Source organism: Rhodococcus koreensis (genome assembly GCF_017068375.1).
Lineage (GTDB): Bacteria > Actinomycetota > Actinomycetes > Mycobacteriales > Mycobacteriaceae > Rhodococcus_F > Rhodococcus_F koreensis.
This window is the reverse complement of the sequence record NZ_CP070609.1, coordinates 3,581,190-3,638,860: the sequence shown is the minus strand read 5'-3', so window position 1 is coordinate 3,638,860 and position 57,671 is coordinate 3,581,190. Positions and strand designations below refer to the sequence as shown.

Annotated in this window: 52 protein-coding genes and 2 pseudogenes (2 of these 54 cut by a window edge); 37 read left to right on the top strand and 17 right to left on the bottom strand. The window is 66.1% G+C overall.

Going from position 1 to position 57,671, the window contains the following annotated elements; all coding sequences use genetic code 11:
- Window positions 1-299: the 5' end (the start) of a serine hydroxymethyltransferase gene (gene glyA, locus JWS14_RS16780; protein WP_420855137.1), read on the bottom strand. The gene continues 1,018 nt to the left of window position 1, outside the view; only the first 299 of its 1,317 coding nucleotides appear in the window; the start codon lies at window positions 297-299; its stop codon lies beyond the left edge, outside the window.
- Window positions 300-425: 126 nt separating this feature from the next.
- Between glyA and JWS14_RS16775 the strand changes: the two genes are divergently transcribed.
- Together JWS14_RS16775 and JWS14_RS16770 are read left to right on the top strand one after the other, a co-directional pair.
- Window positions 426-1,097 carry a GntR family transcriptional regulator gene (locus JWS14_RS16775; protein WP_206013842.1) on the top strand — a complete coding sequence of 224 codons (672 nt, stop codon included), beginning with the start codon at window positions 426-428 and terminating at the stop codon, window positions 1,095-1,097.
- Window positions 1,098-1,205: 108 nt separating this feature from the next.
- Window positions 1,206-1,814, top strand: coding sequence for a 5-formyltetrahydrofolate cyclo-ligase (locus tag JWS14_RS16770; protein ID WP_206013841.1), 609 nt, complete (start codon window positions 1,206-1,208; stop codon window positions 1,812-1,814).
- A 109-nt stretch (window positions 1,815-1,923) separates the two neighbouring features.
- Here JWS14_RS16770 and JWS14_RS16765 read toward each other — a convergent pair whose 3' ends face one another.
- Together JWS14_RS16765 and purU are read right to left on the bottom strand one after the other, a co-directional pair.
- Window positions 1,924-2,097 carry a hypothetical protein gene (locus JWS14_RS16765; protein WP_206013840.1) on the bottom strand — a complete coding sequence of 58 codons (174 nt, stop codon included), beginning with the start codon at window positions 2,095-2,097 and terminating at the stop codon, window positions 1,924-1,926.
- Window positions 2,098-2,119: 22 nt separating this feature from the next.
- Complete coding sequence (gene purU, locus JWS14_RS16760) at window positions 2,120-2,968, bottom strand: formyltetrahydrofolate deformylase (protein WP_072951706.1); 849 nt, start codon at window positions 2,966-2,968, stop codon at window positions 2,120-2,122.
- Between the two features lie 213 nt (window positions 2,969-3,181).
- Here purU and JWS14_RS16755 point away from each other — a divergent pair, with 213 nt between their 5' ends.
- The gene (locus tag JWS14_RS16755; RefSeq protein WP_072951708.1) at window positions 3,182-3,856 is read left to right on the top strand and encodes a GntR family transcriptional regulator; all 675 of its coding nucleotides are present in this window, start codon (window positions 3,182-3,184) and stop codon (window positions 3,854-3,856) included.
- An 84-nt stretch (window positions 3,857-3,940) separates the two neighbouring features.
- On the opposite strand, the gene JWS14_RS16750 is transcribed toward JWS14_RS16755, so the two are convergent.
- The 3 genes from JWS14_RS16750 to JWS14_RS16740 form a co-directional block, all read right to left on the bottom strand.
- Window positions 3,941-4,831 (bottom strand): bifunctional 5,10-methylenetetrahydrofolate dehydrogenase/5,10-methenyltetrahydrofolate cyclohydrolase, encoded by an 891-nt coding sequence (locus tag JWS14_RS16750; RefSeq protein WP_072951709.1) that lies wholly within the window; start codon window positions 4,829-4,831, stop codon window positions 3,941-3,943.
- Window positions 4,828-5,448: a cyclodeaminase/cyclohydrolase family protein gene (locus tag JWS14_RS16745; RefSeq protein ID WP_072951710.1), complete on the bottom strand. Its 621-nt coding sequence runs from the start codon at window positions 5,446-5,448 to the stop codon at window positions 4,828-4,830. Before JWS14_RS16745 ends, JWS14_RS16750 begins: the two co-directional genes overlap by 4 nt.
- 89 nt (window positions 5,449-5,537) lie before the next feature.
- Complete coding sequence (locus tag JWS14_RS16740) at window positions 5,538-8,000, bottom strand: GcvT family protein (RefSeq protein ID WP_206013839.1); 2,463 nt, start codon at window positions 7,998-8,000, stop codon at window positions 5,538-5,540.
- 207 nt (window positions 8,001-8,207) lie between these two features.
- Between JWS14_RS16740 and JWS14_RS16735 the strand changes: the two are divergent.
- Window positions 8,208-8,321: pseudogene (locus JWS14_RS16735) on the top strand (RidA family protein); the annotation flags it as partial.
- Window positions 8,322-8,344: 23 nt separating this feature from the next.
- Here the strand turns inward: JWS14_RS16735 and JWS14_RS16730 are convergent.
- Window positions 8,345-8,674 carry a WhiB family transcriptional regulator gene (locus tag JWS14_RS16730; protein ID WP_072951661.1) on the bottom strand — a complete coding sequence of 110 codons (330 nt, stop codon included), beginning with the start codon at window positions 8,672-8,674 and terminating at the stop codon, window positions 8,345-8,347.
- A gap of 359 nt (window positions 8,675-9,033) precedes the next feature.
- Here JWS14_RS16730 and JWS14_RS16725 point away from each other — a divergent pair, with 359 nt between their 5' ends.
- Entirely contained in the window at window positions 9,034-10,260 is a 1,227-nt protein-coding gene (locus tag JWS14_RS16725; protein ID WP_206013838.1) for a fatty acid desaturase family protein, read from the top strand.
- A 94-nt stretch (window positions 10,261-10,354) separates the two neighbouring features.
- Here the strand turns inward: JWS14_RS16725 and JWS14_RS16720 are convergent, their stop codons facing one another.
- The gene (locus tag JWS14_RS16720) at window positions 10,355-11,863 is read right to left on the bottom strand and encodes a BCCT family transporter (RefSeq protein WP_072951665.1); all 1,509 of its coding nucleotides are present in this window, start codon (window positions 11,861-11,863) and stop codon (window positions 10,355-10,357) included.
- A gap of 675 nt (window positions 11,864-12,538) precedes the next feature.
- Between JWS14_RS16720 and JWS14_RS16715 the strand changes: the two genes are divergently transcribed.
- From JWS14_RS16715 to JWS14_RS16695, 5 genes are all read left to right on the top strand, one after another.
- Window positions 12,539-13,624: an S-(hydroxymethyl)mycothiol dehydrogenase gene (locus JWS14_RS16715; protein WP_206013837.1), complete on the top strand. Its 1,086-nt coding sequence runs from the start codon at window positions 12,539-12,541 to the stop codon at window positions 13,622-13,624.
- The gene (locus JWS14_RS16710; RefSeq protein ID WP_206013836.1) at window positions 13,621-14,253 is read left to right on the top strand and encodes an MBL fold metallo-hydrolase; all 633 of its coding nucleotides are present in this window, start codon (window positions 13,621-13,623) and stop codon (window positions 14,251-14,253) included. Before JWS14_RS16715 ends, JWS14_RS16710 begins: the two co-directional genes overlap by 4 nt.
- A 116-nt stretch (window positions 14,254-14,369) precedes the next feature.
- Window positions 14,370-16,694 (top strand): FdhF/YdeP family oxidoreductase, encoded by a 2,325-nt coding sequence (locus tag JWS14_RS16705; RefSeq protein WP_206013835.1) that lies wholly within the window; start codon window positions 14,370-14,372, stop codon window positions 16,692-16,694.
- Window positions 16,695-16,697: 3 nt separating this feature from the next.
- Entirely contained in the window at window positions 16,698-17,519 is an 822-nt protein-coding gene (gene fdhD, locus JWS14_RS16700) for a formate dehydrogenase accessory sulfurtransferase FdhD (RefSeq protein WP_206013834.1), read from the top strand.
- Between the two features lie 183 nt (window positions 17,520-17,702).
- Entirely contained in the window at window positions 17,703-18,467 is a 765-nt protein-coding gene (locus JWS14_RS16695; protein WP_241031370.1) for an IclR family transcriptional regulator, read from the top strand.
- 15 nt (window positions 18,468-18,482) lie between these two features.
- Here JWS14_RS16695 and JWS14_RS16690 read toward each other — a convergent pair whose 3' ends face one another.
- Window positions 18,483-19,340, bottom strand: a complete 858-nt coding sequence (locus tag JWS14_RS16690) for a bifunctional methylenetetrahydrofolate dehydrogenase/methenyltetrahydrofolate cyclohydrolase (protein WP_072944314.1) — start codon at window positions 19,338-19,340, stop codon at window positions 18,483-18,485.
- 499 nt (window positions 19,341-19,839) lie between these two features.
- Here JWS14_RS16690 and JWS14_RS16685 point away from each other — a divergent pair, with 499 nt between their 5' ends.
- The 7 genes from JWS14_RS16685 to JWS14_RS16655 all read left to right on the top strand — a co-directional run bounded on the left by JWS14_RS16685 (window position 19,840) and on the right by JWS14_RS16655 (window position 29,005).
- Window positions 19,840-20,202 carry a bifunctional 3-phenylpropionate/cinnamic acid dioxygenase ferredoxin subunit gene (locus JWS14_RS16685; protein WP_072944315.1) on the top strand — a complete coding sequence of 121 codons (363 nt, stop codon included), beginning with the start codon at window positions 19,840-19,842 and terminating at the stop codon, window positions 20,200-20,202.
- Window positions 20,199-21,362, top strand: coding sequence for an NAD(P)/FAD-dependent oxidoreductase (locus JWS14_RS16680; protein WP_206013833.1), 1,164 nt, complete (start codon window positions 20,199-20,201; stop codon window positions 21,360-21,362). Before JWS14_RS16685 ends, JWS14_RS16680 begins: the two co-directional genes overlap by 4 nt.
- A gap of 53 nt (window positions 21,363-21,415) precedes the next feature.
- Window positions 21,416-22,537: an aromatic ring-hydroxylating oxygenase subunit alpha gene (locus JWS14_RS16675; protein WP_095861723.1), complete on the top strand. Its 1,122-nt coding sequence runs from the start codon at window positions 21,416-21,418 to the stop codon at window positions 22,535-22,537.
- A gap of 59 nt (window positions 22,538-22,596) precedes the next feature.
- Entirely contained in the window at window positions 22,597-23,652 is a 1,056-nt protein-coding gene (moaA, locus tag JWS14_RS16670; RefSeq protein ID WP_206013832.1) for a GTP 3',8-cyclase MoaA, read from the top strand.
- Between the two features lie 211 nt (window positions 23,653-23,863).
- Window positions 23,864-24,289, top strand: coding sequence for a Fur family transcriptional regulator (locus tag JWS14_RS16665; protein ID WP_072944321.1), 426 nt, complete (start codon window positions 23,864-23,866; stop codon window positions 24,287-24,289).
- A 66-nt stretch (window positions 24,290-24,355) separates the two neighbouring features.
- Window positions 24,356-26,614 carry a catalase/peroxidase HPI gene (gene katG, locus JWS14_RS16660; protein WP_072944323.1) on the top strand — a complete coding sequence of 753 codons (2,259 nt, stop codon included), beginning with the start codon at window positions 24,356-24,358 and terminating at the stop codon, window positions 26,612-26,614.
- Window positions 26,615-27,175: 561 nt separating this feature from the next.
- The gene (locus JWS14_RS16655; protein ID WP_072944325.1) at window positions 27,176-29,005 is read left to right on the top strand and encodes an amino acid permease; all 1,830 of its coding nucleotides are present in this window, start codon (window positions 27,176-27,178) and stop codon (window positions 29,003-29,005) included.
- Window positions 29,006-29,140: 135 nt separating this feature from the next.
- Here JWS14_RS16655 and JWS14_RS16650 read toward each other — a convergent pair whose 3' ends face one another.
- From JWS14_RS16650 to glsA, 4 genes are all read right to left on the bottom strand, one after another.
- Window positions 29,141-29,548 (bottom strand): hypothetical protein, encoded by a 408-nt coding sequence (locus tag JWS14_RS16650; protein ID WP_095861727.1) that lies wholly within the window; start codon window positions 29,546-29,548, stop codon window positions 29,141-29,143.
- A gap of 50 nt (window positions 29,549-29,598) precedes the next feature.
- Window positions 29,599-31,029, bottom strand: coding sequence for an aldehyde dehydrogenase family protein (locus JWS14_RS16645; protein WP_072944329.1), 1,431 nt, complete (start codon window positions 31,027-31,029; stop codon window positions 29,599-29,601).
- 148 nt (window positions 31,030-31,177) lie between these two features.
- A complete protein-coding gene (locus tag JWS14_RS16640) occupies window positions 31,178-32,821 on the bottom strand; it encodes an MFS transporter (RefSeq protein WP_206013831.1) in 1,644 nt (547 codons plus the stop codon).
- The gene (gene glsA / locus JWS14_RS16635; RefSeq protein WP_072944331.1) at window positions 32,818-33,831 is read right to left on the bottom strand and encodes a glutaminase A; all 1,014 of its coding nucleotides are present in this window, start codon (window positions 33,829-33,831) and stop codon (window positions 32,818-32,820) included. Before glsA ends, JWS14_RS16640 begins: the two co-directional genes overlap by 4 nt.
- A 233-nt stretch (window positions 33,832-34,064) precedes the next feature.
- On the opposite strand from glsA, the gene kdgD reads away from it, so the two are divergent.
- From kdgD to JWS14_RS16610, 5 genes are all read left to right on the top strand, one after another.
- Window positions 34,065-34,979: a 5-dehydro-4-deoxyglucarate dehydratase gene (kdgD, locus tag JWS14_RS16630; protein ID WP_072944333.1), complete on the top strand. Its 915-nt coding sequence runs from the start codon at window positions 34,065-34,067 to the stop codon at window positions 34,977-34,979.
- 85 nt (window positions 34,980-35,064) lie between these two features.
- Window positions 35,065-37,287 carry a thiamine pyrophosphate-dependent enzyme gene (locus tag JWS14_RS16625; protein ID WP_206013830.1) on the top strand — a complete coding sequence of 741 codons (2,223 nt, stop codon included), beginning with the start codon at window positions 35,065-35,067 and terminating at the stop codon, window positions 37,285-37,287.
- Window positions 37,288-37,414: 127 nt separating this feature from the next.
- Complete coding sequence (locus JWS14_RS16620; RefSeq protein WP_206013829.1) at window positions 37,415-37,948, top strand: gluconokinase; 534 nt, start codon at window positions 37,415-37,417, stop codon at window positions 37,946-37,948.
- Entirely contained in the window at window positions 37,945-38,718 is a 774-nt protein-coding gene (locus JWS14_RS16615; RefSeq protein ID WP_206013828.1) for an SDR family oxidoreductase, read from the top strand. Before JWS14_RS16620 ends, JWS14_RS16615 begins: the two co-directional genes overlap by 4 nt.
- Before the next feature lie 29 nt (window positions 38,719-38,747).
- Window positions 38,748-39,674 carry a D-isomer specific 2-hydroxyacid dehydrogenase family protein gene (locus JWS14_RS16610; protein WP_206013827.1) on the top strand — a complete coding sequence of 309 codons (927 nt, stop codon included), beginning with the start codon at window positions 38,748-38,750 and terminating at the stop codon, window positions 39,672-39,674.
- Here JWS14_RS16610 and nac read toward each other — a convergent pair.
- Window positions 39,668-40,585 (bottom strand): nitrogen assimilation transcriptional regulator NAC, encoded by a 918-nt coding sequence (gene nac / locus JWS14_RS16605; RefSeq protein ID WP_206013826.1) that lies wholly within the window; start codon window positions 40,583-40,585, stop codon window positions 39,668-39,670. The two genes, JWS14_RS16610 and nac, sit on opposite strands and share 7 nt — an antisense overlap.
- Before the next feature lie 282 nt (window positions 40,586-40,867).
- Between nac and JWS14_RS16600 the strand changes: the two genes are divergently transcribed.
- From JWS14_RS16600 to JWS14_RS16565, 8 genes are all read left to right on the top strand, one after another.
- Window positions 40,868-41,674: a LamB/YcsF family protein gene (locus tag JWS14_RS16600; RefSeq protein ID WP_206013825.1), complete on the top strand. Its 807-nt coding sequence runs from the start codon at window positions 40,868-40,870 to the stop codon at window positions 41,672-41,674.
- Window positions 41,662-42,384, top strand: a complete 723-nt coding sequence (locus JWS14_RS16595; RefSeq protein ID WP_206013824.1) for a 5-oxoprolinase subunit B family protein — start codon at window positions 41,662-41,664, stop codon at window positions 42,382-42,384. The genes JWS14_RS16600 and JWS14_RS16595 overlap by 13 nt, the downstream gene beginning before the upstream one ends.
- Window positions 42,377-43,420, top strand: coding sequence for a 5-oxoprolinase subunit C family protein (locus JWS14_RS16590; protein WP_072944348.1), 1,044 nt, complete (start codon window positions 42,377-42,379; stop codon window positions 43,418-43,420). The genes JWS14_RS16595 and JWS14_RS16590 overlap by 8 nt, the downstream gene beginning before the upstream one ends.
- Window positions 43,417-44,766, top strand: coding sequence for an MFS transporter (locus tag JWS14_RS16585; protein WP_095861734.1), 1,350 nt, complete (start codon window positions 43,417-43,419; stop codon window positions 44,764-44,766). The genes JWS14_RS16590 and JWS14_RS16585 overlap by 4 nt, the downstream gene beginning before the upstream one ends.
- Before the next feature lie 89 nt (window positions 44,767-44,855).
- Window positions 44,856-45,611 (top strand): SDR family oxidoreductase, encoded by a 756-nt coding sequence (locus JWS14_RS16580; protein ID WP_206013823.1) that lies wholly within the window; start codon window positions 44,856-44,858, stop codon window positions 45,609-45,611.
- A gap of 8 nt (window positions 45,612-45,619) precedes the next feature.
- Window positions 45,620-46,684, top strand: coding sequence for an L-idonate 5-dehydrogenase (locus tag JWS14_RS16575; RefSeq protein ID WP_095861736.1), 1,065 nt, complete (start codon window positions 45,620-45,622; stop codon window positions 46,682-46,684).
- A 141-nt stretch (window positions 46,685-46,825) separates the two neighbouring features.
- Window positions 46,826-48,034 carry an aspartate transaminase gene (locus JWS14_RS16570; protein WP_206013822.1) on the top strand — a complete coding sequence of 403 codons (1,209 nt, stop codon included), beginning with the start codon at window positions 46,826-46,828 and terminating at the stop codon, window positions 48,032-48,034.
- Window positions 48,035-48,066: 32 nt separating this feature from the next.
- The gene (locus JWS14_RS16565) at window positions 48,067-48,738 is read left to right on the top strand and encodes a 4-carboxy-4-hydroxy-2-oxoadipate aldolase/oxaloacetate decarboxylase (protein ID WP_206013821.1); all 672 of its coding nucleotides are present in this window, start codon (window positions 48,067-48,069) and stop codon (window positions 48,736-48,738) included.
- A gap of 30 nt (window positions 48,739-48,768) precedes the next feature.
- Here JWS14_RS16565 and JWS14_RS16560 read toward each other — a convergent pair whose 3' ends face one another.
- From JWS14_RS16560 to JWS14_RS16550, 3 genes and pseudogenes are all read right to left on the bottom strand, one after another.
- The gene (locus tag JWS14_RS16560) at window positions 48,769-48,936 is read right to left on the bottom strand and encodes a hypothetical protein (protein WP_167372195.1); all 168 of its coding nucleotides are present in this window, start codon (window positions 48,934-48,936) and stop codon (window positions 48,769-48,771) included.
- A 137-nt stretch (window positions 48,937-49,073) separates the two neighbouring features.
- Complete coding sequence (locus JWS14_RS16555; RefSeq protein ID WP_095861739.1) at window positions 49,074-49,370, bottom strand: putative quinol monooxygenase; 297 nt, start codon at window positions 49,368-49,370, stop codon at window positions 49,074-49,076.
- Window positions 49,371-49,728: 358 nt separating this feature from the next.
- Window positions 49,729-51,275: pseudogene (locus JWS14_RS16550) on the bottom strand (amidase).
- 281 nt (window positions 51,276-51,556) lie between these two features.
- Here JWS14_RS16550 and JWS14_RS16545 point away from each other — a divergent pair.
- The 7 genes from JWS14_RS16545 to bar form a co-directional block, all read left to right on the top strand.
- On the top strand, window positions 51,557-52,519 hold the full coding sequence (locus tag JWS14_RS16545) for a helix-turn-helix domain-containing protein (protein WP_072944362.1): 963 nt from the start codon (window positions 51,557-51,559) through the stop codon (window positions 52,517-52,519).
- A gap of 113 nt (window positions 52,520-52,632) precedes the next feature.
- Complete coding sequence (locus tag JWS14_RS16540; protein ID WP_371851562.1) at window positions 52,633-53,538, top strand: helix-turn-helix domain-containing protein; 906 nt, start codon at window positions 52,633-52,635, stop codon at window positions 53,536-53,538.
- Window positions 53,539-53,691: 153 nt separating this feature from the next.
- Window positions 53,692-54,747, top strand: coding sequence for an aliphatic aldoxime dehydratase (gene oxdA, locus JWS14_RS16535; protein WP_206013820.1), 1,056 nt, complete (start codon window positions 53,692-53,694; stop codon window positions 54,745-54,747).
- Between the two features lie 40 nt (window positions 54,748-54,787).
- A complete protein-coding gene (gene nthA, locus JWS14_RS16530; RefSeq protein WP_072944368.1) occupies window positions 54,788-55,411 on the top strand; it encodes a nitrile hydratase subunit alpha in 624 nt (207 codons plus the stop codon).
- A 25-nt stretch (window positions 55,412-55,436) separates the two neighbouring features.
- A complete protein-coding gene (gene nthB, locus JWS14_RS16525; protein ID WP_072944370.1) occupies window positions 55,437-56,078 on the top strand; it encodes a nitrile hydratase subunit beta in 642 nt (213 codons plus the stop codon).
- A gap of 113 nt (window positions 56,079-56,191) precedes the next feature.
- On the top strand, window positions 56,192-57,418 hold the full coding sequence (locus JWS14_RS16520) for a GTP-binding protein (protein ID WP_206013819.1): 1,227 nt from the start codon (window positions 56,192-56,194) through the stop codon (window positions 57,416-57,418).
- A gap of 166 nt (window positions 57,419-57,584) precedes the next feature.
- On the top strand, window positions 57,585-57,671 hold the 5' portion of the coding sequence (gene bar / locus JWS14_RS16515; protein ID WP_095861746.1) for a barbiturase. 1,023 nt of this gene lie beyond the right edge of the window; the window shows 87 of its 1,110 coding nt (coding positions 1-87); it begins with the start codon at window positions 57,585-57,587; its stop codon lies beyond the right edge, outside the window.

The window sequence follows — 57,671 nt, the reverse complement described above, 5'->3', positions numbered from 1 at the left end:
CCCGCACCGAACAGGGCGGTGAGCCGGTCGATCGCCAACTGCTCGATGACGTCGACGTGCTCGCACCCCCCGTAATAGCGGCGGCCGGGGTAGCCCTCGGCGTACTTGTTGGTCAGCACCGACCCCTGCGCCTGCATCACCGCGAGCGGCGCGAAGTTCTCACTGGCGATCATCTCCAGGGTGCCCTGCTGCCGCGCCAACTCGGCCCCGATCGCCGCGTGCACGGCCGGATCGAGATCCACCAACCGCCGAGTCAACGTCGGATTGGAGACGGGTGCGGCTGCGGTGCGGCCGTCAATGTCGAGAGTCAAGAGGTTCGCCCTTCTGAGAGACCAGTGCCGAATTACTGATATATCAAACTGAAGGTAGAGTATGATCAGTAGTGGATCACAGTCAAGGCTCGACCGACATTCCCGGAGACGAATATGAGCATGGCGCAATCGGCGGTAATCGAGATCGCATCTGCGGGCGGCACCAACGCTGAACGCGCGTACGAGATCATCCGCGAACGCCTGGTCATGCTCGATATCCGGCCGGGTGAGCCGATCAACGACGACCGCCTCGCCGAGGAACTCGGTTTCGGCCGCACCCCGGTGCGCGAGGCCCTCAAGCGCCTCGAACGCGAACGCCTCGTCGTCGCCTACCCGCGCCGCGGCACCTTCGCCACCGCCGTCGACATGACCGACCTCGCCGACATCTCCGAGATCCGCAAACGACTCGAACCGACCGCCGCGGCCCGCGCCGCGCGCTCCGCGACCCAGGACGCCCGGGCCCGGCTGGCCGCGCTCGCCGCCGACATCGCCGAGATCGCCGACACCGAGGACCCCCGCGAGGTGCTGCGCAAGGACGTGCACGTGCACCGCGAGATCTACCGGGCCTCGGGCAACCCGCACCTCGAGGACATCCTCGTCAGCCTCGACGCCCACGCCACCCGCATCTGGTGCCTGTTCCTCGACCGACTCCCCGACGTCGCCAGCCACGTCCGCGAGCACATCACTCTTCTGCGGGCGATCGTCGACGGCGACGAGGACACCGCCACGTCGTTGACGCTCGGGCACGTCAGCGGTTTCGAAGCGGCTATCCGAAACCTGCTGTAGGCGCTCCGCGCCCGTGCGCCTTTCTGGTTGTTCCCGCTACCAGAAAGGCGCACGGGCGGCGAAGCCGTAGCCGAGGCCGATCATTTACTACGACTGGTGGAATTCGACATGACTTTTCACGACATCGATTGCAAGGACGCATGGAGGCGACGAGTTCTCCACGTGCGTAAGCAACAGACCATCGACGACAGGGACCGCGCGAGCTGGCGCATCGCCGACCATATCGGGAAGGTGGCGCGGCCGGGACAGGCTGTGGCCGCCTATGTTCCGATGGACAGCGAACCAGGGTCCGTTGCGATGCTGGATGCGCTGGTGGACGCGGGGGTTCAGGTGCTGCTTCCCTTCACCGTCGTGAACAGCCCGCTGTCGTGGGCCCTGTACACCGGACCGGCCGACCTGAGCCCTGCTGCGTTCGGGCTGCGTGAACCAACCGGTCCGGATCTCGGGCCCGGAGGGTTGGCCCGCGCGGATGCGATCATCGTGCCGGCGCTTGCGGTCGACTGTCGGGGAGTCCGATTGGGGCGAGGGGCCGGCTACTACGACCGCAGCCTGGCGATGGTCGACGGCGACGTCCCGTTGATCGCAGTGGTCAATGACGCCGAGCTGGTCGATGCGCTTCCGGACGAGCCGCACGACATCCGGATGACCCATGCCCTCACTCCGTCGGGTGGGTTGCAGGCGCTCGTACCCGCGGAATTCGTCGGGTCCCGCACGTAGGCAGCACACGAGGCGACTTCCGACGCTGCAGGCCGCCGCACATCAGCGGCGGCCTGCAGTCATTTCTGGTTCCGTCGTGAACCGCCGAGTCGAAGTCCGGCAGGCGTTTTCAACGGACTTCCGGCAGACAGGCCAGAATGGTCCAGCTGGCCGGTGGATACGACGCGGCAATCTGCTTGTCCGGGGCGAGGATCCGAAGTATGCCGCCGTCGAGTACGTGAGCGGTGAAACCGGTCGAGTACTCGTCGGTTCTCGGGCCGTGCTGTACTGACAATCGTCTCATCGTGGAATCTTTCGGTAGCTCGTCAGCTGAAGATGACGGTCCTGTGCCCGTGCAGAAGGACGCGGTTCTCGCAGTGCCAGCGCACGGCGCGGGACAATGCCAGTGCTTCGGCATCCTGGCCGACGGTGGCCAGACGTGCGGGGTCGTGGCTGTGATCGATGCGGATGACTTCCTGCTCGATGATGGGACCTTCGTCCAGGTCCGGTGTGACGTAGTGGGCGGTGGCGCCGACCTGCTTGACGCCCCGGTCGAAGGCCTGGTGGTAGGGCTTGGCGCCCTTGAAACCGGGCAGGAAGGAATGATGAATGTTGATCGCGCGGCCGTGGAGCTTGCGGCATGCGTCGTTCGACAGCACCTGCATGTACCGCGCGAGGACGACCAGGTCTGCGTCGTACTCGTCCACGAGGTCGAGGAGCTGCGCCTCGGCCTGCGGCTTCGTCGCGGCCGTCACGGGAATGTGGATGAAAGGCAGGCCGGCCGCTTCGGCCATGGGACGAAGGACCTCGTGGTTGGAGACGACAGCGACCAGCTCTGCTCCGAGATTGCCGGCGCGCCACCGGAAGATGAGGTCGTTGAGGCAATGCCCCATCTTCGAGACCATCACGACAACACGCGGCACGCTGCACCCGTTGAAGCTGAACGTCATGCCGAACTTGTCGGCGACACTGCGAAACTCGCTCGTCAGTCGATCGATGTCGAGATTGCCGGAGGAGACGAACGACGTGCGGAGGAAGAAGGCGTCGTTCTGCGTGTCGTCGAACTGCTGGTGCTCGGCGATGTCGCAGTTCTGCTCGAACAGAAAGGAACTGACGGCGTGGACGATTCCGGGGCGCTGAGCGCTGCTGAGCGTCAAGGTGAAGGTTTCGGTCATGTGCGTCTCCTCGGGGCTGGACGCTGCCGGGCAGCATCGGTGTTCGGGGGATATCGGTTCGGTGCTGTCGCCGCCCCACCTTCCGTTGCCGGCGACGTCAGCATCACATGCGCTCTTCTGGAGTCCCAGTCCTACTAGACTGATATATCAGATTGGTACTAGTATTTCAGGTGTAGAAGAACGGGTCAAGAGTTGGAGAAGGGAAACGCTAGGATGACGCTCATGAGGCTGGAGGCGGTATCAGCGGAGCACGGCGTGACTTCTCTCGCGGACCGCGCCTACACGGCGATCCAGGACAAGCTGATCATGCTCGACATCCGCCCCAACGACGCGATCGTCGAAGGTGACCTCGCCGAACAGCTCGGTGTCGGGCGGACCCCGGTCCGAGAAGCTCTCAAGCGACTCGAAGCGGAACGCCTCGTGGTGTCATTTCCTCGTCGTGGAACCTTCGCGACCGGCGTCGACGTCGCCGACCTCGGCCACATCTCCGAGATCCGAGCCCACCTCGAGCCCGTGGCGGCACGCCGAGCGGCGGAAGGGGCCTCGCCGACTCTTCGCCAGTTGCTCCTCGACATGGCCGACAAGACAGACGAGCTCGACGTTCTCGGAATCGAGCGGCACGAACTGATGCGGTGGGATCTCACCGTGCACCGGACCATATATCGGGCCTCACGCAACCCACACCTCGAAGATGTCCTCGTCCGGTACGACAATCTCGCGACTCGGATCTTCTGCCTCTTTCTCGAACGGCTGCCGTCGGTTCCCCAGCACGTCGGAGAGCACGGAGAACTGTTGCGCGCGATTGCCGGCGGGCAGGCGGACCTCGCTGCGGATATCGCACGCCGGCATGTCACCGGGTTCGAGCAGGCAGTACGCACCATCATCTAGTACCCGGGCCGCGGCGCGGCACCGACAGGATGGTGGGTAATCGGGCGAACCCTCCCCGGAAAGACCGATTACCCACCAAGACTTTCAGCGGCTGCTCTGCAGCCCGACGAGGCTCGCGGCTCGCCTCACGGCGCTCTGGGTCGACGCCGCATCGACGGTGTGATTGAGCAACAGCGCCGTCGTCACCGGTCCCACCCCACCAGGAACCGGGGTCAGCGCACCGGCGCGCCCGTCCACCGAGTCTGCGTCGACGTCGCCGAGGAGTAGCCCGTCGTCGGTGGCAGTCGTACCGACGTCGATCACCACCGCACCATCGCTGATGTGCTCCGCCGTGATCAGTCTCGGAATCCCCACCGCAACGACGACGATATCGGCAGAACGGGTGCCCGCCACCAGATCGGCGGTGTGCCGGTGGCACACGGTCACCGTCGCGTCACGCTGCACGAGCAGATGCGCAACGGGGGTCCCGACGACCGTCGACCGTCCCACCACGGTGGCGGTCTTGCCGCGCAGATCGATTCCGTGGTGGTCGAGCAACGCGAGCACTGCCTGTGCAGTGGCGGGCGCGAAGGCCGGCAGGTGCGCGATCAGCCGACCGAGGCTGACCGGGTTCGTGCCGTCGATGTCCTTGCCGGGATTGATCGCTTCCCGCAGAAGGTCGAGATCGGTGCCGTCCGGTAGCGGGGTCTGCAGGATGATGCCGTGCACATCCGGGTCGTGGCCGAGTTCGACGAGGACGGCGTGAATCTCTTCGGTCGTCGCCTCCGGCCCGAAATCGACGATGTCGCACTCGATTCCGGTGCGTCGGGCGGCGCCGGCGATGGATCGGACGTACCAGGCGGTGGACTCGTCGGCGGTGGCCAGCACGACCGCCAGCTTGGGCCGGATCCCGATCTCGGTGAGCGCGGCCGCCGCGACCGACGCATCGTTGCGGATTGCGGCTGCCAGATCGGAGCCACCCAGAATTCTGGTCATGAGTTCAGTTGCTTTCTCACTTGGGCAGTCACTGCGTCGGCACGGTCGGCGAGTGCGTCGACGCCGGCGGCGCTGTCGATGAGCGATTGTCGGATGGCCGGGTCGGTGATGCCCGGCAGGTTGATCTCGACGTTGACCCGTGCGGTCGTGGCCGCGGCCCGGGCCGCCTCCGTCGCGGCCGCGACGTCACTGACGACATTGCGGTTTGCGACGGGACCGAGTTCTTCGGCGAGCGTGACCACCGCCGCTGCTGCATCGATCACCTCGACGGGAACCCGAGCCGCGTTCACCAGGGCACCTTCGATCGCTGCGGAACGCGCGGCGTTCTCTTCGTCTGTGCCCTTGGGAAGTTTGTAAGCATCGATCACGGACGTGAAGGCGGCCATGTCGTCCTCGGCGAACTGCAACGCCTTGCCCCGCAGCGCATCCGCGCTGGTGCACACCCGCTCGACCAGAGCGGAGTGCTCCGCGTACCGGTCTCCGGTCGTATATCGGGCGACCATTGCCACCAGGGCCGCGGCCTGCCCGACGTGCAGCGCGGCAGTTGCGCCGCCACCCGGCGCGGGAACCCGTGCGGCGAGTGAGTCCAGAAATGAACTGATGGTTTCCTGTTGCATCAGCGTGGTCTTCCTCTTCTGTGGGCGGGCGCTGCAATGACCGAACAGGGTGCCGGCCCACTCGCGGAGCGGGCCGGCACCGGTGTGGTTTATGCTCGGATTTTTTTCATTTCGGGGTCGACGAGGGGTTCGGCGACGATGGTGGCGGGGATGCGGGTGCCGAAGTAGTCGATCTCGACGGTGGTGCCGGTGCCGGCGGTGGCGGGTAGCCAGGCGTAGGCGATGGGGGCGCCGACGGTGTGGCCGTAGGCGGCGCTGGTGACGTAGCCGGCGGGTTGGCCGTCGAGGTAGACGGGTTCGTGGCCCAGCACCACGGAGGTGCGGTCGTCGATCATCAGGCAGGCGAGGCGCCGCGTGACGGTGTCGTCGGACACACCGTCGAGTGCGTCGCGGCCGACGAAGTCGCCCTTCTGGGGGCGGACGGCGAACCCGAGTCCGGCCTCGTAGGGGTTGTGTTCGGTGGTCATGTCGGTGCCCCAGGAGCGGTAGCCCTTTTCCATCCGGAGGCTGTTGAACGCGGCCCGGCCGGCGGCGATGATCTCGTACTGCTGTCCCTCCGCCCAGAGCACGTCCCAGAGGCGTTGGCCGTTGTCGGCGGTGGTGTAGAGCTCCCAGCCGAGTTCGCCGACGTAGGACAGGCGCATCGCGGTGACGGGGATGCCGCCGATCCGGACCTGCTTGGAGCGGAAGTATTTGAAGTTGTCGTTGGAGAAGTCGTCGCGGCTGATGGCCTGGACCAGGTCGCGGGCGCGGGGCCCCCACAGGCCGATGCAGCAGGTGCCGCCGGTGATGTCGCGGATCTGGACGGTGCCGTCGGTGGGGGCGTGGCGGCGCAGGTAGTCGAGGTCGAGGTTGCTGTTGGCGCCGATCTGGAAGACGGTGTCGGCCAGGCGGGCGACGGTGAGGTCGCTGCGGATGCCGCCGGCGGTGTCGAGGGCGAGGGTGTAGGTGACCGCGCCGACGGTTTTGTCCATCTTGCCGGTGGTCAGCGGTTCGAGCAGGGCCAGGGCGCCGGGCCCGGAGACCTCGAGCCGTTTGAGGGGGGTCATGTCGTACATCGCGACCGAGGTGCGGGTTTTCCAGGCCTCGGCGGCGGCGATGGGGGAGTGGAACATCGCGGCCCACGGTTCGCGGGCCGGCGGCTGCCACTGGGCAGGAAGCTGCTGGACCAGGTGCGCGTTGGCCTCGTACCAGTGCGGGCGTTCCCAGCCGGCGCCCTCGAGGAAGACGGCGCCGAGTTCGCTCTGGCGGGCGTGGAACGGGCTGACCCGGATGTCACGGGGGGATTGTTTCGGTTGCAGGGGGTGCATGACGTCGTAGATTTCGACGAAGTTCTGTTGGGAGGTTTCGCTGACGTAGTCGGGGTCGAGTTGGATGTCCTCGAACCGGTGCACGTCGCAGCCGTGCAGTTCGACCTCGGAGCGGCCGTCGACGAGCAGTTGCGCGACGGCGCGGGCGACGCCGGCGGAGTGGGTGACCCACACGGCCTCGGCGATCCAGAATCCGGTGATGTCGGGGGATTCGCCGATCAGCGGGCCGCCGTCGGGGGTGAAGGAGAACACCCCGTTGAAGCCGTGCTCGATCTTCGCGGTCTCGAGGCAGGGCAGCAGCAGCTTGGACTGCTCCCACGACGGTGCGAAGTCCTCTTCGGTGAACGCCAGCATCGAGGGCATGGCGGAGTCGGAGATGTCGGCGCTGTCGGTCAACTCGCGGGTGTTCACCGGCATCGGGCGGTGCGCGTAGGTGCCGATGCCGAGGCGGTCGACGTGCTCGCGGAAGTAGAGGTCCTGGTCCTGGTGCCGCAGGATCGGGAAGCCGGCCTCGGCGAGGGTGGTGTTGCGGCCGACGAGTTCGGGGATCTGGTCGGTGGTGGCGTACTGGTGCGCCAAGGGGAGGAGGGGGACGTCCATGCCGACGAGTTCGCCGAGTTCGGGGCCCCAGAATCCGGCGCAGGAGACGACGATGTCGGCGGGGATGGTGCCGTGGTTGGTGGTGACGCCGGTGACCTTGCCGCCGTGGTGCTCGATGCCGATCACCTTCGTCGAACCCTGGAACACGGCACCGCGGGCCTCGGCGCGGCGGGCCAGGGCGACGACGACGCGGGCGGCCTTGGCGAGGCCGTCGGTTTCCACGTACAGGCCGCCGAGGACCCGCCTCTGGTCGAGGAGGGGGTGCAGTTTCGCGCACTCGGCCGGGTCGAGGACGCTGCCGTCGATGCCCCAGGAGGTGGCCCAGCCCTGCTTGCGGTGCAGGTCCGCCAACCGTTCCTCGGTGGTGGCGATCTCGAGGCCGCCGAGTTGGTTGAAGCACCACTGGCCGTCGACGTCGAGGCTCAGGAACTTCTCGACGGTGTAGCGGGCGAGTTCGGTCATCGTCTTCGAGGCGTTCGTCTGGAACACCAGCCCCGGCGCGTGGGAGGTGGAGCCGCCGGTCAGTGGCAGCGGCCCCTGGTCGAGGACGGTGATCTTGTCCCAGCCACGAGCGGTGAGCTCGTCGGCCAGGTTCGCACCGACGATGCCGGCTCCGATGATCACGACGCGCGGTGAACCCATGATGGTCCTTCCTGAAGTGGATGTGCGATCGCCTGCACTCCGCGGATCGTCCGTATTGCACACTGCGCCTTGGTCGTACACGCGACAAGTGCGAGCGGGAACGGATGATCGGCAAGCGGGAAGAGCGGTGTCGACAACTGATATATCAAGCACTGTAGTGTGTGTCACGTAGCGGGTCAACCCTCGCTCGATGACCTGCTATACACGTTGCTCACGGAGATCTTCGGCGCCGCCGGGGTGCATGCCCGTTCGGCGGTCGGGGTTGCCGTGCTCCCGATCGATGCGCCGGTCGAGGTGGAGATCGTCGTCGAGGTCGACTGAGGGGCGAAGCCGGTCGGAGCCCGTCAATCCTGCTGGTAGCGCTGCAGTAGTTGCAGACTCCGACGTCGTATTTCTCGCCCGATGGAGGCGCTCTTGCGGCGGTCGGACTCCGACATCCCGCCCCATACCCCGTGTGATTCCTTCGATGCCAGTGCGTGATCTCTGCACAGGTCGATCACCGGGCAGGTGGCGCAAATGTCCTTGGCTGCGCGTTCGCGTTCGATGCGGCGGGGTTTGCTTTCGCCGTCCGGAGGGAAGAAGACGTCCATGCCCTCGGATCGGCATCGTGCTCGTAGGCGCCAGTCCACTCCATCCGGCTGTGCCACGACTGCCGTGAAGTTCTGCAGCGACATTTCGACTCCATAGTTGTACGCGTAGTGGATGGTGTCGGCCGACTGGGCTCAGGCTGATCTGTACCCGCGACGGGAGGGCGCGGGTTGGCCTCGTGTGCGGCGGGCGGCGGCGCCAGGCCTGCATCGTCCGGAGTGGACCACACGAATCGGCATCAAAGCTGTTCCTTTGCAGTGTATCTCACACTCCGATGCTCTTCGGGTGCTGTGGCCGGGTCGCGGGATTCGCGTCGTCGCCCCCTCGCGATCCCGGCTTCGGGTGTGTAAGGTAACACTTACCTACGGTACCGTAGGTTACGAATCGCGAAGAGCCGACGACGCGACATGCGTCGTTCGAGCATGCCAAGCCGGGAAGGGTTGCCATGGCGATTGCAGATGTCAAGGAATACGCACATCTCACCGAAGCCGATGTCGAGGCGCTCGGGCGCGAGTTGGATGCGATCCGCCGCGATATCGAAGAATCTCGCGGGGAGCGCGACGCGCGCTACGTGCGGAACACCATCAGGTTGCAGCGTTCGCTCGAGATCGGCGGCCGCGCAGTGCTGTTCGGGAGTCGCAGACGGCCGGCATGGCTGCTCGGGGCGGGCATGCTCGGTGTCTCGAAGATCATCGAGAACATGGAACTCGGCCACAACGTGATGCACGGGCAGTGGGACTGGATGAACGATCCGGAAATCCACTCCACGTCGTGGGAATGGGATATCCACGATCCATCCGCGCACTGGAAGCAGACGCACAACTATCTGCACCACAAGTACACCAACGTTCTCGGCATGGACGACGACGTGGGATACGGCCTGCTCCGGGTCACTCGCGACCAGCGGTGGCGGCCGTTCAATACCGGCAATCTCGTCTACAACACCCTGCTGACGCTGTTCTTCCAGTGGGGCGTCGCTGTGCAGCACCTCGAGCTCGGCAAGGTGGTCAAGCGGGGTGACCTCAGCCCGGAGACGAAACAGAAGGCCCGCGAGGTCGGCACGAAGATCGGCAAGCAGCTGGTCAAGGATTACGTGATCTACCCGGCCCTCACCGGCCCGGCATGGAAGAGCACGATCACGGCGAACTTCGCGGCGAACACCATCCGCAACGTGTGGGCGAACGCGATCATCTTCTGCGGGCACTTTCCGGACGGCGCCGAGAAGTTCACGAAGGCCGACATCGACAAGGAGACGCAGCCCGAGTGGTACCTGCGCCAGATGCTCGGTAGCGCCAACATCGAGGGCAGCAGGCTGATGGACTTCATGTCCGGCAACCTGAGCTACCAGATCGAGCACCACCTGTTCCCCGACCTGCCGAGCAATCGGTATGCGGAGATCGCGGTGCGGGTGCGGGCGCTGTGCGAGAAATACGACCTGCCGTACACGACCGGCCCGTTCCTGGTGCAGTACGCGAAGTCGTGGCGGACCATCGCCAAGCTGTCGTTGCCGAACAAGTACCTCGAGGCGACCGCGGATGACGCGCCGGAGACGGCGTCGGAGCGCAAGTTCGGTGGAAACACCACGGCAACAATCGATCCGGCCACCGGGCGTCGTCAGGGGCTGCAGACGGCGATCCTTCGGAAGCGGCGGCGCGGTTTCCTGAATCGATAGGACAAAGCCGCGTCGGCGCAGACGGGCCGCGGAAAACGGCGAGGTCCTGCTTCATATCCACCGGATAGGAAACAGGACCTCGCCGTCGCTCGGGCTACCGGCGGAAAGTGGGAATCCGCGGCGTCTTCTGCTTGTCCGCGACCAGGGGATCTCGGGTGATGTCGCGATACAGCGAGATACACATGCCGATCATCACGATCACGAATGGTGCTGCCACGATGATGGTCATGGTTTGGAGGCCGTTCAGTGCGTCCGTTCCTCCGGTCCACAGCATGAGCACCGCAACGCCTCCGGTGACCACACCCCAGAACGCGACAGTCCGGCGGGAAGGTTCCAACGTGCCGCGCTGGGACAGCGTCCCCATGACGATCGAAGCAGCGTCGGCGCCGGAGACGAAGAAGATCGCGACGAGAGCCATCACCAGAATCGACGATGCGCCCGCAAGCGGCAGGTGATCCAGCATGCCGAACAGCTGCGATTCCGGGGTTCCTCGGGAGAACAGGTCGGTGCCCTGACTCTGTTCGCCGATCGCTGCCCCGCCGAAGACGGCGAACCACACCAGGCTCACCGAGCTCGGAATGAGGATGACGCCGACGACGAACTGACGAATCGTCCGGCCCCTGCTGATCCGGGCCAGGAACATCCCGACGAAGGGGGTCCACGAAATCCACCACGCCCAGTAGAAGATGGTCCACGAGGAGAGCCATGTTTCGGTCGAGGCATCGCCGGATGCAGCCGAGCGTGCCGACATACTGGCAATTTCGGCGGCGTAGTCACCCAACGTGGTGGGCAGCAGATTCAAGATGAACACGGTGGGACCGGCGACGAAGACGAAGACGGCCAGAACAAGCGCGAGCACCATGTTGATGTTCGACAGCCATTGAATTCCGCGCGAGATACCGGAAACGGCGGAGGCCACGAACGCCAGGGTGAGTATGGCGACGATCGCGACGAGCAGAAGCGTCCCGGCCTGGCTCATCCAGCCGAGAACCTTGATTCCCGAACCGATTTGGAGTGCTCCCAGACCCAGTGACGCCGCGGTGCCGAACATGGTCGCGAAGATCGCGAGGATGTCGATTACCTTGCCGATCGGTCCCTCGGCGCGGCGGCCGATGAGGGGAATGAACGAGGAGCTGATGAGCTGCTTGCGCCCCATTCGATACGTGCCGTATGCGATCGACAGGCCGACCACTGCATACATCGACCATGGGTGCAGTCCCCAATGAAAAAGTGCGGTCGCCATCGCGGTGCCCACCGTGGAATCGCCGATTCCCGGTGGTGGCTGAACGAAATGGGTCAGAGGTTCGGTCACGCCCCAGAAGATCAGACCGATCCCCATGCCGGCGCTGAACATCATCGCAACCCAGCTGACCGTTCTGAACTCTGGTTTCTCCCCGTCCCCGCCGAGTGGAATTCGCCCGTACCGGCTCAGCGCCAGCCACACAGCGAACAGCACGAACCCGGTGGCGGAGACTATGAACAGCCAGCCCAGGTTGGTCACCACCCAGTCCAGGATCGACGACGTCGCGGTGGTCAGGCTCGCCGGCCACAGCAGTCCCCATGCCAGGATCGCCACCACGATGGCGGCCGTGACGCCGAACACCACCCGATCGGTACCGTGCGGGGTCGTGCCCTTCGATTCGTTGACGGCGAGGGGGTCGGTAACGTCGGGATCGGGTGGTTGATGAGGCCGCGTTTCGGTTTCCGCTTCGATTGGGTTTCCTTGTGTTGTCACATCAGTCTCCCTGCAGCGTGTCGCTGAGTAGGTGTGTGGACGGAGTGCGGAGTGCCAGTGCGGGAGATCATCCCGGTTGGCCTCTGTTGCTTAATACGCAACGAGGTGTTCCACGGGGAACAAGAGTGAGCGCAACTGTGATCTATGTCAAGTGCTGACGGTAGAATGCTCCAGCTCATATCCACAGTTTCGCCACCCGTGATCGACGTAGTCATGCAGGTGCCGGGCGGGTCGACCGGCTGGGTGTGAGTCGGCTATGTTGCGGCGGATATGGCTTTTGTGCAACAAGATTCGACGACGCCGAGTGCGGTTACCGCGTCGCCGCCGGGCGGGGCCGCCGCGTCGTGGTCGGCGGACGCGCGTCGTGCACGGAGGTGTGCCTCCGCACCGGTTGGCCAGCGGTTATGCGTCCGCGCGGGTAAATGCGCCAATGTCTTCCGTTCGCAGTCGAGTATTGATATATTAGTTATCGACAAATTGGTACGACAGCCTCGGAGCGCACCGCGTGTCGCCGACAGGCCCAGAAATGTAGGAGTGCCTTCCATGCCGCAGCAGGTACGAGGCGTCATCGCCCGATCCAAGGGTGCCCCCGTGGAGATCGCGACCGTGAATATTCCGGATCCGGGTCCGGGTGAGGTGGTGGTGGAAATCGCGGCGTGCGGTGTGTGCCACACGGATCTCACCTACCGCGACGGCGGGATCAACGACGAGTTCCCGTTCCTGCTCGGGCACGAGGCGTCCGGGATCGTGGAGAGTGTCGGCGCGGGTGTGACGTCGGTGGCGGTCGGCGATTTCGTGGTGCTGAACTGGCGGGCCGTGTGTGGGCAGTGCCGGGCGTGTAAGCGCGGTCGCCCGCAGTACTGTTTCGACACTCACAACGCGGCGCAGAGGATGACGCTCGAGGACGGCACCGAACTGACCCCGGCGCTGGGGATCGGCGCGTTCGCCGACAAGACCCTCGTTCATGCGGGGCAGTGCACCAAGGTCGACGCCTCCGCGGACCCGGCGGTCGTCGGGCTGCTCGGGTGCGGGGTGATGGCCGGCCTCGGTGCGGCGGTGAACACCGGCAACGTGGGCCGCGGTGACACCGTCGCCGTGATCGGCTGCGGCGGTGTCGGTGATGCGGCGATCATGGGTGCCCGGCTGGCCGGGGCGAACAAGATCATCGCGATCGACCGGGACGAGAAGAAGCTCGAGTGGGCGAGGGATCTGGGTGCGACGCACACGGTCAACGGCGGCGAGGTGGATGCGGTCGAGGCGGTGCGGGAGCTGACCGGCGGTTTCGGTGCGGATGTGGTGATCGACGCGGTCGGGCGTCCGGAGACGTGGAAGCAGGCGTTCTACGCCCGCGACCTGGCCGGCACCGTGGTTTTGGTGGGGGTCCCGACCCCGGACATGCGGTTGGAGATGCCGTTGATCGATTTCTTCTCCCGCGGTGGGTCGTTGAAGTCGTCGTGGTACGGCGACTGCCTGCCCGAACGCGACTTCCCGATGCTGGTGGATCTGTTCCAGCAGGGCCGGCTGCCGTTGGAGAAGTTCGTCACCGAGCGCATCAAAATCGACGAGGTCGAAGAGTCGTTCCACAAGATGCACGCCGGTGAGGTGCTGCGTTCGGTGGTCGTGCTGTGAGCGGGCGGTTGCGGATCGAGCGGGTCGTCACCGAGGGCACGTTCGCCCTCGACGGTGGGGAGTGGAGTGTCGACAACAACATCTGGCTGATCGGTGACGACACCGACGTGGTGATCGTGGACGCCGCCCACAGTGCGCAGCCGATCATCGACGCGGTCGGCGGCCGGCACGTGAACGCGGTGATCTGCACGCACGGGCACAACGATCACGTCACCGTCGCCCCGGAACTCGCCGAGCGGTTGCACGCCCCGGTGCTGCTGCATCCGGGTGATGACGTGCTGTGGAAGATGAGCCACCCGGACGGCAAGTACTGGCATCTCGAGGACGGGCAGCGGATCGCGATCGCGGGCACCGAAATCCGGGTGATCCACGCGCCGGGGCATTCGCCGGGGTCGGTGTGCCTGTCTCTGCCGGAGGTCGGGGCGTTGTTCTCCGGGGACACCCTGTTCTCGGGTGGTCCGGGTGCCACGGGTCGGTCGTTCTCGGATTTCCCGACGATCATCGGGTCGATCCGGGACCGGTTGTTCGCGTTGCCCGAGGACACGCTCGTCCATACCGGGCACGGGGACGGGACCACGATCGGTACCGAGGCCCCGCATCTCGCCGAGTGGATTGCCCGAGGACACTGAGAAACACTGAGAAACACCGAGAAACACCGAGAACGACACTGAGAAACACCGAGAACGACACTGAGAAACACCGAGAACGCTGAGAAACACCGGCACACCCTGAGGACGCTGATTCGATGACCGACACCACCGACCGCCCCGAGGCCACCGACAGGTACACCTTCGACGAGGATGATGTCGTCGTCACGCACGAGAAGTCCTATGCGGCGGGTGTTCCTGCGGTGTTGGTGTCGCTCAAGCGTGGTTTGGAGCAGATGGGTCCGGTGCGCACGGCGCGGACCTTCTTCCGGCTGAATCAGCGGCACGGGTTCGACTGTCCGGGGTGTGCGTGGCCGGAGACTCCGGGGCACCGTAAGCATGCGGAGTTCTGTGAGAACGGGGCGAAGGCGGTCGCGGAGGAGGCCACGACCCGGACGGTGACCCCGGAGTTCTTCGCCCAGCATTCGGTGGCGGAGTTGCTGGGCCGGACCGAGTTCTGGTTGGGGCAGCAGGGCCGGCTGACGCATCCGATGGTGTTGCTGCCGGGGGCCACGCATTACGAGCCGATCGGGTGGGATGCGGCGTTCGCGTTGATCGCGGGGGAGCTGCGGGGTCTGGGATCGCCGGACGAGGCGGTGTTCTACACCTCCGGGCGCACCAGTAATGAGGCGGCGTTCGTGTATCAGTTGATGATCCGGGCGTTCGGGACGAACAACCTGCCGGATTGTTCAAACATGTGCCACGAATCCTCGGGTAGTGCGTTGGTGGAGACGATCGGGATCGGGAAGGGGTCGGTGTCGGTCCCCGACATCGAGAACGCCGATCTGATCCTGATCGCCGGCCAGAACCCGGGGACGAATCACCCCCGGATGCTGTCCACCCTGGAGAAGGCGAAGGCGAATGGGGCGAGGGTGATCGCGATCAACCCGCTGCCGGAGGCGGGGTTGTTGCGGTTCAAGGACCCGCAGAAGGTGCACGGCGTCGTCGGTGACGGGGTGGCCATTGCGGACGAGTTCCTGCAGATCCGGATCGGCGGCGATCAGGCCCTGTTCCAGGGTTTGGGCCGGTTGCTGCTTGAGGCCGAAGACGCGGCACCGGGCACCGTCCTGGACCGGGAGTTCATCGACCGGCACACCGCCGGGTTCGAGGAGTGCGCGGCACACCTGCGGCGGGTCGATCTGGGGACGGTGGTGGCGGCGACCGGGTTGACGCTCGACCAGATCCGGGCCACGGCGGACGCGTTGATCGGATCGAAGAAGACCATCATCTGCTGGGCGATGGGCCTCACGCAGCAGACCCATGGGGTGGCGACCATCCAGGACGCGGTGAACCTGCTGCTGCTGCAGGGGATGATCGGCAAACCCGGGGCCGGGGTGTGCCCGGTGCGCGGGCACTCCAACGTCCAGGGCGACCGGACGATGGGCATCTGGGAGAAGATGCCCGAAGCGTTCCTGGCCGCGTTGGATGCGGAGTTCGGGATCCGGTCCCCGCGCACGCACGGCCTCGATGCCGTCGATTCGATCAGGGCGATGCGGGACGGGACGGCGTCGGTGTTCATCGGGATGGGCGGCAACTTCGTCTCCGCGACCCCGGACACCGAGACCACCGAGGCCGCGCTACGCAACTGTGCGTTGACGGTGCAGGTGTCGACGAAACTGAACCGCTCGCACCTCGTCACCGGGCAGGCCGCGCTGATCCTGCCCTCGCTCGGGCGCACCGACAAGGACCTCCAAAACGGTCGCAAGCAGCAGGTGACGGTCGAGGATTCGATGTCGATGGTGCACCTGTCCCGCGGCGGCCTCACCCCCGCGAGCGAGCAGTTGCGCAGTGAGGTCGCCATCGTCTGCGGGATCGCGCAGGCGTTGTTCGGGCCGGAGCATGCGGTGCCGTGGGCGGAATTTTCGGCCGACTACGACCGCATCCGCGATTCCATTGCCCGGGTGATCCCGGGGTTCGAGGACTTCAACACCAAGGTGCGCGGGCCGGACGGGTTCGGACTCCCGCACCCACCCCGCGACGAGCGCCGCTTCGACACCGACACGGGGAAGGCGAATTTCGTCGTCAACGACCTGTCCTGGGTGCCGGTGCCGGAAGGCAGGCTGATCCTGCAGACCATGCGCTCGCACGATCAGTACAACACCACCATCTACGGTCTCGACGACCGCTACCGCGGTGTGAAGGGCGGCCGGCGGGTGCTGTTCATCAACGAACTCGACATCACCGCCCTCGGGTACGCCGATGGGGATCGGGTGGACCTGGTCTCGGAATGGGAAACCCCGGACGGGACGGTGCAGGAGCGGCGGGCGGAGGATTTCCGGTTGGTGCCCTACCCGACCCCGGTCGGGAATGTGGCCGCCTATTATCCGGAGACGAATCCGCTGATCCCGCTCGATCACGTCGCGAAAAAGTCGAACACGCCGGTGTCGAAGGCGGTCACGATCCGCCTCGAAGGGCGGGGCTGACCGGTGGGGCGGGTGACGACCCGGACCCCGGTCACCCGGATCACCGACACCCGGCACTCGACCCGGCCGGACACCGTGGTGGTGGAGGAACCCCTGGAGATCCGGGTGAACGGGACACCGTTGGCGGTGACGATGCGGACCCCGGGTTCGGATGTGGAGTTGGCGCAGGGGTTTCTGCTGACGGAGGGCATCATCGCCGGCCGCGCGGACATCGCGTCGATCCGGTACTGCAACAGCGTCGACGAGCACGGCGTCAACACCTACAACGTGTTGGATGTGGATCTGGCGGCGGGGGTGTTCCTGCCCGACATGGGGATCGAACGCAATTTCTACACCACCTCCTCGTGCGGGGTGTGTGGGAAGGCGTCCCTGGACGCGATCCGGCAACGCACGAAGCATTCCCCGGCGGCGGACACGGTGCGGGTCGATTCGGCCACGATCGTGGGACTGCCGGATCGGTTGCGGGCGGCGCAGAAGGTGTTCGACACCACCGGGGGTTTGCATGCGGCGGGGTTGTTCACCCGGTCCGGGGAGCTGCTCGCGGTCAGGGAGGACGTGGGCCGGCACAACGCGGTCGACAAGCTGATCGGGTGGGCCACCGAACAGAACCGCATCCCACTGCGAGGCAGCATCCTGCTCGTGTCCGGTCGGGCGTCGTTCGAGTTGGCGCAGAAGGCGGTGATGGCGGGGATTCCGATCCTCGCGGCGGTGTCCGCGCCGTCGTCGCTGGCGATCGACCTCGCCCACGACACCGGACTGACCCTGATCGGGTTCCTGCGCGGCACCACCATGAACCTCTACACCCACCCGGACCGCATCACCTGAGGTGAGTGGCACAGCGTGCTCCCGCACACCGTGCCACTCACCTGGGGTCAGTGAGTCGAACTGATGTTCACGCGATACTGACGGAGCATTGGCCCTACACGGAGGGCGGCGTCGGCGCCAATAAAACTTTCGTATAGTTGCCTCATGACCAAAGGCGACGGAGTGAGGTCGAACGACGGCGGTGTGCAGTCGGTCGACCGCGCGGTACGAGTGCTGGAGGTCCTGGCCCGCAACGGTGAGGTCGGGGTCAGTGCGATCGCCGCCGAAATCGGCGTGCACAAGTCCACGGTGTCTCGACTGCTGGGCTCCCTGGAAGAGCACGAAATGGTCACGCAAACCTATGACCGGGGAAAGTACCGCCTCAGCCTGGGGATCCTGCGCTTGGCCGCGGCAGTGCCCGAACGGCTCGAGATAACGGAGCAGGGCCATGCCGTGTGTGAACGGCTTGCCATGAAACTCGGCGAGACGGTCAACGTCGCAGTTCTGCGTTCGCATTTTGCCGTCCACCTCGATCAGGCCAGAGGGCCCGCGGCTATCGGCACGCACAACTGGATCGGCGAGCCCACCCCGCTCCATGCGACGGCAAGTGGAAAAGTTCTCCTCGCCAACCTCGATCAGCGGCAACGACACGAAATCCTGAGCTCGTCGGTGCTGGAGCAGTTCACCGATCACACGATCACCACGCTCGCTCGACTCGACGAGGAACTGGACGCGGCGCGGAGCCTCGGCTATGCCGTGGTCGTCGAAGAGTATGAAGACGGGTTGAACGCTATTGCGGCACCGATCCGGGACTACGCAGGCGGCACCACAGCAGCATTGAGTGTGTCCGGACCGGTCTACCGTTTCAGCGAAGAGCGCATGCGGGACGTGGTACCCGACGTCATTGCAGCGGCTGCAGAGATCAGTGAACGCATGGGCTTCCGGGAGTCGTACACACCCAGCGCCTGAGCTCGTCGCGGGTCCTCAGTACCCCGCGATTTCTTCGGCCATCTCGACGACATTCGTGAGCAGCATGGCCCGCGTCATCGGGCCGACGCCACCGGTTGCACCGCTGATCTTCCCGGCAACGCGGTCCACAGATGGGTGCACGTCACCGAGAATCCCCTCGACGGTGCGCGTGATGCCGACCGACAACACGGTGGCACCGGGGCTGATCCAATCCGGCTGCACCAGGTGGGCGACACCGGCCGCAGCGATCACGACGTCGGCGTTACGCGTGTGGGCGGCCGTGTCGACGGTGGCCTCGTGGCACAGGGTCACGGTCGCATGTTCGCTTCGGCGCGTCAGCATCAGACCGAGAGGCCGGCCGACGGTGACGCCACATCCGAGGACGCAGAACCGAGCGCCGGTGATCGGGACATCGTGATGGCGGAGAAGTTCGATGATTCCTCTCGGGGTGCACGGCAGCGGTCCGGCCATCCCCAGCACGAGTCGACCGAGATTCGTCGGGTGCAATCCGTCCGCATCCTTGGCGGGATCGATCAGCGCGAGGACCCGGTGGGTGTCGATGTGCTTCGGTAACGGGAGCTGGACGATGAAGCCGGTGCAGGCGCTGTCGGCGTTCAGTCGCAGGACAGCTGCCTCGATGTCGAGCTGAGACGCGGTTGCCGGCAGGCGAACCTGGATGGAGTTCAAACCGACGCGCCTGCAGTCGCGGTGTTTCGCTGCGACGTAGGCATGACTGCCGGGGTCGTCGCCGACGAGGATGGTGCCCAAGCCAGGCCGAATCCCCTGCACTTGCAGCATGGCGATTCGGTCGGCGAGATCATCCTTGATCTGCTCGCTCACGGCCTTGCCGTCGATCAACGTCGCGATTGCCATGGGATACGCCCTCTCTGGAACGCCGAAATGGTGCATGTAAGCCGATGCCGTAGGTCTGCGGTCACAGCACGGGACGGCTGACCCGAACCGGGTCTGTGCAGGATGGGGAACTGTCTGACGACAACTGATATATCAGAATGGAAGGAGTGTAGTTCACCAGGCGCGGCTGGTCAAAGGTTCTCGGCCTGCCGACGTTGATGGCGACCGGGGGCGCCGAGTGGGGGTGGATGTCTTCTCGGCGTCAGGGTCGGCCTTGCTTCGTTCGACGCCGAGCCGTCTGTCTCGGGATCTTCCGAGCGGATTGATCGAGTGATGATCCTGTGGCGCAACCTCTTCGACGGATGCGCTGCGCCGAAGCTGCTTCCCGCCCGCCCTCCGGGCAGGGCTGCGACGCGTCGGATTTCGATGGTGCATCTCCACTTGACACTGCCCTATGGCGATTGTCACACTGTTGCGTAACACACGACGTGTTTCGCATTGCACAACAGAGAGGCTTTCAATGCTCGAGGTCTGCCCACTAGCGTCCCTCCCTCGCGGTGACGCACGCCGTGTTGATGCCTCCCCGCCCATCGCGGTGTTCCACACCGACGATGGTGAGGTGTTCGCCGTCGACGACACGTGCTCGCACCAGGACGCTTCGTTGGCAGATGGCTGGCTCGAAGGCTGCGAGGTCGAGTGCCCGCTGCATGCCTCGAAGTTCAACCTTCGGACCGGGGCGGTCGATGCGCCGCCCGCGAAGCTTCCCGTGCGGACTCATGAGGTCGTGATCGAGGACGGCGTGATCTACGTCGAGCTCAGCACCGAAGCGCCCAACCTGCCACCCGACATCCGGAGCCGTCTCGACGCGGAGGGGAAAGCATGAAGAGCATTGCAATCATCGGCGCATCGCTCGCCGGTCTCTGTGCTGCGCGTGCCCTGCGCGCGCAGGGCTTCGCCGGTGAGCTGAACATCGTCGGAGCGGAGAGCAACCGGCCCTACGATCGTCCGCCGCTGTCCAAGGAGTATCTGGCCGGCGACATCGACCAGGCTTCTCTGACTCTCGAACCGGATGACGAAGACCTGCAGGCGAACTGGCTTCTCGGACTGTCCGCAACGAATTTCGATGCCGGCACCCGTAGCGTCACGCTCAGCGACGGCTCCCAGCTGAGCGCCGACGGCTTCGTCCTCGCGACCGGTTCGCGTGCGCGGCCGTGGCCAGGGACCGAGCATCTCGCCGGTGTGCACGTCCTCCGTACGATCGAGGACGCAGACCGGCTGCGCGCCGACCTCGTCTCCGGCGCCCGACTGGTGGTCATCGGTGCAGGTTTCATCGGCGCCGAGGTTGCCTCCACAGCGCGCAAGCTGGGACTGGATGTCACGGTCGTCGAAGCCGCTCCGTCACCGCTCATCGGCCCGCTCGGTCCGCAGTTGGGAACGGCTGTGGCCCGCTTCCACGGCGACAACGGCACCGCCCTCCACTGTGGTGTCGGAGTCGCAGGGTTGACCGGTACCGACCGGGTGACCGGCGTCGACCTCGCCGACGGTCGCCACGTTCCCGCTGACGTCGTCGTCGTCGGGATCGGGGGCATACCGAACATCGAATGGCTCGAGGGAAGCGGCATCGAACTCGGCAACGGTGTGCTGTGCGACCGGGGCGGCGCTACGTCGATTCCGCATGTCGTCGCGGTCGGTGACTGCGCGGCATGGATGGACGCCTCGGGCGCTCACCGTCGCGTCGAACACTGGACCGGGGCCTCGGAACGGCCGGCGATCGCGGTGTCGACTCTCCTCTCCGGCGAGTACCAGGGCCAGCATGTCAAGCCACCGTACTTCTGGTCGGACCAGTACGGCGCGCGCATCCAGTTCGTCGGAATCGCCGGACCGGACGCAGAATTCACCATCGAAGAGGGCAGCCTCGACGCGGGTAGTTTCCTCGCCGTCTATCGGCGAGACGGGAACCCGGTTGCGGTCCTCGGCGTAGATCAGGTTCGTCTCTTCACCCGCTGGCGCCGCCAAATCTCCGCTCAGCCGACCCCGATCTGAACAACCTTCTCAGCCCACGGATCCACGAGATCACACACTAAGGGAGACCCCCAGTGACAACCACGCACCTGCCTGAGAGCCTCATCTCCACGCTCCCGGGAAACTATTACACCGACAGCGACATCTTCAAGCTCGAGCAGGAGAAGGTCTTCGAGGAGATGTGGTTCTGCGCTGTGCGGGCCGCGGACCTCGACAAGCCCGGCGCATTCAAGACCGTCCAGATCGGGCGGGAAAGCGTCATCGTGACTCGATCCCGGACAGGTGAGATCCGGGCCTTCCTCAACATCTGCGCCCACCGCGGCGCCCGGCTGTGCACGGAGGAGAGCGGAGAAGTCAAGCGCTCCTTCCAGTGCCCGTACCACGCATGGACCTACGACCTCGACGGCAAGCTCGTCGCGGCACCGAACCTGACCAAGATGCCCGACATCGACCGCGTCGAGTACGGGCTGAAGAACGTGGCGGTCCAGGAATGGATCGGCTACGTCTGGCTCAACCTGGCCGACGAGCCGACGTCCTTCGACACCACCGTCGTTCAGGACATCCGCGACCGGCTCGGCGACGTGGAGTCGATCGATCGGTACGACATCGCGAACCTGGACCTCGGCCGTCGAATTGTGTACGACGTCAAGGCCAACTGGAAGCTCATCATCGAGAACTTCATGGAGTGCTACCACTGCGCGACGATCCACCCGGAACTGACCGAGGTGCTGCCCGAGTTCGCCGACGGATACGCCGCTCAGTACTACGTCGGTCACGGGGCCGAGTTCGGTGAGGGTGTCGAAGGGTTCACCGTCGACGGCTCCGCAGGCCACGACGTAATTCCCGGCATCGCCGAGGAGCAGGACCGCCGGTACTACGCGATCACCGTGCGGCCGACGGTGTTCGTCAATCTCGTGCCCGACCACGTGATCGTCCACCGGATGTTCCCGCTCGCCGCCGACCACACCATCGTCGAGTGCGACTGGCTGTACCTGCCCGAGGTGGTGGCGACCGGTAAGGACCTCGACCGCTCCGTGGAACTCTTCCATCGCGTCAACCAGCAGGACTTCGACGCCTGCGAGCGGTGCCAGCCTGCGATGGATTCGCGACGCTACCGCGACGGCGGTGTGCTCGTTCCCAGCGAGCATCACATCGGCGAGTTCCACGACTGGCTGCGCGAGAAGATCGCTCACTGACGTCGTGGTGACGAGGCCGCTCGTGGGTTCCGCTCCCTGATGAAGGGAAGGGCAGCGCGATGACGACGGTGGAGATGGGCATTCCCACGGTACGGACGCCGGCCTCTTCGGCGGGGAGGCCGGACGTCGCGCACCTGGTGGACCGCTTCGGCCGGGTGGCCAGGGACCTGCGGGTGTCGATCACCGAGAAGTGCTCGTTGCGGTGCACCTACTGCATGCCGGAGGAAGGCCTGCCCGCCATCCTGGCGGAGCGGTTGCTCACGGCGGACGAGATCGTCCGGCTCGTCGTCGTCGCCGTGCGTCGCCTCGGGGTCCGGGAAGTGCGGTTCACGGGCGGCGAGCCGCTGATGCGCGCCGACCTCGAGCGCATCGTCGCCGGCTGCGCGGCGCGGGTCCCGGGTGTCCCGCTGGCGATGACGACCAATGCGGTCGGTCTCGAGCACCGGGCACGCGGGCTCGCCGCCGCCGGTCTGACCCGCGTGAACGTCTCCCTCGACACTGTCGAGCGAGGGCAGTTCGCGAAGCTGACCAGGAGGGACCGGTTGCCTTCCGTGCTCGCCGGAATCCGCGCCGCCGTCGCCGCCGGGCTGTCGCCGGTGAAGATCAACGCCGTGCTCATGCCCGAAACGCTCGGTGGTGCACCGGATCTGCTGCAGTGGTGCCTGGACGAGGGCGTGCAGTTGCGATTCATCGAGGAGATGCCGCTCGATGCCGACCACGAGTGGGCGCGCGAGAACATGGTTCCGGCGGACCGGCTCCTCGCGGTGCTCGGTGAACGATTCGACCTCGGGGAGATCGGTCGGGACGACCCGTCGGCGCCCGCGGAGAAGTGGCGGGTGAACGGCGGTCCGTCGACGGTCGGGATCATCGCGTCGGTCTCGCGGTCGTTCTGCGCCGACTGTGACCGGACCCGGCTCACCGCCGAGGGTACCGTCCGGTCGTGTTTGTTCAGTGACTCCGAGATCGACCTGCGCGGCCCGATGCGGTCGGGCGCGGGCGACGAGGAACTGGCGCTGTTGTGGCGTGGTGCGATGTGGAACAAGTGGGTGGGGCACGGCATCGAAGCCGACGGATTCGCGCCTCCCGTGCGCAGCATGGGAGCGATCGGCGGCTGAATGGGACATATCGGTTGCGGCCGGCCTGTGTGGACCGGACAGGTGCCGGCTCAGTTATGTCATTGGGTGCCAACAGAAGCGGGCGGCGGCAATTAGTGGTACCGAACGGCACGTGTTCGAGAGGCTTTCTCGTACTGCTCGAGTTCCGCCATCCAGCAAAGATTTTCACAAACTCTTGACTCGTTCCAGATTTGTAGGCAATAGTAGGAGAGTGTCCGTGACATCGAAGTACGCAGAACAGTTGCGTGAGGCTGAACTGCGCGTGACCCGGCCCAGGGTCGCGGTACTGGAAGCGGTACAGGCGAATCCGCACGCTGACACGGAGACGATTCTCGGAGAGGTGCGCTCGGTTCTGCCGGGTGTGTCCCGGCAGTCGGTGTACGGCATACTGCACGCGGCGACTGCTGCCGGCCTGGTACGGCGGATTCAGCCATCGGGTTTGGTGGCGCGCTACGAGTCGCGGGTCGGTGACAACCACCATCATGCCGTCTGCCGGTCCTGCGGAGCCATCGCAGACATCGACTGCAGTATCGGCGAGACCCCGTGCCTGAACCTGTCGCTGGGGTACGGATTCCTGGTCGACGAGGCCGAGGTCATCTTCTGGGGACTGTGCCCCGACTGCTCGCCTCACAACTAACCCCACACTTTCACACGCACACGTGAAACAGCCCAGCCCGAAACAGCCCCTTGTGAAAGGAAAGTCGTGTCTGACTCCACCCAAACTCTCGCGGAAGAACACCCGCCGATCGCCGAGGCTCAGACCGAGCCCGCACAGAGTGGCGGTTGCCCCGTCGCACACGGCCGGCTCGCGCATCCCACCCGGGGTGGTGGAAACCGTGACTGGTGGCCGAACCAGCTCAACCTGAAGATCCTGCAGAAGAACCCCGCCGTGCGCAATCCCATGGACGAGGATTTCGACTACGCCGAGGAATTCGCGGGCGTCGACCTCGAGGCCCTGAAGCGGGACATCGAAGAGGTCATGACGACCTCGCAGGACTGGTGGCCCGCCGACTACGGACACTACGGACCGCTGTTCATCCGGATGGCGTGGCACGCCGCGGGCACGTACCGCATCACCGACGGCCGCGGTGGTGCCGGCGGCGGGATGCAGCGCTTCGCGCCGCTGAACAGCTGGCCCGACAACGCGAACCTGGACAAGGCGCGCCTGCTGCTGTGGCCGGTGAAGAAGAAGTACGGCAAGACCGTGTCGTGGGCCGACCTGATCGTCTTCGCCGGCAACGTCGCGCTCGAGTCGATGGGCTTTACGACCTTCGGTTTCGGCGGCGGCCGTGTCGATCAGTGGGAGCCCGAGGAAGACGTCTACTGGGGTCCGGAGCTGACCTGGCTCGGAGACGAGCGCTACACCGGAGAGCGGGACCTCGACAAGCCGCTCGGTGCGGTCCAGATGGGTCTGATCTACGTCAACCCCGAAGGACCGAACGGCAACCCGGATCCCGTCGCGGCAGCACGGGACATCCGAGAGACGTTCGGCCGCATGGCGATGGACGACGTGGAGACGGCCGCGCTGATCGTCGGCGGTCACACCTTCGGCAAGACGCACGGTGCCGGCCCGGCCGATCTGGTCGGACCCGAGCCGGAGGCCGCTCCGCTCGAGGAGCAGGGTCTGGGCTGGAAGAGCGCGTTCGGCACGGGTAAGGGTGGCGACACGATCACCAGCGGCCTCGAAGGCGCCTGGACGCCGACCCCGGCGCAGTGGGACAACAGCTTCCTCGAGACCCTCTACGGCTACGAGTGGGAGCTGTCCAAGAGCCCCGCCGGTGCGTACCAGTGGATCCCGAAGGACGGCGCCGGAGCCGGCACCGTGCCCGACGCCCACGATTCGTCGAAGACGCACGTGCCGGTCATGTTGACGACGGACCTGTCGCTGCGGATCGATCCGGCCTACGAGAAGATCACCCGCAACTGGCTCGAGAACCCGGATCAGCTCGCCGACGACTTCGCCAAGGCCTGGTACAAGCTGACCCACCGTGACATGGGGCCGATCGTGCGCTACCTCGGCCCGCTGGTGCCGGAGGAGACGCTGCTGTGGCAGGATCCGATCCCCGCGCTCACCCATGAGCTGATCGACGCCGGCGACATCGCGACCCTGAAGAGCCGGATTCTCGAGTCCGGACTGACTGTCGCAGAGTTGATTTCGACCGCGTGGGCGTCGGCCTCGTCGTTCCGTAACAGCGACAAGCGTGGCGGTGCCAACGGCGGCCGGATCCGCCTCGAGCCGCAGGCGAGCTGGGAGGTCAACAACCCGGACGAGCTGGCCCAGGTGGTGCGGACCCTCGAAGGCATCCAGAAGTCCTTCAACTCGGCACAGACCGGGAACAAGCAGGTCTCGTTCGCCGACCTCGTCGTGCTCGGTGGTGCTGCTGCTGTCGAGCAGGCCGCGAAGAATGCCGGCTACGACGTGGAGGTGCCGTTCACGCCCGGTCGCACGGACGCGACGCAGGAGCAGACCGATGTGGAGTCCTTCGCCGCGCTCGAACCGGCGGCGGACGGTTTCCGCAACTACCTCGGCGAGGGCAACCGCCTGCCGGCGGAGTTCCTCCTGGTCGACAAGGCGAACCTGCTGAACCTGAGCGCACCCGAACTCACGGTTCTCGTCGGTGGCCTGCGGGTGCTGGGCGCGAACTACAACACCACGTCGGAAGAGGGTGTCTTCACCTCGAACCCCGGCGCGCTGACCAACGACTTCTTCGCGAACCTGATCGACCTGGGGACGACGTGGGCGCCGGCGTCCTCGGGTTCCGAGATCTACGAGGGTCGGGACCGCGTCAGCGGTGAGGTCAAGTGGACCGGAACCCGCGTCGACCTGGTGTTCGGGTCGAACTCGGAGTTGCGCGCCCTCGCCGAGGTCTACGCGGCCGACGACGCGAAGCAGAAGTTCGTGCGCGACTTCGTGTCCGCGTGGGACAAGGTGATGAACCTCGACCGGTTCGAACTCGTCTGATCCTCGACGAGTCTGCGCGGCACCCCTGCGGGAGCTCACCCCTGCAGGGGTGTCGCGCTTTTCGTCTCACCTTTCGCAGTGCCGACGGCTGACGGTCGGTACGCCGGGCCTTCGATGCCCCACCGCAGTGCGTCCGCGCACCGCAGACGTGCCCGAGGCGTGCCGCTGCGGAGTCCGCCACTGCGGAGTTCAGTGCTGCAGAGTTCAATTCGGTGATCGCGAGTCCGGGCTGTCGCCCGCCCCCCCTCGCTGCCCAGCGCGCGTGTGTCCCGTCCACGTCGTACCGATCAGCCCGGCCCGACGGCCGCAGCGTGGTCGATCTTCCTCTGCTGATGACGAACTGATGAGAAGTTCGTATGAACGCCATCTCAGCTCTTGACATACACCCGACAGGTGAGTGTTATATCAGTTATATATCAAGAGCCGGCATCTGCCGGTGCGTTACCGCCAACGGAGGTTCACCATGTTCCGGAGATCGTGTGCACCAGCCAAGGAAGGCCTGAGGGGGACCGCACGCGCAATATTCCGCAGCGACCCTCGGTGTAGTACTGGAGGTTTGCGATGAGTGGTGTTCCCGGCAAGTTGGAGAAGGGGCTCAACGACCGTCAGCTGAGGATGATCGCCATCGGCGGCGTCATCGGCGCAGGATTGTTCGTCGGTTCAGGCGTGGCCATTCGAGACATCGGACCGGCGGCCTTCATCGCATACGCGATCAGCGGGGCCGTCGTCATCATGGTGATGCGGATGCTCGCGGAGATGGCTGTCGCCAACCCCTCGACGGGGTCGTTCGCCGATTATTCCCGCCGGGCGCTGGGGGACTGGGCAGGGTTCTCGGTCGGATGGCTCTATTGGTACTTCTGGGTGATCATCGTCGGGTTCGAGGCAATCGCTGGCGCGAAGATCGTCCAGTACTGGCTGCCGGGCGTACCGCTCTGGCTGTGCGCCCTGGTGCTGCTGATCGCCATGACGGCGACCAACCTCTTCTCGGTGTCCTCCTTCGGTGAGTTCGAATTCTGGTTCGCCGGCATCAAGGTCGCCGCGATCATCGTGTTCCTCGCTCTCGGAAGCGCATTCGTGTTCGGGCTGTGGCCCGGGAAGTCGATGGACTTCTCCAACCTCACCAGCCACGGTGGCCTCATGCCCTACGGGGCCGCGGCGATCACCGCCGGTATCGTCACCGTCATCTTCTCGATGACCGGCGCCGAGGTCGCGACCATCGCGGCCGCCGAATCGCAAGATCCCGAGCGGGCCGTGGCCAAGGCCGCCAACTCTGTCATCATCCGTATCGCGATCTTTTTCGTTACCTCGGTCTTCCTGCTGGCGACGATTCTGCCGTGGAACGACGAGAGCGTCTCCGTGTCCCCGTTCGTCGCCGCATTCACCGAGATGGGGATTCCCTACGCCGACCACATCATGAACGCCGTGGTGCTGACGGCCGTGCTGAGTTGCCTCAATTCAGGGATGTACACCGCATCGCGCATGCTGTTCGTGCTGGCAGCCCGACGCGAAGCCCCTGCGAAGTTGGTGAACGTGACGCGACGTGGGGTACCCGCCGTCGCGATCCTCGCCTCCTCGGTGGTCGGTTTCCTGTGTGTCGTCGCCGCAGCGATATCGCCCGAAACGGTCTTCGCGTTCCTGCTGAACTCGAGTGGTGCGGTCATTCTCTTCGTGTACGCCCTGATCGGCGTATCGCAGATCATCCTGAGGTTCCGGTCCGGATCGTCGCACCTGCGGGTTCGGATGTGGCTGTTCCCGGTACTGTCCATCGTCACCGTCCTGGCAATCCTGGGCGTTCTGCTTCAGATGTACCTGCAGAAGGAATCGCGGTCACAACTCGTACTGAGCCTGCTGTCGTGGGCTGTCGTCGTCGGCTTCTACTTCCTCAACAAGTGGTATGTCGCACGTCGCCCGGTGGCAGAGGAAGTGGTCGGGACAGCGCGGCCGCATCGAGTGCTGGTGATGGCCAACGAGACTGCGAACTCCGCGGAACTGTTGGACGAGTTGCGCCGGATCGGCGCCGACCGCGAGGCCAAGTACTTCGTCACCGTGCCCGAGAGTCCGATCGAGACCGGAGTCGCCGCAACGCACGGTCCGCTCGACGTACGAGCGGCAACACAATCGGCGGCGCAGAGCCGGTTGGACTACACACTCACCACACTGCGTGCCGACGATCTCGACGTCGACGGTGCACTGGGTGATTACCGCCCGCTGCGCGCGCTCGCGGAGTCCGTGGACGACTTTCATCCCGATCGAATCGTGATCGCGACACTGCCGCCGGACGAGTCGATTTGGCATCGTTTCGATGTGGTCGATCGGGCACGGGCCGAACACCCGGCAGTCCCGGTGACCCATGTGGTGGCCACGCCGGTGAGACAAGAAGAGAATGCGTAGTGACGATCATCGCCGCTGCGGTCATCGAGCGCGGACTGCCTTCGGGGCAATCGCGCCACGCGGCTGTGCCCCGCGTTCCACGCAGGTACCGGTGATGATCGTTCCCCGGCGCGGCGCCCCCACCAGGTAAGGCGGTCAGCGCACCATCTCGCTACGGATGGCGTCCTGGACCTTCCCCCGAGTTGCGGCGATGCTGCCCGCCATCTCGGCGAGATCTGCGCTTCGGTTGAGCGACTCGGTGTGTTGCGACAGCTCCTCGAGTTGTCGCAACACGTCCGGGCCGGCGACGACCTTCGCCTGGCTGAGCAGGCCGTCCAATTCTTCGGTGTCGATCGACTCCACCTCGGCAGCGGGATTCGGCGCCCCCGCGTGTGCTTGTGCTGCGAGGCGAGCCGTCGCTCCCAGCAACTCGGCATAGATGGCGAGCCGCAGTTTCATGAGCTGGTCTTTCCTCGCATTCTTGCTGCGTAGTCGTTCCGCGATCCACGGTGAGACGGCCGTGCCGATTATCCCGGCGATGCCCATCCACATAATCGGATTCACGATCCGTCCCTCCAGTACAGCAGTCGTGCAGAAATGCGGAACGCTCCCGCTCAGTTCTCGTTGTCGCCGAAGATGGCTTTGGCTTCGAGGTATTCGGCGAGGCCGAATTTGCCGAACTCGCGGCCGTTGCCTGATTGTTTGTAGCCGCCGAAGGGCGCATCGAACGCCAGCGGTGCTCCGTTGAGGTGGACCATTCCGGTCCGCAGCTTCCGGGCGACGTTCCGTGCGCGCTGTGGGTCGCGCGAGGAGACCATTCCGGAGAGCCCGTACGTGGTGTCGTTCGCGATGCGGATTGCGTCGGCTTCGTCCTCGTAGCCGATCAGCATCATGACGGGGCCGAAGATCTCCTCTCGTGCGATGGTCATATCGTTCGTGACGTTCGCAAAGACGGTGGGCCGGACGAAGTATCCGGCGGAGAGTCCGGCCGGACGGCCGACACCGCCTGCGACGAGTGTGCCGCCCTCGTCGATGCCCGTCTGGATCAGACGCTGGACCTTGTCGAATTGTGCTTGTGACACAAGGGGACCCACGGTGGTCCCGTCGGCGTCGGGAGGCCCGACGACGATCTTCTCGGCAGCCGCCTTCGCGATCGCGCAGGCTTCGTCCATGCGGTCCGACGGGACGAGGATACGAGAGCCGGCGTTGCAGGACTGGCCCGCGTTGACGACCACGCCCATCACGTCCCGGGTGATGACTTCGTCGAAGTCCGCGTCGACCAGCACGATGTTCGCCGACTTGCCGCCGAGTTCCTGCGCAACGCGTTTCACGGTCGGTGCAGCATTCCGCGCGACCTCGACACCGGCACGGGTCGATCCGGTGAACGACACCATGTCGACGTCCGGGTGCCTCGACAGGGCGGCTCCGACCGTAGGTCCGTCACCGTGAACAAGGTTGAACACCCCGGCCGGGACACCCGCTTCGTGAAGTATCTCGGCGAAGATGATCGCATTGAGCGGCGCGATCTCGGACGGCTTCAGCACCATCGTGCAGCCGGCGGCCAGCGCGGGCGCGACTTTCGCGGCGATCTGATTGACGGGCCAATTCCACGGTGTGATGAACGCGCACACGCCGACCGGTTCGTGCACGACGGTCGTGGTGCCGATCTTCTCCTCGAATTCGAACCTGCGGAGCGCATCGAGGGCGGCGGCAAGGTGTGCCATGCCGCACGGTGCCTGAGCGGTCGCGGCGAGCCCGGCAGGTGCGCCCATCTCCTGGGTGATGGTCGTGGCAAGGTCGTTCATTCGCCGCCCGTAAACCTCGATGACTCTGCTCAGCAACTCGATTCGGTCGGCACGTGTCGTCGACGCGTAACTGTCGAAGGCTGTGCGCGCGGCCGTGACGGCTCGATCGACGTCCTTCTCGTCGCCCAGCGCAATGGTGGTGATGGCCATTTCCGTCGCAGGGTTGACGACGTCGAGCGTGTCGGTGCCGATCGGCTCGACCCACTCGCCGTCGATGTAGAACTTCCGGGTGTTCTGCATGGTGCTCCCTCGTTGTCCGCCGTCCGGGTGTTCGCGGCATGTGACAACAATGGCTTCTCGCCGCTCGGACGTCTGTCCGCCGACGGGGCCTTCTCCGGGGTGAATGCGTTGTCCTCCGATCGGGGGACAACCCCGTTGCCGGGTGGGTCTAGTCCTCGTGGGGGGAGGGGTCGGGGATCTCGTCCTTGCGGTAGTTCGGGAGCCGGCTCGCGGGCACCATGGCGATCGCGCTGAGCCCTGCCAGGGTGAGCAACCCGATCTTGAGGGCGTCGAGGCGGGCGTCGATATTGATCTGCACGGCGGCGTCGACCTGCACGTCGGAGGCGGTGGTGGCGTCGAGAATCTCCTCGAGGCGGTCGTTGCTGATGAAGTTGATGTTGTCGAGGTCGACCTGTGCAACGAGGTCTTCGGGTAGGTCGACGTGGCCGGCCACTGCCTGCCCGACGCCGATCGACAGCAGCGTCACCAGGAGCGCGCCGGCGAAGGCCGTGCCGACGGCGGATGCGAGGTTCTGGGTGGTGCCGCGTACCGACCCGACGTCGCCCGCCAGTTCCTTCGGGGCAGCCGTGACCAGCACGTTGAAGACGAGGGTGACGAGGGCGCCCTGTCCGATGCCGAAGACGATGAGCCCGAGGATGGTCGGGACGGTCTCCCAGTTGTTGGTCACCACGAACGAGAGCCAGATCAAGGCACCGGTGGTCAGTGCGAAGGAGAAGCGTGCGATGACGCGGGGGCTGAACCGGCCGTAGAAGCGGACGACGAGCATGGCGGTGACGAACACGGTGATGTTGAACGGCATCATCGCGAGCGAGGTGTCGAACGGGGTGCGGCCCTGGACGATTTGAATGTAGAGGGGCACGGTGAAGTTCAGGGCCGCTTCGAGTGCGACGACCACGAACATCGCATACACGGCCGCGCGCTCGGTGGGCGCCGACACCACCTCGAGACTGATCAGGGGCACTCGGCCACTGTCGGCGCGCCGTCTGGTCCAGACGAAAAACGCCTGCCCGAGGATGATTCCCAGCACGATCAGCACCGGGGCGCCGGAGACGCCGAGCACGCTGAAGGGCGCGTTGGGGGATGCCGTCAGCAGACCCCACGAGTTCAGATTGTTGAAACCCAGCGTCAGCGACACGACGGCGATACCGATGATGAACGCGCCGACGATATCGATGCTGATGGTGTCGTTGCCGCGATCGGAGCGAAGCGTGAAGCTCAGCAGGAACACCGCGACGGCGACGACGATGAGGATGGCGAAGACGGGCCGCCAGCCGACGAGAGTTCCCAGTGCGCCACCGATCAGGAACGCGGACAGTCCGGAGAACGCACGTGCCGATCCGAGTGATCCGATCGCGGTGGCCTGCTGGGTGTCACGATAGTTCTCGGCGATGAGGGCGACGAGGGCGGGCACGATGATCGCCGCCGAGGCCCCTGCGAGCGCTTGCGCGGCGATCACCCAGCCGATACTCGGTGCGAGAACCATCATCAGTTCCGCGACAGCGAACACGGCGACCATGATGCGGAAGATCAGCACCCAGCCGACTCGCTGTCCCAGCTTCGCACCCACCATCACCAGCGCCGCGACCACCAGGCCGTAGGTGACGATCGCGGTGCTCACCGTCGTCGGGGGCACGCCGAAATCCTCGACCATGCCACCCAGCGAGACCGGCAGTGCCGCGACGTTGAACGACATGAGCACCTGCGCCAGGGCGAGTCCGATCATCGGACGCCACGACGCCTTCACCTGCTCGCCGGGATCACGCGGGCGGGACGTATCGGCGGGGATCGTCATGCTGACCTGCTTTCACGCGGAGGGTGGGGCCCGGACGCGAAGACGTTCAATCCGAGAGTCCGGGACAGGTAGGCGGTTGCCCGCTGCCCCCGAACGCTGTTGCCCGCGGAATCGAGCCGCGGGGAGAAGGTGGCCAGTCCGGCCTTGCCCGGGGCGATCGTGACGATGCCGCCGGACACGCCGCTCTTGCCGGGCACGCCGATCTCGAACAGCCATTCCCCGGAACGTTCGTAGAACCCGGTGGCGGCCAGCACCGACAGCGTGTCGCGGCAGATCGACTCGTCGACGACGCGTTCTCCCGTCACCGGGTTGACGCCGCCGTCGGCGAGAGTCGCGCCCATGATTGCGAGATCCCGGGTGTTCACCCGGAGTGAGCATTGTTTGGTGTAGACGTCGACGGCGTCCAACGGGTCGACGTCCAGGCGGCCGTAGCTCTCCAGAAGCTGGGCGATCCCGCGGTTGCGCAGGTTCGTCGCCGCCTCCGATTCGTACACGGTGACGTCGAGCGTCAACCGGCGCCCGGCGAAGCGGGAGAGACCGTCCTGGACGAACTCCCACTTCGCGGTGGGAGTGACCCCGGGAACGAGTGCGGTCGTGGCGATGGCGCCCGCGTTGACCATGGGATTCATCGGATGGCCGTCGTTGAGTTCGAGGGCCACGACGGAATTGAACGCCAGGCCGGTGTTGTTCACCCCGATCCGTACGCCCACCACCTCGTGGCCGATCTCCTGGCAGACGAGCGCGTACGTGAAGGCCTTGGAAATGGACTGGATCGAGAACTCGTGCACCGCGTCGCCGACGGCGTGCACACCCCCGTCGACCTCGGCGACGCAGATCCCGAACAGGTCGGGGTCGACTGCCGCGAGAATCGGGATGTAATCCGCCACGACACCGTCGGTGGCGGCGGCAGATCGCTCGTACGCGCCGTGCAGAAGCGACTCCACGTCGTCCCAGCCGGGCAGAGCTCCGGTCGAGACCCGTTCCGGCACCCCGGTCACGTCCAACTCCATCGAACCCCACCTCCGTCCTGACATTCTCACGCCGGAACACGTTCTTGTCCGGATAAGGACGGACACTGGTGGGCTTTCGACGATCACGCCACCGCTGCAGCATCCGCGCCATCGATACCGTTCAGGTATCGAAAGATCCCAAACAAGTGTTGGACTTGAATCGAAAGCGCTCCTAGCCTTGTGAACACAGCGCACCGACAGTGACGCGATTGCGAACGAGGAGAACGAAACCCATGACCACAGCGTCGCCCCAAGAGATTGCCCACAAGCTCGGCTCCGGTCTGTTGTCGTTCCCGGTCACCCATTTCACGGAGGACCACTCGTTCGACGAGGCCGCGTACCGCGAGAACATCGGCTGGCTCGGGCAGTTCGACGCCTCCGGGTTGTTCGCCGCCGGTGGCACGGGCGAGTTCTTCTCGCTCACCCCACCCGAGGTGGAGCAGGTGGTCCGGGCCGCCGTGCAGGAGGCGCCGGACGGACTTCCGGTCATCGCCCCCGCCGGTTACGGCACCGCGACCGCCGTACAGATGGCCCGCTCGGCCGAGAGCGCCGGCGCGCACGGCATCCTGCTGCTTCCCCCGTACCTCACGGAGGCGAGCCAGGACGGCCTCGTGGCGCACGTCAAGGGGGTATGTGCCGCAACCACTCTCGGTGTGACGATCTACAGTCGCGCCAACGCCGTGTACACCGAGTCGGCCGTGGCGGAACTCGCGGACAGCTGCCCGAACCTGGTCGGTTTCAAGGACGGTGTCGGCAACATCGAGCAGATGACGCGCATCTACGCGAGCCTCGGTGACCGCCTCACCTACGTCGGCGGATTGCCCACCGCCGAGATGTTCGCCCTGCCGTATCTCGCCCTGGGCGTCACCACGTATTCCTCGGCGATCTACAACTTCGTCCCGCAGTTCGCACTCGACTTCTACAACGCCCTCCGCAGCGGAGACAACGCGTTCGTCGTCAACGCCCTCAACGAGTTCGTGATCCCGTACTGCAACCTGCGCAACAAGAAGCAGGGATATGCCGTCAGCATCATCAAGGCCGGCATGAAGGTCATCGGCCGGCCCGCAGGCCCCGTGCGTGCACCGTTGACCGACCTCGACGCCGTCGAACTGGCCGAACTCGCCGACCTGATCAAGAAGGTGAGCTGAACACGACGGTCACCTGCGGCATGGAGCGCGACACTCCGGTCCGGTGACCCTTGCCCGCCGCTCGGCGTCACAGGATGATCGGGGGATGGCCGAACAGATCGACGATTACTTCATCTCTGTCGTGTCGGGGCTTGTCCGCGGGAAAAGCAGCACCGGGGTCCGCCCGGAGGATCCGATCCGGCCCCCGTCCCCGTTGTCGGTGCAGGGCACTCTGGACCTTTTCGACGCCCAGCTCGGCAGCAGGCATCTCGATCTGGCGGCCCGGTGGTTGCGGTCGCAGGGTAAGGGTTTCTACACGATCGGTTCCTCCGGGCACGAGGGCAATGCCGCCGTCGCAGCAGCGCTGCGTCCGACCGATCCCGCTCTGCTGCACTATCGTTCCGGTGGATTCTTCCTCGCGCGGGCGCAGCAGGTGGACGGCAGTGATCCGCTCCGCGACGTCCTCCTCGGTGTCGTGGCCGCGACGGAGGAGCCGATCTCGGGTGGACGGCACAAGGTGTTCGGCCGCCACGATCTCGGCATCATTCCCCAGACCTCCACCGTCGCTTCGCATCTGCCGCGGGCAGTTGGTGTCGCCTTCTCGATCGCCCGGGCACACAAGCTCCACCTGTCCTCGCCGTGGCCCGCCGACGCGGTGGCCGTGTGCAGTTTCGGGGATGCGTCGGCGAACCACTCCACCGCCGTCGGCGCGATCAACACCGCCGTCCACTCGGCCTACCAGGGGTTGCCGCTCCCGTTGCTGTTCGTCTGCGAGGACAACGGGATCGGGATCAGCACCAAGACACCGACGGGATGGATCGCCGCGAATTTCGGTGAGCGGGCGGGTCTGGAGTACTTCGAGGCGGACGGTTCCGACCTGCCGGCGGCGTACGCCACCGCGAAGAGGGCCGCCGACTGGGTGCGCGGGCACCGCAAGCCGGCGTTCCTGCATCTGCGGACCGTCCGGTTGATGGGTCACGCCGGATCCGATCTCGAGTCCGCGTACCGGACGTCCGCCGAGATCACCGCAGACTTCGACCGGGATCCGGTGCTGTGCACCGCAAGACTTCTGATCGAAGGCGGACACCTCGGCCCCACCGAGATCCTCGCGCGCTACGAGGACACACGCGCGGAGGTTCTCGGTCTCGCCCGGGATGTCGCCGAGCTATCTCAACTGGACAGTCCCGCGGCGGTGATGAGGCCCCTCATCGACACCGCCGAGCAGGCGACCGCGGCGGTGCCGGAGCGCGTCGACCCGGCCGAGCGCGCGGAGTTTGTCGGATCGCCGCTGCCGGAGGAGGAAGGCAGGCTGACCCTCGCCCTGTCGATCAACCGTGCCCTGCTCGACGTGCTCGCCCGCTGCCCCGAGGCGCTGGTGTTCGGTGAGGACGTGGCCCGAAAGGGCGGGGTGTACGGGGTGACCCGGGGTCTGATGAAGAAGGCCGGGTCGGCGCGCGTATTCGACACCCTGCTCGACGAGCAGGCGATCCTGGGTCTTGCGCTGGGTGCGGGGGTGTCCGGGTTGTTGCCGATCCCGGAGATCCAGTATCTGGCGTATCTGCACAATGCGGCCGACCAGATCCGCGGGGAGGGTGCGACGTTGCAGTTCTTCTCCGACCGGCAATACCGCAATCCGATGGTGGTGCGGATCGCCGGATACGGGTATCAGAAGGGCTTCGGCGGGCACTTCCACAACGACAACGCCGTCGCCGCACTGCGCGACATCCCCGGCGTGGTGGTGGCGTCGCCGTCCCGCCCCGAAGACGCCGCGGCCATGATGCACACCTGTGTGGCGGCGGCGCGCACCGCCGGCGCGGTGTGCGTGTTCCTGGAACCGATTGCGCTGTACCACATCCGGGATCTGTACGACGACGGCGACGGGCTGTGGCTGGCACCGTACCCGGACCCCGCGACGCAGGCCGAGAACCACGTCCCGATCGGCTCGGCCCGCACCTACGGTGACGGCACCGACCTGACGATCGTCACCTACGGCAACGGTCTGCGGATGAGCCTGCGAGTCGCGCGAAAGCTCGAGCGTGCGCACATCGCCGCCCGGGTGGTGGACCTGCGCTGGCTCGCACCGCTGCCGGTGCAGGACGTCGTCCGGGAGGCGCACGCCACCGGCCGGGTGCTCGTGGTCGACGAGACCCGCAAGTCGGGGGGTGTGTCCGAGGGCGTGGTCGCAGCACTGGTCGACGAGGGCTTCACCGGGCCGCTCGCGCGGGTGACGAGCGAGAACAGCTTCATCCCACTCGGCGACGCCGCGCTCGAGGTGCTGCTGTCCGAGGACACCGTCGAGGCCGCGGCGATCACACTCGTGAGCCGCTAGCACCGGCATCCCTCGCGCTTCGGTATGACGGCAACGTCAACCGGTATCCCCTCCGCCATTGCCAAGCCGTCGTGCGGTCGGGCATGTTCGAACTGCATCTCTCCACACCGGCGGACAGGAACATTTCATGAGTGGCGATCAGCTACCCCACATCGTGGTGATGGGGGTGACCGGCTGCGGGAAGACGACAGTCGCGCAGCAACTTTCCGCACTGACCGGCCACCGGTTCCTCGATGCCGACGATCTGCACCCGCAGTCGAACGTCGCGAAGATGGCCGCCGGCATCCCGCTGACCGACGACGACCGGGCCCCGTGGCTGGGAGTCGTCCGGGACCGGCTGCAGGAGCTGTCCGGGCAGGGGCGCCGCGGTGTGGTGGCGTGCTCGGCGCTGCGGCGCAGCTATCGGACGATCCTCGGCGACGTCTCCGACCCGGTGCTGTTCGTGCACCTCACGGGAGACCAGCAGGTGATCCGCGGGCGGATGCAGGCACGGAGCGGGCACTTCATGCCGCCTGCACTGCTCGATTCCCAGTTCGCGCTCCTCGAACCGCTCGACTCCGACGAATTCGGTGTCGCCCTGGACGTCGCACCGGCGCCGGACCTGATCGCCCGGGCCGCCGTCGAATACCTGCACGAAGAACGAAAGGTCGCCACACAGTGAGTTCGCATCGGAGCTTCGACGTCGAGGGCAAGATCGCGCTCGTCACGGGGTCGAGCCGGGGAATCGGTTTCGCACTGGCCAACGGGCTCGCCGAGGCGGGCGCGGAGGTCGTGCTCAACGGACGCGACGCGGCAGCCCTCGCGCGCAGTCGCGACGAGATCGTGAACGCCACCGGCGCGACGGTCCACACCTGCGCCTTCGACGTGACCGCTCCCGAGGAGGTCGCCGCCGCCGCGAAGCGGGTCGAGAACGAGATCGGCCCCGTCGAGATCGTCGTCAACAACACCGGCGTCCAGCACCGCAGCCCCCTGCTCGAGTTCGGCGACGACGACTTCCGGCGTGTTCTCGACACCAATCTCAGCAGCGCCTTCTTCGTCGGCCGCGAGTTCGCGCGGGCGATGGTCGAACGCGGGCACGGCAAGATCGTCAACATCTGCTCCGTGCAGAGCGAACTCGGCCGGGCGGGCATCGCCCCGTACGCCGCCAGCAAGGGTGGGCTGAAGATGCTCACCCGCGGAATGTGCGCCGACTGGGCACCATTGGGACTGCAGGCCAACGCCATCGCACCCGGCTACTTCGACACCCAGCTCACCGAGGCGCTCGTGAACGACGCCGAGTTCAGTGCGTGGCTCACGAAACGCACGCCCGCCGGACGGTGGGGACGCACGGACGAACTCGTGGGTGCGCTGCTCTTCCTCTCCTCGCCGGCGTCGGACTTCGTGAACGGCCAGATCCTGTATGTCGACGGCGGACTGACCGCCGTAGTCTGATCCCCACCCGACCGACTCGAAAGACGAAGATGCCGAACACTGCAACGCCCCGCATCCACCTCGGACCGAACCCCGACGCAGCCCTGATACGCGGGATCGAGAGGGGCGGCGGCGTACTCGCCCCGCTCGACGACGCCGAGGCCGTCGTCTGGGCGCAGGGCCCCGACACGTTTCCGGCGGAACTGCCGGATTCCGTGCGCTGGGTGCAGCTGCCCTCGGCGGGGGTGGAGCCCTGGATCTCCGCGGGAATCGTCGACACCGACCGGGCCTGGACGTCCGCGGCCGGCGCCTACGCCGGCAACGTCGCGGAACACGGTGTCCTGCTGCTCCTGGCCGGGGTTCGGGCCCTCACCGAGCAGGTGCGCGCGACGTCGTGGCGCAAGGCCGAGTTCGACCCGCAGGTGGGCACGCTGCGCGGGGCGACGGTCGCCATCGTCGGCTGCGGCGGCATCGGTCGCGCGATGATCCCGCTGCTCGCCGCGTTCGGCGCCGACGTGCTGGCGGTCACTCGCTCGGGCACCCCGGTCCCGGGTGCGTCCGAGACGCTGCCGGCCGACCGGACCTCGGAAATCTGGTCCAGAGCAGACCATTTCGTCATCGCCGCACCGGCGACGTCGGCCACCGCCCACCTCGTCGACGAGACCGCGCTCGCACAGATGAAATCGACGGCGTGGATCGTCAACGTGGCGCGCGGTTCCCTCCTCGACACCGAGGGTCTGGTCCGCGCGCTGCGCGCCGGGTCGATCGGCGGCGCCGCACTCGACGTCACCGACCCCGAACCGCTGCCCGACGGGCATCCGCTCTGGACCCTGCCGAATGCGATCATCACCCCACACGTCGCGAATCCCGCGACCGGACTGACCGGGTTGCTCGCCGATCACGTCGCGACCAACGTCGAACGCTTCGCCGCGGGCGCGCCCCTGCTGGCGCCGATCGATCCGGCCCGGGGTTACTGAGGGCCGCGTTCGGCTTCCGAACTGGTCCTGATGTAGTTGGACACGACACTGCGCAGCACCTCGCGCACCGCCTCCGCCGGTCCGGACAGCGGCTGATTGGCGGGTGTCCCGAGGGAGACCTGGACTTCGATCGACGGTTCGATGCGGCGGAGTTCCAGGTTCTCCACGTTCATGATCCGGCGTGCCACCGAGAACGGTAATACCGTCGCGCCCAGTCCGTTTCGGACGGCCTGCGCCATCAGCGTCACCGATTCCACCTCGCCGACCACCCGTGCGTGCTCGAAGGCGTGCTCGTACGCCTGCTCCACCACCTTGCGGATCGTGTGCATCGGGCCCGGCAGCAGCAGTGGCAGATCGACGAGATCCTTGATGGCGACGGCCGTCCCGGTGTCGCCGGGCAGTCCGGTGCCCGCCGGGGCGACGACCATCAGTTCCTCGGTGAGTAGACGCTCGAAGTTGACGCCCTTGATCGGCCCGGCGTCGTACAGCAGGGCCATGTCCATCCGGCCCGTCATCATGGCCTCGCTGAGCACACCGCCGAAATTCTCGTTGACGTGCAGAAGGATGCTGGGGTACCGCGACCGCACCGCGGTGAGCAGCGGCAACGCGATGGAGCTGACGGTGCTGTACGGCGCGAGTCCGACGGAGACACCGCCCGCCAGTTCCCGGCCGACGACGCTCACCTCGGCCTGAGCGCTCTCCACCTGCCGCAGGATCACCTGTGCGTGCCGGTACAGCGCGCGCCCCGCGTCGGTGGGTTCCACTCCCTGCTTGCTGCGGATCAGCAGTTGCTGACCGAAGTGCGTCTCCAACGCCGTCATCTGCTGGCTGAGCGCCGGCTGCGCGATGTGCAGTATGTCCGCCGCCCGCGTGATGGATCCGGCGTCGACGATGCGGACGAATGAGAACAAGCGTCGGGTATCCACGAGCGATCTGCCTTTCTGACGATGCGGCGACGCAAGCACGCCGCGGTTTCGAGAAGGTTGCCGGGCGGAAACACCGCTGTAGCCAAGTGCGGGGCCCGATTCTTCCGTCTTTGCATCGTCGCTGTTCAAACACCATAGACGTTCGTTATCGCCTCACGTAAAACAGGTATTAACCGCCTGAACCGGAACCTGCGTAGCGTCCGTTTACATCGAAAGTTCACTGGAACGGCACCCGCGGTTCCACTGCAGGCCCCCCTTGGAGGCACCGTGACTGTCAAGATCGATCTCGTCGCCGACCTCGGCGAGAGCTTCGGCGCTTGGACGATGGGCGACGACGACGCACTGCTCGACGTGCTGACGTCCGCCAACGTCGCGTGCGGCTTTCACGCCGGCGACCCCAGGACCATGGATGCGACGGTCCGAGGGTGCGTCGCCCGCGGAATCGGCATCGGCGCACACCCCAGCTTCCCCGATCTCGCAGGGTTCGGCCGGCGCGCGATGGACCTCACCGCCGACGAGGTCCGCACGGACGTTCTGTACCAACTCGGCGCACTGCACGCCTTCGCGACGGCCCACGGCACATCGCTCTCGCACATCGCACCGCACGGTCGGTTGGGAAATCTCGTCGCGACCCGCGCCGACTACGCGGGCGCCGTCGTCGATGCGGTGGAGGCGTTCGACCCGCGGCTCATCGTGCTCGCCCAGGACGGGGAACTCGCCGACCACGCCCGTGCGCGGGGGCTCCGGGTGGCCATCGTCGCCATCGTCGACCGTGCATACCGGGCGGACGGCACCCTGGTACCGCGGTCCGAGGCCGGCGCCGTGATTCACGACCGGGACGCTCTGGTGTCGCGCACGGTGCAGATGGTGACCGAAGGGGCCGTCGACGCCGTCGACGGCACGCGCATCCCGATCGAGGCAGACACGGTGCTGCTGCACGGCGACGGCGCCGACGCGGTAGGCAACGCGCGGGCGATCCGGGAGGCACTGCTGCACGCGGGCGTCGTCATCGCCCCCGTCACCGAGGTCCTCGAGGCCAGGGCCGAGAAGGAGTCCGCGTCGTGTCCGGCGTGACGTGCACCCGGCCGCACCGCGACTTCGTCCTCGCGGACTGCGGGGACTCCGCGGTCCGCCTGACGTCGCTGTCCCCCGATGCGGAGGAGCGCTGGCAGGCCGTCCACACGGTCGCCGCCGCGCTCGACGCCCGCGACGACGACGTCGCGGTCACCGGCATCATCCCCACCTACGACTCACTGCTGGTCGAATTCGACTGTGCTGCAACGACGCATGACGCCATCCACGCGCTGGTCGAACGGCTGATCGAGCTTCCGGCGCAACCCGCGACGCGCGGTTCGCGACAATTCGAGATCCCGGTCGTCTACGGAGCCGAATTCGGACCCGACCTCGACGACGTGGCGGCACACCTCGCACTCTCCCCGGCCGAGGTGATCCGCCTGCACAGCGCCCGCCCGCTGACCATGCGCTGCTTCGGGTCCCCGGGCGGCGCCCCCATGCTCGACGGCCCCGCGTTCCCGCAGCCCGTTCCCCGTCGCACCATTCCGCGGCCGCACGTTCCGGCAGGCGCGGTGGCGGTCGCGGGCAGGCAGGCCGTCATCTCGGCGCGACCGGCGCCCGGCGGCTGGCCGGTGATCGGCCGCACGCCCCTGACCATCGTCGATCCGTCGACGGAACCGCTGTCCGACTTCCGGCCCGGCGACACGTTCCGCTTCGTGCCGATCACCGCGGCCGAGTGGCCGCTGTACGAGGGGGTCCGGCATGGCTGAGACGATCACCGTCACGACACCCGGGCTCACCTCGATCCAGGATCTCGGACGTCTCCGGGGCTCCCGGTTCGGGCAGATGACCGGGGGAGCCTCCGACCAGTACAGCGCCGACGTGGCGAACGCCCTGGTCGGAAGTCACCGCACCGCGCCGCTGCTCGAAATGGTGGCGATGGACTTCGGCGCCGTCGCAAGCGTCGACCTGCTCGTCGCGGTGACCGGCGCACCGGCGGAGGTCCAGGTCGGGGGTGTCACCCGCCCCCAGTGGGAGCCGTTCGTCTGGACCGCGGGCGAAGAACTCACCGTCCGCGGAATCCACGACGGGCTCCGCGTATACCTCGCCGTGCACGGCGCGATCGCCGCGCCGTCCCTGCTCGGCAGCTGCGCCCCCGACTCGGTTCTCGGTTTCGGCCGGCAACTGACGGTCGGCGAGTCCGTCGCCATCGACGTCGACGGACCGCCGATCGACCACCCCTACTTCCGGGTCCCGCTGTTCCGGCTCGGCGCCGAGCCCGCGACCTTCACCGGCCGCTGGACCATCGACGTCACCGACGGTCCCGACGTGCACGAGTTCGGCGCGTCCGCCGCCCGCTTGTTCGACACCCCCTTCGTCATCGGTGCCGACACGAACCACATCGGTCTCCGCCTGACGCCGACCGATCCGGGGAGCGACGTTCCCCGGCGGGACCGGTCGACGGAAGTGCTCTCCCGCGGGGTACCGATCGGCGCCGTCGAGGTTCCCGCAGGCAACGAGATCCTCGTCCTGCACCGGGGCCGGGGAGTGACGGCCGGATATCCGGTGCTCGCGGTGGTGACCGCCACCGCACTGTCACAGCTCGGCCAGGCGCGCCCCGGCCAGGAGGTGCGGTTCCGAAAGGTGAGCGTCCCCGAAGCCGTGGACGGTTACCGGAGCCAACGACGCTCGATCGCGCTGCTGCGGTCCCGCGTGGCGAGCGCATTCGCCAGTCTTCGGATCCCCACTCACCCAGAAACGACATCCGCCCAGCACCACTCTGTAGCCCAGATGGAGTCAGCATGACCAACGCGATCTCACCCGACACGGCCGGGCACACGCCCGAACACGAGGTGCAACCCCGCCAGCTACGCAAGGTCGTTCTCGCAGGGTGCGTGGGCATCTTCGTCGAGCTCTACGACAACGGCATCTTCGCCTTCATGGCGACCGCCCTGGCCATCGTCTTCTTCGACGTCTCCAAGTCGAGCGACGCGCTGATGCTCGTCTTCGCCGGTTACGCGATCTCGTTCTTCGTGCGACCGCTCGGCGCGGTCGTCTGCGGCATCCTGGGCGACAGGATCGGCAGGCAGAAGATGCTCGTCTTCGTGATCATGCTGATCAGCGTTGCCACCGCGGGCATCGGTGTTCTCCCGACATACGCCGCGATCGGCGTCGCCGCTCCCGCGCTGTTGATTCTCCTGCGCATCCTGCAGGGATTCTCCGTGGGCGGTGAGGCGGCGGGCGCCATGACCTTCCTCGCCGAGCACGCACCGGAGGGCAAGCGCGGACTCATCACCAGCTACGCACAGATCGCGTCGTTCCTGGCCCTGCTCACCGGCACGCTGGTCGCGTTCGCGATGTCGCCCTGGCTCAACGAGGCCGCGATCGAGGGCGGCGGACCGGCGAGCTGGGCGTGGCGCGTCCCGTTCCTCGTCGCGATCCCGATGGGCATCATCGGCTGGTACATCCGGCGGGCGATCAGTGACACCCCGAACTTCGAGAAGCTCAAGGCCGAAGGCGGACTGTCCCGCAACCCGCTGAAGGAAGCGTTCGCGACTCCCGAACACCGCAAGGCGATGCTGCTCGCGCTGTTCATCCCGTTGATGAACGGCTCCGGCTACTACGTGCTCTTCTCCTACATGCCGACGTTCCTCAAGGGCGAGAACATCGGCTTCTCCACCGGCACGGCACTGCTCGTGACCGCGGCGAGCCTGGTGGCGATCTGCTTCGCCATTCCCTTCATGGGCGCACTCTCGGACCGCGTCGGCCGCAAGAGGGTCATCGCCGGTGCGGCGATCGCCATGGCCGTCGGCGCCGTCCCCTGTTACGCCCTGATCGCGACCGGCAACTTCGCGCTCGCGGTGCTCGGAGCCTGCATCATGGCCGTGATCTTCGCCGGCCACACCGCCGTCATCCACATCCTCATCGTCGAACTCTTCCCCACCCGGGTGCGGTACTCGGCGTACGGGCTGGGCTACAACATCTCCTCGGCAGTGTTCGGCGGCACCGCGCCCCTGCTGATGACCTGGCTGATTCCGCAGTTCGGGATCTACGTCCCCGCGGTCTACGCCGTCGTCACCGCACTGGGAACCCTCATCGCCGTCAGCACCGTCACCGACCGGGCGCACGTGCCGCTCCGTGACACGCTCTGACGGATCCAGACTCGGCCCGGTGGTCTCCTGACCACTCGAAGACCACCGGGCTGCACCAACTTTCACCACCAGCAAGGCAAGGGAGCGTCATGCCATTCAACGACTACCGGACCGCACTCGTCACCGGCGCCAACACCGGAATGGGCGCCGCGGTCACCGAGATCCTCACCAAGCGGGGTCTCACCGTCTACGGCGTCGCCCGCAACAAGGAACGGCTCGACGAGGTCGCGGAGAAGACGGGCATGATCCCGCTCGCCGTCGACATCACCGAAATCGACGCCCTCAGCGCCGCCGTCGAGGGCCTCGAGATCGACGTGCTGATCAACAACGCGGGAGTCTCGGCCACCGGCAACATCCTGGACGCGTCCGCCGACTCGGTCGACGCCATGGTCGACGTCAACCTCCGTGCGGTGCTGCACCTGTGCCGGCTGCTCATGCCGGGGATGGTCGAGCGGGACCTCGGCCACATCGTGAACATCAGTTCCATCGCCGGCCTGTACAACTTCTACGGTCACACCGCCTACCACGCCACGAAGGCCGCGGTGCACCAGATCTCGCGGCAACTGCGCAACGACACCATCGGCAAGCGCATCCGCGTGACCGAGATCTGCCCGGGCCGGGTCGAGACCGAGATCTTCGGACGCAACCTGGGCGGCTCCCCGGAGGCGATGAAGGAGGCGTGGGAGACGTATTACGAAGGCTTCGAATCCATCACGACGAAGGACATCGCCGACACGATCGAGTTCGCGATCGACGCCCCGCGCCACGTCAACCTCGGCCTGATCGAGATCATGCCCACCTTCCAGGTACCGGGTGGTCTCGACTTCGTCCGGCGCAACGACTGAGGCCGGCCGTGACCACTGCGCCGCACCACTCCTCCGCCCCGCTGCCCACCGAGACCCTCGGGGTGGTGGCGCACGCCGCAGGCGACCTGCGTATCGAATCGGTGCCCCTCCGGCGGCCCGAACCGTCCGAGGCGGTCGTCGAGATCGCCTACGGCGGCATCTGCGGATCCGACCTGCACTACTGGACGCACGGCGCCGCCGGCGAGTCGATCCTGAAGGCCCCCATGCTGCTCGGCCACGAGGTGGTGGGAACGGTCGTGCAGGCCGCCGCGGACGGGACCGGCCCCGCCGCGGGTGACACCGTGGCCGTGCACCCCGCGACCCCCGGCGGTCGCGGCGCCAGGTTCCCCGACGACCGTCCGAACCTGTCGCCGGGATGCACCTACCTCGGCAGCGCGGCGCAATTCCCGCACACCGAAGGGGCATTCGCGAAGTACGCGGTGCTGCCGTCGCGGATGCTGCGGCGACTGCCGGCGAACCTGCCGCTGCGCACCGCCGCCGTCGCGGAACCCGCCGCCGTGGCGTGGCACGCCGTGGCCCGCGCGGGCGACGTGGCAGGGAAGAGCGCGCTCGTCGTGGGGTGCGGCCCCATCGGCGCCCTCGTGGTGGCCGTCCTCCGCCGGGCCGGTGCGAGCGAGATCACCGCGGTCGACGTGCACGACTATCCCCGCACGGTCGCGAAGGCGCTCGGCGCGGACACGACGCTGGACGCCGCCGACGCCGTGAGCATCGCCGCCGTCGACGCCGACGTCGTCGTCGAGTGCTCCGGCAACCGCTTCGGACTCGAATCGGCCATTCGCGGCGCGACGCGCGGCGGCAGGATCGTCATGCTCGGACTGCTCCCCACCGGGCTTCAGCCCGCTCCGCTGTCGCTCGTCATCACGCGGGAACTCGAACTCGTCGGTTCCTTCCGGTTCAACGACGAGATCGATGCGGTGCTCGAGGCTCTGGCGGACGGCAGCCTGAACGTCGAACCGGTGATCAGTCACGAGTTCGGCATCGAGGACGGCCTCGAGGCGTTCGCCGTCGCGAAGGACGCGTCCGCGTCCGCGAAGGTGTTGCTGGCGTTCTGATCTCAGTCATGCCGAACGGCTATCACCCGACACACAATCGGTCTTGTACAGGTGTGGTCCCCACCCGATAGCGTGGGTGTCGAGATACCGCCCCCGACTTCCCTGCTTCTTTCGTTCCCACGCCCTCTACCAGGAGGAACTATGTCCACCTTCGTTCCAGCAGCGCGAGTCGACCAGATGCGTGAGTCGCCGAGTGTGGCAGCCGCGCAACGGGTTCGCGAACTCCGGGCGTCGGGGCGGGAGATCCTCGACCTGACGGTCGGAGAGCCCGATTTCGACACCCCGGAGCACATCAAGGCCGCGGCCGTGGCGGCGATGGAGTCCGGTCTCACCAAGTACACCCCCGTCAACGGCATTCCCGCACTGCGGGAGGCGATCTCGAAGAAGATGCTGACCCGCACCGGGGTGGAGTTCGCGGACAACGAGATCACCGTCGGCGGAGGCGCCAAGCAGGTCATCTTCCTCGCGCTGATGGCGACGGTGGAGGAGGGCACCGAGGTGATCGTGCCCGCGCCGTACTGGGTGTCGTACCCCGACATGGTGACCGTGCACGGCGGGACACCCGTCGTCGTCGACTGCCCGGAATCCGACCGGTTCCTGCTCACCGCAGAGAAGCTCGAGGCCGCCATCACCACGGCGACGAAGTGGGTCATCCTCAACGCGCCGTCGAACCCGACGGGCGCCGTGTACAGCGAGCACGAACTGGCGGAACTCGCGAAGGTCCTCGACCGGAACCCGCACGTGAACGTGCTCTGCGACGAGATCTACGACGAGATCGTGTTCACCGATTCACCCGTTCCGAACCTGCTGTCGTCCGCGCCGCACCTGCGCGATCGGATCCTGGTCACCAACGGTGTGTCGAAGGCCTACGCGATGACCGGCTGGCGGCTGGGGTACGGCGTCGGGAACAAGGGCCTGATCGGCGCGATCAACAAGCTGCAGTCGCAGAGTTCGTCCTGCCCGTCGTCGATCAGTCAGGCCGCCGCCGCCGAAGCCCTCACCGGGGATCAGAGTTTCGTCACCACGTCCGTCGCGAGCTATCGCGCCCGGCGTGATGTCACGTTCGAATTATTCTCCGGCATAGACGGTCTCGAACCCGTACTGCCGCAGGGCGCCTTCTACCTGTTCGTCGGATGCGCCGGCCTCGTGGGCAAGCGGACACCCGACGGCACACAGCTCGAAAACGACCAGGACGTGGTGCTGTTCCTCCTCGACCACGCGTCGGTGGCCACCATCCAGGGCTCTGCGTACGGGGCCGAATCCTATTTCCGGGTCTCCTTCGCCACGTCCGAGGACGTGCTCAGGAATGCGGCAGCCGCGGTCGAGAAGGCCGTCGCTTCGCTCAGCTGACCCACCCGCCATCACAGAACTACGGAGACATCATGGTTCACGTCACGACGAAGATCGATCGCGCCGACAAGGCCGCCATCGACAGCCTGGGCGCCTTCTCGGCCGCCACCATCCACGAGGCGCAGGGCCGCAAGGGCGCACTGGATTCGGGGATCAAGCCCATCGACCGCGACATGTCGTTCTGCGGGTCCGCCTTCACCGTCGTGTGCCATCCGCGCGACAACATCATGCTCCAGGTCGCCATCAGCTACGCGCAACCCGGTGACGTGCTCATCGTGTCCTCCGGCGACCAGCCGGCGGGACAGTTCGGCGACGTGCTGGCCAATGCGTGTGTGGCGCGGGGCATCAGCGCACTCGTCACGGACGGCGGCGTGCGGGACAGCAGGGAGATCCGCGAACTCGGGTTCCCCGTCTTCTCCAAGCACGTGTGCATCGAGGGAACGGTGAAGGAATCCCTCGGTCCCGTCAATCAGCCGCTGGTGTTCGGCGGCCAGATCATCTACCCCGGCGACGTCATCAAGGGCGACTGCGACGGTGTGGTCGTGGTCCGGCGCGACGAGGTCCAGTTCGCCGTCGACGCCTCCCGTGAGCGGGACGCCGCCGAGGCCGCCTACATCGAGCGGTACAAGAAGGGCGAAACCCCGATCCAGGTCAGCAACCTCGCCCAGGTGCTCGAGGCGAAGGGTCTCACCGTCGACCAGTGAGCCGGCGGTGTCAGTGCCCTCAGGGCGGTGTCAGGGGGACGTCACAGCGTGGACACCTGCTCCCGAGGGGACTTCGTGGAGAAGATGGTCGTCCTCGCCGGGTGTGTCCGACGCTCCGGTCAGTTCGTCGAGGAGGATGTAACCGCCGTAGCCGAGGCCGGCGACGGCGAGGACAGCGGCGTACAGCCGGTCGAGCATCAGTTTCTCCGTATCGTTTTCGGAAACCCCCGAGCCGGGCAAGTATGCCGCGGCGCGGACAGTCGGGGCCCTACCCGATCGGGTAGGTTTACGGGCAGGATTCGACTGACCGTACGGTAGGAAACCCGGCGGGCGCCCTACTTGACGGCGACCACGTCGACCGGACGAATGTCGGGGTCCCTGGCCAGCAGGTCGGGGCCGACGTTGGCCAGAGCGGCGGGGATCGCTCCGCTCAGGTGCGCCTGCCTGCCGTCCTCGTTCTCGAAGGTGTCGAAGATGCCGTACGTGGTGTCGCTGACCTTGAACGCGTACCAGGTGACGGTGCCTTCCTCCGCCGCGGCCAGGGCGCGCCCCTGCTCCAGGAACGCAGCCAGTTCCTCGCCCTTGCCCGGCTTGGCCTCGAGCAGGGCCAGAATTCCTCTGTCGATCGTCACGATGTCTCCTCCTCGTTCGTTCCGACTCGCGTGCACCCACCTACGACGCTACGAGCGTCGAGCGGGTGACCACCACCCCTCTGACACAAGTTGCGACCGGACTGTTCGTCACCTGGTGGTGACTGTTTCGGTCTCAGGGCTGTCAGCATCGACGTCTCGAAGAATCGGTCGAGTCGTGCGGCGGTTCTCGCGTTCGAGGTCTGCAGGTAACGGTCGATGGCGCGCGCCAGACGCACGCGATATTCGGCCGGTTCGACGCCGAAGTCGCGCCTGATCTTGTCGGCCGGTGGATCCCCGATGGGAAGCCACATGACGGCGAGATCGAGAATCTCGTCGTCCAGAGACAAGCGTGGTGGTGTCATCGAGCGGAACTCATCAAGGCCGGCGGGGAGGGGAAGCCGCCGACAGCCTGTTCATAGGTGTGTGCAACGCGCAGAACCGTGGCGTCGTCGAACGTGTTGCCGACGATCATCAGCCCGGTCGGCAGGCCGTCGACGAGCCCCGCGGGAACCGAGCAGGCGGGGTGACCGGTGACATCGAACGGGGCGGTGTTGCCGACCATTGACAGCGCGACGTCGAGGTAGTCGCCCAATGCCACATCTGCAGGCGGGATCTTCTTCGCGGTATAGGGGACGGTGGGCATGACCAGCACGTCGTAGTCCGTGAGCGCGGCGTCGTAGGCCGCGCGCAGTTCCGGGACGAGTTGGCGCGCCATCGCGTAGTACTTTCCGCCGCCGACCTCGAAGGTGTACCGGCCCGACAGCCCCACCAACTTGACCGTCTCGGACAACTCGTGACCGCGCTCGAGGCGCTGAGCGGCGAAATGCGCGATCAGTTCCGGGTCGTAGAATCCGTCGGTGTTCATGCCGTAGGCGTTGCCGTCGAGCATCTGGTACGCGGCACCCTCGGTCGCGATCACGTTCCAGACGTGCATCGCGTCGAGGTGCCACGGAATCGACACGTGCTCCGCCGCGAGTCCGGCGCTGCGCAGCACGTCGACCGCGGCGTGGACGGCGGCATCGACCTCCGGATCGGACGCTGCGGTGCCGAAGCCCTCGGCCACGACTCCGACGCGCAGCCCGGAGGCCGTTTCGGTGAGCGCCGCCAGGTAGTCGACCGGCTCGACCTGGCGTGATTGCCGTGGATCGGCCCCGTCCGTACCGGCGAGCACACTCAACATGGTGGCCGCGTCGGCGACGGTCCGGGTCATCGGGCCGAGATGGTCGATGGTCCTCTCGATCGGAAATGCACCGGTGTAGGGGACCAGCCCGTGCGTCGGTTTGTGACCCACGATCCCGCAGAATGCGGCAGGAATGCGGATGGAGCCGCCCTGGTCTCCGCCGACGGCCAAATCGACCTCACCGCTGGCGACCAAAGCGCCGGAGCCACTGGAAGATCCACCCGAATTGCGGGTCGTATCCCACGGATTGCGCACCGGTCCCGGCTGCGAGGTGAAACTCCCGCCCGAGAAACACAGATCCTCACATACCGATTTTCCTGCGATCGTGGCGCCGGCATCGAGCAGCCTGCGGACGACCGTGGCGTCCTGCCGCGGGACGAACCCCTCCAGGGTGCGCGATCCGTTCATCATCGGAACACCCGCGACCGCGACGTTGTCCTTGACCGCCACGGTGCGGCCGGCCAGCGGACCCCCAGAGGAGCCGTCGATCGAGGTCGTGACGTACCACGCTCCGAGACGGTTGTGCTCCGGTGCCGGCGGCGCCCAGGATCGCTCGGGGGCCGGTGACGCCGCACGCCGATAGAGCTGCTCGACCGCGATCGGCGCAGTGAGGGTGGCCTCGACGGCGGGGCGAACTCGTCGAGGTCGACGGCGGACAACCCGAATCGGAAATGCTCGTTCAACGCCGCCAATCGGGCGGAATCGGGTGCAGGCAACGAAGTCATGAAGGTGCGCTCCTCAGCTGTGCAGTGGCGCCCGCGGGCACCTGGTCGAGGGCCGGCTGTCGGTCCGGATGCGACGCAGGACCCGCCGGCATTTCCCGGTGTTCTACGAACCGTAGAAGCCGCCGAACCGCAGCGTTTGTCTCAGAGTGACAGCCCGCTTTGCGCTCAGTGCCAACTTCGCCGCCGAGGCCTGTCTCCAGCGGAAACAGTGGTCAGCTGTCATTGACAGTGACGCCGGATTGCTCTTAGCGTGACGTGCAGGCGAGGGAAAGGGGCTGCTCATGCCGTTGTCGCTCGCACCGGGTGGCGAGCACCGCCGCACGGAGGTGATCCGGACAGCTGCCCTCCGAGACTGGGTCGAGGTGATCAGCGAGACCTTCGTGGCATTGAAGATCAGCCCGGGCGAATCCGATCGCTTCGCGGGGGCGGTCCACACCCGGCGATTCGCGCATCTGCTGGCCGCCGACGTCCTGGCCACACCGCAGACCTTTCACAGGACGCCGCAGCTGACCGACCGGCATCCGCTCGACCTCATGCAGATCGGCATGGTCGTCGCCGGTGAGGGACAACTCGTCCAAGACGGACGAACCTGCACACTGCGGCCGGGCGACTTCGCCATCTACGAATCCTCCCGCCCGTTCACCTGGAACCTGCGACCGGAATGGCACCTCCAGGTATTCACGTGGCCGCGCGGTGCCGTCTCGCTGACCGAGGGTGAGTCGCAGAAACTGACGGCACGGACCGTGCGATCCAATTCGGCAGTAGGACAGCTACTGTCGCCGATGCTCGCCGGACTTCTCGCAGTCGAGAAGGAACCGTCGCCAAGCGGTGCGATGCGGCTGGCGGACGGAATTGCAGACCTGGCAATCACCGCCGCACAGGAAGAGGCTGAGCCGGACGATCCCGATGTCACCGCACGCGACCTCTACGCGAACATGCTCCGGTACATCGAGCGGAATCTCGACGACCCGGACCTGTCCCCGCAGCGCATCGCCCATGCGTTCTTCATCTCCACGAGAACCGTTCACAGAGTGTTCGCTCGATTCGGAAACACCGTGGCAGCCACGATCCGGGCACACCGACTCGAGGTCTGCCGTGACGCGATGCTGTCACCGCGCAACGCCTCCCGTTCGCTGACCGATATCGCCGCGCAGTTCGGATTCATCGATCTGTCGGTATTCAGCCGAGCGTTCGCCACCCGATACGGCGTCAGCCCGAGCAGGTACCGGGAATTGCACCGGTAACCGAAGGCTCCCGGGGGAGCGTTGCGCGATCAGACCGAAGAGAGGTACCGATGCTTGTCAGGTCCGGGTTTGCATTACCCGTGCGGACGACACGGGCCTCCGACTGGGAGGACATGCTGCGCGAGCACTTCGTCGCCCTCAGTGTCTCGGGCATCGAAGACCGCCCCCGGTTCACCGGTGCGGTGCGGTCGTCCGAACTTGCTCATCTCAAGGTGTCCACAGTCCAATCGACCGAGCAACGGATCGCCCGCAGCGGCAGCCTGGCCAGAGCCGACCGTGCCGACTACCTCCAGATCGGGCGGATCCGTCGTGGGCGTGCCGTGGTCACCCAGGATGACCGGGAGTGCGTACTCGATCACGACGACTTCGTCCTGTACGACACGTCTCGCCCTTTCGATTGGCGGATCGACGGGCATCCGGATGACGGTTCGTGGGTGCTCGAGGTCTTCACGTGGCCGAGGAGCTCACTGTCGTTCAGCGAAGCGGAGATTCACGACCTCACCGCGATAGCCTTCGACGGCCGTGCCGGAGCCAGTGGGCTTGTGGGCCGGTTCCTTCACGACATCGTGACGAGCCGGATCGCATCCGATGCCGGAGCGGGGAACGCAATCGTGGACGAGGTCGGCGACCTGGTCACTGCCGTCCTGCGGGCCGTCGGCCGGCCGGTCGGCGCGCCACGTTCGAGTACCTACCGCGCAGCGATCACGATGATCGACGAGAGCCTCGGAGATCCATCGCTCTCGCCGTCCGTGATCGCCTCGGCCCTCGGCATTTCCACCCGGCACCTGCACCGGGTATTCGCCGAGCAGGACACGACGGTATCGCGCGTCATCCGAGTGCGGCGACTCGAGCAGTGTCGCCGCGACTTGGCCCAGAGCACGACCCCGGATCGCTCGCTGGGCCAGATCTCTCGCCGTTGGGGTTTCGCCGACCCCTCACTGTTCAGCCGCACGTTCAAGAGCGAGTACGGGATGAGCCCGCGCCAGTACCGGGCGACGGCGGCAGCGCCGCGGACCTGACGTCGGGACGCAACTCGAGTTGTCCCTCTCGTCCAAATACCTGTCTCTCTCGGTCAGATTCGCCGTCGGTCGGGGAGGTAACTTCTGTGTTGCCGGGATTTTCAGCCGCCGACGCGGCGGCCCGCACGCGATGAACCAGAACCAGGAGCCCTCATGGAATCTGCAATCAGCGATCACCTCACCTGCCCCCGCACGTTGACCCGACGCGTCCCGGATGGCTACCAGCCACCCTTTCCGATGTGGGTGGGACGTGCCGCCGAAGAAGTGCAGCAGGTGGTGATGGGATACCTCGGTGTGCAGTTCCGCGGTGACGCGCAACGCCCGGCCGCGCTGCGCGCCATGCGCGACATGGTGGCTGGTTTCGATCTGCCCGACGGCCCGTTGCACTATGACCTGACCCATCACGTCGACAATCAGAGTCATGAGAATCTGATGGTCGTGGGCTATTGGAAAGATATTGCTGCCCATGATCGTTGGCTCCAGTTTCCGGAGGTGGCCGACTGGTGGGCATCGGACGAGAGGCTGTCGGAGGGGCTGGGGTACTTCCGTGAGATCGTGGCCCCGCGGGCCGAACAGTTCGAGACGCTGTACGCGTTCCAGGACGCCCTTCCGGGTGTCGGTGCCGTCATGGGCGGTATCAGCGGCGAGATCAATGAGCACGGCTATTGGGGCTCGATGCGCGAGCGCTTCCCGATCTCCCAGACCGACTGGATCCAGCCGTCGGGTGAATTGCGCGTACTCAGTGGTGATCCCGCCGCAGGTGGCCGCGTGGTGGTTCAGGGTCACGACAACATCGCACTGATCCGCTCCGGGCAGGACTGGGCCGAGGCCGAAACGGCGGAACGCAACTTGTATCTCGACGAGATTCTGCCCACTCTGCAGGACGGCATGGACTTTCTGCGCGACAACGGACAATCGGTGGGCTGCTACAGCAACAGGTTTGTGCGCAACATCGATCTGGACGGAAATTTTCTCGACCAGAGTTACAACATCGGCCACTGGGGTTCGCTGGACAAGCTCGAACGCTGGGCGGAATCTCATCCCACCCACCTGCGAATCTTCACCACTTTCTTCCGCGTCGCAGCCAGCTTGTCGAAACTTCGCCTTTACCATGAAGTCTCGGTATTCGACGCGCGCGACCAGCGATACGAGTACATCAATTGCCATCCGCAGACCGGCATGCTGCGTGATGCGCAGCCGCCGCAGTAGAGCTATTCGCAATTTTCAGCCCCTACAGAGAAGGTGAAGAATGTCGGTAACGATCGAACACACACCAGAGAACGCGACTCCCGCACAGGCACCGGCCGCCGACCGCGCCTGGGCGCTGTTCCGGGCGCTGGACGGCAAGGGATTGGTTCCCGAGGGATACGTCGAAGGCTGGAAGAAGACGTTCGAAGAGGACTTCAGCCCCCACCGCGGCGCAGAACTGGTCGCCCGGGCATGGACCGACGACGAGTTCCGGCAACTTCTGCTCACCGACGGTACCGAGGCCGTCGGCACGTACGGGTACCTGGGACCGCAGGGTGAATACATCGTGGCGCTCGAGGACACGCCCACACTCAAGAACGTGATCGTCTGCTCTCTGTGCTCGTGCACCGCCTGGCCGATCCTCGGCCTGCCGCCGACCTGGTACAAGAGCTTCGAGTACCGCGCCCGCGTGGTTCGTGAACCGAGAAAAGTGCTGTCCGAGATGGGCACCGACATTCCGGAGGGCGTCGAGATCCGGGTGTACGACACCACCGCCGAAACACGCTACATCGTCCTGCCCCAGCGGCCGGCAGGCACCGAGGGGTGGAGCCGGGAGCAACTCCAGCAGATCGTCACCAAAGATTGCCTGATCGGGGTCGCGATCCCGCAGGTTCCGAGCGCCTGAGCACCCGAAGAGAAGGAACAGATCCATGGATGGAGTACACGATCTCGCCGGTGTCCAGGGGTTCGGTAAGGTCCCGCACACCGTCAACGCCGACATCGGCGGACCCTTTCACGCGGAGTGGGAGCACCTCCCCTACAGTCTGCTGTTTCTCGGCGCCGCAGACCTGGGGGCGTTCAGTGTCGACGAGGTCAGGCACGTCGTCGAACGAATGGAACCACGCCACTACATGATGACGCCGTACTACGAGCGGTACGTCATCGGCGTCGCAACCCTGATGGTGGAGAAGGGAATCCTGACCCACGACGAGCTCGAGGCGCTCGCGGGCGGCCCGTTCCCGTTGTCCCTTCCTGCGGAATCGGAAGGCCGGCCGGCGCGGACGGACGGCATCACCTTCGAGGTGGGGCAGCGCGTTCGGGTCCGCGACGAGCACGTGCCCGGGCACATCCGGATGCCGGCATACTGCCGCGGCCGGGTCGGAACGATCACCCACCGCACCACCGAGAAATGGCCGTTCCCCGACTCGATAGGCCACGGGCGCGACGACGCCGGTGCCGAATCCACCTATCACGTCCAGTTCGCGGCGGAGGATCTCTTCGGCGAGGACACCGACGCAGGCAGTGTCGTGGTCGACCTCTTCGAGGGATACCTCGAAAAGGTTGCCGCCTGAACACATCCGACACGATGAACACAGACCGGCGGTGGAAAGCCTGCCCGGAACTCCGCGCCTCCGCCGCCGGTCTGTCGTCGAGTACAACCAGATTCTCCGGAAGGAACCGACCAATGAATGACACGCGCCTCCCCGTCACTGTGCTGTCCGGATTCCTCGGTGCAGGAAAAACGACACTCCTGAACCAGATCCTGCGCAACCGTGAAGGCCGGCGCGTCGCGGTGATCGTCAACGACATGAGCGAGATCAACATCGACAGTGCCGAGGTCGAACGAGAGATCTCGCTGAGTCGATCACAGGAAAAGCTCGTCGAGATGACCAACGGCTGCATCTGCTGCACTTTGCGGGAGGATCTCCTCGACGAGATCAGAACCCTGGCCGCCGACGGACGATTCGACTACCTCCTGATCGAATCGTCCGGCATCTCCGAGCCCCTGCCCGTCGCCGAGACATTCACGTTCATCGACACCGACGGGCACGCGCTTGCCGACATCGCGCGATTGGACACCATGGTGACCGTCGTCGACGGCCACAGTTTTCTCCGGGACTACCGGTCCGGCGATCCCGTCGGGGCCGACGCTCCCGAGGATGAACGCGACATCTCCGATCTTCTGGTCGATCAGATCGAGTTCGCCGACGTGGTCTTGATCAGCAAAGCCGACCTCGTCTCCGCCGAGCACCTCGCCGAGCTGACCGCCTTGATTCGATCGCTGAACAAGACCGCGGACATCCACGCGATATCTCACGGACACGTCCCACTCGACGCCATCATGGATACCGGCCTGTTCTCCTTCGACAGGGCAGCCCAGGCGCCCGGCTGGCTGCAGGAACTCCAGGGAGAGCACACCCCCGAGACCGAGGAATACGGAATCGGTTCGGTCGTCTACCGCGAACGCGCCCCCTTCCACCCGGGGCGGCTACACCGGTTCCTCACCGGCGACTGGACGAACGGCAGACTTCTCCGCGCCAAAGGGTACTTTTGGAACGCCGGCCGGTTCACCGAGATCGGCAGCATCTCCCAAGCCGGTCACATGATCCGACACGGGTACGTCGGACGGTGGTGGAAGTTCCTCCCCGACAGCTACTGGCCGGAAGACGACTACCGCCGCCAGGGAATTCTCGACAAATGGGAAGAACCGGTCGGTGACTGCCGACAGGAACTCGTCTTCATCGGCCAAGGCATCGACGCCGACACCCTTCGGCATCAGCTCGACATCTGTCTCCTCACCACCGCGGAAATCGACTTTGGTCCCGACACGTGGTCGGGGTGGCCCGACCCCCTCGGCGCCGGTCACTCCGATCACGTGACCAGCCAGGTAGCCCAGACGAGCACCCTCTGATCCTGTCACCAGCGGCACTGGCCAACTCTGCCCAATGTGAGTTCTGGTTTGGGCAAACTTTGCCAATGTCCGAAGGTGCTCGCCCTCATAGCGTGGGCTGCGTTGGAGTTCCGATCGCCACCGGCTGATCTCGACTACCCGCAAGCCACGTATAGAGGAGATGTCAATGCCCGAAGCAATCGAGGTCCGCAAGGTTCCCCTGCACAGCGTGTCCGACGCCGGCGAGCTGGCGAAGCTCATCGACGACGGTGTG

Coding starts and splice junctions, on each gene's coding strand:
- JWS14_RS16730 (WP_072951661.1), bottom strand. CDS start 8,674: ATGTCGCTGCAGAACTTCACGGCAGTCGTGGCACAGCCGGATGGAGTG.
- JWS14_RS16610 (WP_206013827.1), top strand. CDS start 38,748: ATGCCGAACACTGCAACGCCCCGCATCCACCTCGGACCGAACCCCGAC.
- kdgD (WP_072944333.1), top strand. CDS start 34,065: ATGACCACAGCGTCGCCCCAAGAGATTGCCCACAAGCTCGGCTCCGGT.
- JWS14_RS16755 (WP_072951708.1), top strand. CDS start 3,182: ATGACGCTCATGAGGCTGGAGGCGGTATCAGCGGAGCACGGCGTGACT.
- JWS14_RS16655 (WP_072944325.1), top strand. CDS start 27,176: ATGAGTGGTGTTCCCGGCAAGTTGGAGAAGGGGCTCAACGACCGTCAG.
- JWS14_RS16680 (WP_206013833.1), top strand. CDS start 20,199: ATGAAGAGCATTGCAATCATCGGCGCATCGCTCGCCGGTCTCTGTGCT.
- nthB (WP_072944370.1), top strand. CDS start 55,437: ATGGATGGAGTACACGATCTCGCCGGTGTCCAGGGGTTCGGTAAGGTC.
- JWS14_RS16585 (WP_095861734.1), top strand. CDS start 43,417: ATGACCAACGCGATCTCACCCGACACGGCCGGGCACACGCCCGAACAC.
- JWS14_RS16590 (WP_072944348.1), top strand. CDS start 42,377: ATGGCTGAGACGATCACCGTCACGACACCCGGGCTCACCTCGATCCAG.
- nthA (WP_072944368.1), top strand. CDS start 54,788: ATGTCGGTAACGATCGAACACACACCAGAGAACGCGACTCCCGCACAG.
- JWS14_RS16620 (WP_206013829.1), top strand. CDS start 37,415: ATGAGTGGCGATCAGCTACCCCACATCGTGGTGATGGGGGTGACCGGC.
- JWS14_RS16570 (WP_206013822.1), top strand. CDS start 46,826: ATGTCCACCTTCGTTCCAGCAGCGCGAGTCGACCAGATGCGTGAGTCG.
- JWS14_RS16775 (WP_206013842.1), top strand. CDS start 426: ATGAGCATGGCGCAATCGGCGGTAATCGAGATCGCATCTGCGGGCGGC.
- JWS14_RS16560 (WP_167372195.1), bottom strand. CDS start 48,936: ATGCTCGACCGGCTGTACGCCGCTGTCCTCGCCGTCGCCGGCCTCGGC.
- JWS14_RS16745 (WP_072951710.1), bottom strand. CDS start 5,448: ATGCAACAGGAAACCATCAGTTCATTTCTGGACTCACTCGCCGCACGG.
- JWS14_RS16580 (WP_206013823.1), top strand. CDS start 44,856: ATGCCATTCAACGACTACCGGACCGCACTCGTCACCGGCGCCAACACC.
- JWS14_RS16705 (WP_206013835.1), top strand. CDS start 14,370: ATGACCGACACCACCGACCGCCCCGAGGCCACCGACAGGTACACCTTC.
- JWS14_RS16520 (WP_206013819.1), top strand. CDS start 56,192: ATGAATGACACGCGCCTCCCCGTCACTGTGCTGTCCGGATTCCTCGGT.
- JWS14_RS16690 (WP_072944314.1), bottom strand. CDS start 19,340: ATGGCAATCGCGACGTTGATCGACGGCAAGGCCGTGAGCGAGCAGATC.
- JWS14_RS16640 (WP_206013831.1), bottom strand. CDS start 32,821: ATGACGATCCCCGCCGATACGTCCCGCCCGCGTGATCCCGGCGAGCAG.
- JWS14_RS16540 (WP_371851562.1), top strand. CDS start 52,633: ATGCTGCGCGAGCACTTCGTCGCCCTCAGTGTCTCGGGCATCGAAGAC.
- JWS14_RS16750 (WP_072951709.1), bottom strand. CDS start 4,831: ATGACCAGAATTCTGGGTGGCTCCGATCTGGCAGCCGCAATCCGCAAC.
- JWS14_RS16715 (WP_206013837.1), top strand. CDS start 12,539: ATGCCGCAGCAGGTACGAGGCGTCATCGCCCGATCCAAGGGTGCCCCC.
- JWS14_RS16770 (WP_206013841.1), top strand. CDS start 1,206: ATGACTTTTCACGACATCGATTGCAAGGACGCATGGAGGCGACGAGTT.
- JWS14_RS16565 (WP_206013821.1), top strand. CDS start 48,067: ATGGTTCACGTCACGACGAAGATCGATCGCGCCGACAAGGCCGCCATC.
- JWS14_RS16645 (WP_072944329.1), bottom strand. CDS start 31,029: ATGCAGAACACCCGGAAGTTCTACATCGACGGCGAGTGGGTCGAGCCG.
- JWS14_RS16625 (WP_206013830.1), top strand. CDS start 35,065: ATGGCCGAACAGATCGACGATTACTTCATCTCTGTCGTGTCGGGGCTT.
- JWS14_RS16740 (WP_206013839.1), bottom strand. CDS start 8,000: ATGGGTTCACCGCGCGTCGTGATCATCGGAGCCGGCATCGTCGGTGCG.
- JWS14_RS16545 (WP_072944362.1), top strand. CDS start 51,557: ATGCCGTTGTCGCTCGCACCGGGTGGCGAGCACCGCCGCACGGAGGTG.
- JWS14_RS16765 (WP_206013840.1), bottom strand. CDS start 2,097: ATGAGACGATTGTCAGTACAGCACGGCCCGAGAACCGACGAGTACTCG.
- JWS14_RS16725 (WP_206013838.1), top strand. CDS start 9,034: ATGGCGATTGCAGATGTCAAGGAATACGCACATCTCACCGAAGCCGAT.
- JWS14_RS16685 (WP_072944315.1), top strand. CDS start 19,840: ATGCTCGAGGTCTGCCCACTAGCGTCCCTCCCTCGCGGTGACGCACGC.
- purU (WP_072951706.1), bottom strand. CDS start 2,968: ATGACCGAAACCTTCACCTTGACGCTCAGCAGCGCTCAGCGCCCCGGA.
- oxdA (WP_206013820.1), top strand. CDS start 53,692: ATGGAATCTGCAATCAGCGATCACCTCACCTGCCCCCGCACGTTGACC.
- moaA (WP_206013832.1), top strand. CDS start 22,597: ATGACGACGGTGGAGATGGGCATTCCCACGGTACGGACGCCGGCCTCT.
- glsA (WP_072944331.1), bottom strand. CDS start 33,831: ATGGAGTTGGACGTGACCGGGGTGCCGGAACGGGTCTCGACCGGAGCT.